The sequence below is a fragment of the Citrobacter sp. R4 genome (genome assembly GCF_026719175.1).
GTDB classification, from domain to species: Bacteria; Pseudomonadota; Gammaproteobacteria; order Enterobacterales; family Enterobacteriaceae; genus Citrobacter_A; species Citrobacter_A sedlakii.
In genome coordinates this window covers 114,795-172,465 of record NZ_JAPPSU010000007.1, presented here as the reverse complement: position 1 = coordinate 172,465, position 57,671 = coordinate 114,795, and the positions used below count along the sequence as shown (strand labels likewise).

Annotated in this window: 44 protein-coding genes (2 of these 44 cut by a window edge); 24 read left to right on the top strand and 20 right to left on the bottom strand. The window is 57.8% G+C overall.

Features of this window, described 5'->3' with window-relative positions:
* The 3 genes in view from paoC to paoA are tightly spaced (at most 3 nt apart) and all read right to left on the bottom strand, a layout consistent with a single transcriptional unit that may run on beyond the window.
* On the bottom strand, positions 1-998 hold the 5' end (the start) of the coding sequence (gene paoC, locus OOJ60_RS16235; RefSeq protein ID WP_205612900.1) for an aldehyde oxidoreductase molybdenum-binding subunit PaoC. Its footprint begins 1,201 nt before the window's first position; the window shows 998 of its 2,199 coding nt (coding positions 1-998); its start codon is at positions 996-998; its stop codon lies beyond the left edge, outside the window.
* A gap of 3 nt (positions 999-1,001) precedes the next feature.
* A complete protein-coding gene (locus OOJ60_RS16230; protein ID WP_060571145.1) occupies positions 1,002-1,952 on the bottom strand; it encodes an FAD binding domain-containing protein in 951 nt (316 codons plus the stop codon).
* On the bottom strand, positions 1,949-2,521 hold the full coding sequence (gene paoA, locus OOJ60_RS16225) for an aldehyde dehydrogenase iron-sulfur subunit PaoA (protein WP_042286127.1): 573 nt from the start codon (positions 2,519-2,521) through the stop codon (positions 1,949-1,951). The genes OOJ60_RS16230 and paoA overlap by 4 nt, the downstream gene beginning before the upstream one ends.
* A 369-nt stretch (positions 2,522-2,890) precedes the next feature.
* Here paoA and OOJ60_RS16220 point away from each other — a divergent pair, with 369 nt between their 5' ends.
* The 7 genes from OOJ60_RS16220 to OOJ60_RS16190 all read left to right on the top strand — a co-directional run bounded on the left by OOJ60_RS16220 (position 2,891) and on the right by OOJ60_RS16190 (position 14,355).
* Entirely contained in the window at positions 2,891-4,444 is a 1,554-nt protein-coding gene (locus OOJ60_RS16220; RefSeq protein ID WP_042286126.1) for a peptide MFS transporter, read from the top strand.
* Positions 4,445-4,892: 448 nt separating this feature from the next.
* Positions 4,893-7,886: an autotransporter outer membrane beta-barrel domain-containing protein gene (locus OOJ60_RS16215; protein ID WP_233470903.1), complete on the top strand. Its 2,994-nt coding sequence runs from the start codon at positions 4,893-4,895 to the stop codon at positions 7,884-7,886.
* A gap of 416 nt (positions 7,887-8,302) precedes the next feature.
* The gene (locus OOJ60_RS24765) at positions 8,303-11,278 is read left to right on the top strand and encodes an autotransporter outer membrane beta-barrel domain-containing protein (RefSeq protein ID WP_320338993.1); all 2,976 of its coding nucleotides are present in this window, start codon (positions 8,303-8,305) and stop codon (positions 11,276-11,278) included.
* A gap of 313 nt (positions 11,279-11,591) precedes the next feature.
* Positions 11,592-11,693 carry a hypothetical protein gene (locus OOJ60_RS16205; protein WP_205612898.1) on the top strand — a complete coding sequence of 34 codons (102 nt, stop codon included), beginning with the start codon at positions 11,592-11,594 and terminating at the stop codon, positions 11,691-11,693.
* Positions 11,694-11,813: 120 nt separating this feature from the next.
* Positions 11,814-13,214 (top strand): cytochrome ubiquinol oxidase subunit I, encoded by a 1,401-nt coding sequence (locus tag OOJ60_RS16200; protein ID WP_042286123.1) that lies wholly within the window; start codon positions 11,814-11,816, stop codon positions 13,212-13,214.
* Positions 13,214-14,224 (top strand): cytochrome d ubiquinol oxidase subunit II, encoded by a 1,011-nt coding sequence (gene cydB, locus OOJ60_RS16195; protein ID WP_060569117.1) that lies wholly within the window; start codon positions 13,214-13,216, stop codon positions 14,222-14,224. The genes OOJ60_RS16200 and cydB overlap by 1 nt, the downstream gene beginning before the upstream one ends.
* Entirely contained in the window at positions 14,224-14,355 is a 132-nt protein-coding gene (locus OOJ60_RS16190) for a DUF2474 domain-containing protein (RefSeq protein WP_060569116.1), read from the top strand. The genes cydB and OOJ60_RS16190 overlap by 1 nt, the downstream gene beginning before the upstream one ends.
* 10 nt (positions 14,356-14,365) lie before the next feature.
* On the opposite strand, the gene OOJ60_RS16185 is transcribed toward OOJ60_RS16190, so the two are convergent.
* The 3 genes from OOJ60_RS16185 to prpR form a co-directional block, all read right to left on the bottom strand.
* Positions 14,366-14,998, bottom strand: coding sequence for a LysE family transporter (locus OOJ60_RS16185; RefSeq protein WP_181821910.1), 633 nt, complete (start codon positions 14,996-14,998; stop codon positions 14,366-14,368).
* A 130-nt stretch (positions 14,999-15,128) separates the two neighbouring features.
* Positions 15,129-17,729, bottom strand: a complete 2,601-nt coding sequence (locus tag OOJ60_RS16180) for an autotransporter outer membrane beta-barrel domain-containing protein (RefSeq protein ID WP_205612897.1) — start codon at positions 17,727-17,729, stop codon at positions 15,129-15,131.
* A 627-nt stretch (positions 17,730-18,356) separates the two neighbouring features.
* Entirely contained in the window at positions 18,357-19,952 is a 1,596-nt protein-coding gene (gene prpR / locus OOJ60_RS16175) for a propionate catabolism operon regulatory protein PrpR (protein WP_205612896.1), read from the bottom strand.
* A 248-nt stretch (positions 19,953-20,200) separates the two neighbouring features.
* On the opposite strand from prpR, the gene prpB reads away from it, so the two are divergent.
* Genes prpB through prpE form a run of 4 tightly spaced genes read left to right on the top strand, consistent with a single transcriptional unit; the run spans position 20,201 to position 25,717 of the window.
* Entirely contained in the window at positions 20,201-21,079 is an 879-nt protein-coding gene (prpB, locus tag OOJ60_RS16170) for a methylisocitrate lyase (protein WP_199956541.1), read from the top strand.
* 52 nt (positions 21,080-21,131) lie between these two features.
* The gene (gene prpC / locus OOJ60_RS16165; protein WP_042286116.1) at positions 21,132-22,301 is read left to right on the top strand and encodes a bifunctional 2-methylcitrate synthase/citrate synthase; all 1,170 of its coding nucleotides are present in this window, start codon (positions 21,132-21,134) and stop codon (positions 22,299-22,301) included.
* A gap of 37 nt (positions 22,302-22,338) precedes the next feature.
* Positions 22,339-23,790, top strand: coding sequence for a bifunctional 2-methylcitrate dehydratase/aconitate hydratase (locus OOJ60_RS16160; RefSeq protein ID WP_205612895.1), 1,452 nt, complete (start codon positions 22,339-22,341; stop codon positions 23,788-23,790).
* 40 nt (positions 23,791-23,830) lie between these two features.
* On the top strand, positions 23,831-25,717 hold the full coding sequence (gene prpE / locus OOJ60_RS16155; RefSeq protein WP_205612894.1) for a propionate--CoA ligase: 1,887 nt from the start codon (positions 23,831-23,833) through the stop codon (positions 25,715-25,717).
* A 64-nt stretch (positions 25,718-25,781) separates the two neighbouring features.
* On the opposite strand, the gene lacA is transcribed toward prpE, so the two are convergent.
* The 7 genes from lacA to OOJ60_RS16120 form a co-directional block, all read right to left on the bottom strand.
* Positions 25,782-26,405: a galactoside O-acetyltransferase gene (gene lacA, locus OOJ60_RS16150; RefSeq protein ID WP_205612893.1), complete on the bottom strand. Its 624-nt coding sequence runs from the start codon at positions 26,403-26,405 to the stop codon at positions 25,782-25,784.
* Between the two features lie 28 nt (positions 26,406-26,433).
* The gene (locus OOJ60_RS16145; protein ID WP_042286109.1) at positions 26,434-27,687 is read right to left on the bottom strand and encodes an MFS transporter; all 1,254 of its coding nucleotides are present in this window, start codon (positions 27,685-27,687) and stop codon (positions 26,434-26,436) included.
* Between the two features lie 51 nt (positions 27,688-27,738).
* Complete coding sequence (locus tag OOJ60_RS16140; RefSeq protein WP_205612892.1) at positions 27,739-30,822, bottom strand: beta-galactosidase; 3,084 nt, start codon at positions 30,820-30,822, stop codon at positions 27,739-27,741.
* Positions 30,823-30,947: 125 nt separating this feature from the next.
* On the bottom strand, positions 30,948-32,033 hold the full coding sequence (locus OOJ60_RS16135; protein WP_131729027.1) for a LacI family DNA-binding transcriptional regulator: 1,086 nt from the start codon (positions 32,031-32,033) through the stop codon (positions 30,948-30,950).
* A gap of 27 nt (positions 32,034-32,060) precedes the next feature.
* The gene (locus OOJ60_RS16130) at positions 32,061-33,014 is read right to left on the bottom strand and encodes a GlxA family transcriptional regulator (RefSeq protein WP_200033471.1); all 954 of its coding nucleotides are present in this window, start codon (positions 33,012-33,014) and stop codon (positions 32,061-32,063) included.
* An 18-nt stretch (positions 33,015-33,032) separates the two neighbouring features.
* Positions 33,033-33,809 (bottom strand): MBL fold metallo-hydrolase, encoded by a 777-nt coding sequence (locus OOJ60_RS16125; protein WP_205612930.1) that lies wholly within the window; start codon positions 33,807-33,809, stop codon positions 33,033-33,035.
* Between the two features lie 168 nt (positions 33,810-33,977).
* Positions 33,978-34,790, bottom strand: a complete 813-nt coding sequence (locus tag OOJ60_RS16120) for a DNA-binding transcriptional regulator (protein WP_072014967.1) — start codon at positions 34,788-34,790, stop codon at positions 33,978-33,980.
* Positions 34,791-34,980: 190 nt separating this feature from the next.
* Here OOJ60_RS16120 and OOJ60_RS16115 point away from each other — a divergent pair, with 190 nt between their 5' ends.
* From OOJ60_RS16115 to mmuM, 9 genes are all read left to right on the top strand, one after another.
* Positions 34,981-36,642, top strand: coding sequence for a bifunctional 3-(3-hydroxy-phenyl)propionate/3-hydroxycinnamic acid hydroxylase (locus OOJ60_RS16115; RefSeq protein WP_205612891.1), 1,662 nt, complete (start codon positions 34,981-34,983; stop codon positions 36,640-36,642).
* Position 36,643: 1 nt separating this feature from the next.
* Positions 36,644-37,588 (top strand): 2,3-dihydroxyphenylpropionate/2,3-dihydroxicinnamic acid 1,2-dioxygenase, encoded by a 945-nt coding sequence (mhpB, locus tag OOJ60_RS16110; RefSeq protein ID WP_060569105.1) that lies wholly within the window; start codon positions 36,644-36,646, stop codon positions 37,586-37,588.
* Positions 37,589-37,604: 16 nt separating this feature from the next.
* Positions 37,605-38,471 carry a 2-hydroxy-6-oxonona-2,4-dienedioate hydrolase gene (gene mhpC, locus OOJ60_RS16105; protein ID WP_181821902.1) on the top strand — a complete coding sequence of 289 codons (867 nt, stop codon included), beginning with the start codon at positions 37,605-37,607 and terminating at the stop codon, positions 38,469-38,471.
* 9 nt (positions 38,472-38,480) lie between these two features.
* Positions 38,481-39,290, top strand: a complete 810-nt coding sequence (gene mhpD / locus OOJ60_RS16100; protein ID WP_205612890.1) for a 2-keto-4-pentenoate hydratase — start codon at positions 38,481-38,483, stop codon at positions 39,288-39,290.
* A complete protein-coding gene (gene mhpF, locus OOJ60_RS16095; protein WP_205612889.1) occupies positions 39,287-40,237 on the top strand; it encodes an acetaldehyde dehydrogenase in 951 nt (316 codons plus the stop codon). Before mhpD ends, mhpF begins: the two co-directional genes overlap by 4 nt.
* Positions 40,234-41,247: a 4-hydroxy-2-oxovalerate aldolase gene (gene mhpE, locus OOJ60_RS16090; protein WP_200033487.1), complete on the top strand. Its 1,014-nt coding sequence runs from the start codon at positions 40,234-40,236 to the stop codon at positions 41,245-41,247. Before mhpF ends, mhpE begins: the two co-directional genes overlap by 4 nt.
* A gap of 69 nt (positions 41,248-41,316) precedes the next feature.
* The gene (gene mhpT, locus OOJ60_RS16085; protein WP_205612888.1) at positions 41,317-42,516 is read left to right on the top strand and encodes a 3-(3-hydroxy-phenyl)propionate transporter MhpT; all 1,200 of its coding nucleotides are present in this window, start codon (positions 41,317-41,319) and stop codon (positions 42,514-42,516) included.
* A gap of 77 nt (positions 42,517-42,593) precedes the next feature.
* Positions 42,594-43,997: an S-methylmethionine permease gene (mmuP, locus tag OOJ60_RS16080; RefSeq protein ID WP_205612887.1), complete on the top strand. Its 1,404-nt coding sequence runs from the start codon at positions 42,594-42,596 to the stop codon at positions 43,995-43,997.
* Positions 43,984-44,916 carry a homocysteine S-methyltransferase gene (gene mmuM, locus OOJ60_RS16075; RefSeq protein ID WP_205612886.1) on the top strand — a complete coding sequence of 311 codons (933 nt, stop codon included), beginning with the start codon at positions 43,984-43,986 and terminating at the stop codon, positions 44,914-44,916. The genes mmuP and mmuM overlap by 14 nt, the downstream gene beginning before the upstream one ends.
* A gap of 36 nt (positions 44,917-44,952) precedes the next feature.
* On the opposite strand, the gene fbpC is transcribed toward mmuM, so the two are convergent.
* From fbpC to OOJ60_RS16045, 6 genes are all read right to left on the bottom strand, one after another.
* Complete coding sequence (gene fbpC, locus OOJ60_RS16070) at positions 44,953-45,999, bottom strand: ferric ABC transporter ATP-binding protein (RefSeq protein WP_042286092.1); 1,047 nt, start codon at positions 45,997-45,999, stop codon at positions 44,953-44,955.
* Between the two features lie 11 nt (positions 46,000-46,010).
* Complete coding sequence (locus OOJ60_RS16065) at positions 46,011-48,089, bottom strand: ABC transporter permease (RefSeq protein WP_060569099.1); 2,079 nt, start codon at positions 48,087-48,089, stop codon at positions 46,011-46,013.
* 73 nt (positions 48,090-48,162) lie between these two features.
* Complete coding sequence (locus tag OOJ60_RS16060; protein ID WP_042286088.1) at positions 48,163-49,194, bottom strand: ABC transporter substrate-binding protein; 1,032 nt, start codon at positions 49,192-49,194, stop codon at positions 48,163-48,165.
* Positions 49,191-50,495 carry an MFS transporter family glucose-6-phosphate receptor UhpC gene (uhpC, locus tag OOJ60_RS16055; protein WP_205612885.1) on the bottom strand — a complete coding sequence of 435 codons (1,305 nt, stop codon included), beginning with the start codon at positions 50,493-50,495 and terminating at the stop codon, positions 49,191-49,193. The genes OOJ60_RS16060 and uhpC overlap by 4 nt, the downstream gene beginning before the upstream one ends.
* Positions 50,496-50,578: 83 nt before the next feature.
* Positions 50,579-52,120 carry an MASE1 domain-containing sensor histidine kinase gene (locus tag OOJ60_RS16050; protein WP_205612884.1) on the bottom strand — a complete coding sequence of 514 codons (1,542 nt, stop codon included), beginning with the start codon at positions 52,118-52,120 and terminating at the stop codon, positions 50,579-50,581.
* A complete protein-coding gene (locus OOJ60_RS16045) occupies positions 52,120-52,749 on the bottom strand; it encodes a response regulator transcription factor (RefSeq protein ID WP_205612927.1) in 630 nt (209 codons plus the stop codon). The genes OOJ60_RS16050 and OOJ60_RS16045 overlap by 1 nt, the downstream gene beginning before the upstream one ends.
* 261 nt (positions 52,750-53,010) lie before the next feature.
* On the opposite strand from OOJ60_RS16045, the gene tauA reads away from it, so the two are divergent.
* The 4 genes from tauA to tauD are packed head-to-tail and all read left to right on the top strand — an operon-like array spanning position 53,011 to position 56,424.
* On the top strand, positions 53,011-53,973 hold the full coding sequence (gene tauA / locus OOJ60_RS16040) for a taurine ABC transporter substrate-binding protein (protein ID WP_060569096.1): 963 nt from the start codon (positions 53,011-53,013) through the stop codon (positions 53,971-53,973).
* Between the two features lie 11 nt (positions 53,974-53,984).
* On the top strand, positions 53,985-54,752 hold the full coding sequence (tauB, locus tag OOJ60_RS16035; protein ID WP_060569095.1) for a taurine ABC transporter ATP-binding subunit: 768 nt from the start codon (positions 53,985-53,987) through the stop codon (positions 54,750-54,752).
* Entirely contained in the window at positions 54,749-55,576 is an 828-nt protein-coding gene (tauC, locus tag OOJ60_RS16030) for a taurine ABC transporter permease TauC (protein ID WP_042286078.1), read from the top strand. The genes tauB and tauC overlap by 4 nt, the downstream gene beginning before the upstream one ends.
* The gene (tauD, locus tag OOJ60_RS16025; protein ID WP_205612883.1) at positions 55,573-56,424 is read left to right on the top strand and encodes a taurine dioxygenase; all 852 of its coding nucleotides are present in this window, start codon (positions 55,573-55,575) and stop codon (positions 56,422-56,424) included. Before tauC ends, tauD begins: the two co-directional genes overlap by 4 nt.
* 9 nt (positions 56,425-56,433) lie before the next feature.
* Here the strand turns inward: tauD and OOJ60_RS16020 are convergent, their stop codons facing one another.
* A protein-coding gene (locus tag OOJ60_RS16020; protein ID WP_205612882.1) for a lysophospholipid acyltransferase family protein crosses the window boundary here: on the bottom strand, positions 56,434-57,671 show its 3' portion. Its footprint extends 463 nt past the window's final position; 1,238 of the gene's 1,701 nt are visible here — the last part of the coding sequence; its start codon lies off the right edge, out of view; its stop codon occupies positions 56,434-56,436.

Sequence of the window (57,671 nt, the reverse complement as noted above, 5' to 3'; positions counted from 1 at the left end):
TGACGATGCGCGCCTGCATAGAGAAACCGGGTCTGATTAACGGCCGTTTCCGGTGTGCCGTCGGGCAGGTTGCCGGACCAGCTGTCATGGGCGATAGCGCTGATTTTACCGTCGCGATCGGTGCCGATGCGAATATGCTGGATGGTTGCCGGACGGTGGGTGGTGTTGTTCGGGATCAGCGGGCGGGGCAGCATGACTTTGACCGGGCGCTTCACCGCTCGCGCCCCCAGCGCCGCCAGCAGGGCATCGCTGCGCAGGAACAGCTTGCCGCCAAAGCCACCGCCAATATAAGGCGAGATCACGCGGATATTTTCCTGCGGGATGTTCAGCGTTTCGGCCAGATCGGTATGCGCCCAGTTAATCATTTGGTTTGACGTCCAGAGGGTCAGTTTGTCGCCTTCCCAGACGGCCATCGAGGCGTGAGGCTCCATCGCCATATGGCTCTGGTCAGGCGTGGTATAGATCGCGTCCAGCTTCACCGCCGCTGTTGCCCATGCGGTTGCGAAATCGCCGACGTCCTGATCGGGCTGATCCTCCGGCGGGGTGGTGACCGACGGCTTCTCTTTTGCCAGATCGTATGCGCCCGGCTCGCGCTGGTACTCAACCTGGACCAGAGAGGCCGCCGCGCGCGCCTGCTCGAAGGTCTCCGCCACGATCAGCGCTACCGCCTGCTGGTAATGCTCAATGTCCGGTCCGCCCAGTAGCGAGGCGGCGTTACGCTCGCCCTTGCCGAGTGGACCGGCGTTTTCTGCGGTCACCACCGCGAACACCCCCGGCGCGTTCAGCGCGGGCTGGGTATTCATCGAAATAATACGGCCTTTCGCGATCGCGGCGTCAACGATATAGCCGTACGCCACATCCGGTGCGATATCATGCCATTCATAGGCGTAAGGGGCGGTACCGGTGGTTTTTTTGGGGCCATCAATACGATCGTGCGGTTGACCCACTACGCGCATCCGATCGACAGGATTGGTTCCTGCTGGTTTTTCAAATTTCATCGCTTATGCCCCCGCTTCTGTCAGCACTGAGGCGAGCGTCCGCTTCGCCAGGATCAGCTTGAATGCGTTTTCCGCCGTGGGATGCGCGTCGGCAAACAGCGCGTCATACACCGCCTGCGCGCCGTGCGGCAGTTGTGCGTCGGCTTCCGCCTTTCGCCAGGGCTTGTGCGCGACGCCGCCGAGCGCCACGCGTCCGGTGCCGTCTGGCTGCACAATGGCGGCAACCGAGACCAGCGCGAACGCATATGAGGCGCGATCGCGCACCTTACGATAAATATGCGTCCCACCCACGGGAGGGGGAAGGGTAACGGCAACGATAAACTCGCCTGGCTGTAAGACATTTTCGAGATGCGGCGTGTCGCCCGGGGCGCGATAAAAATCAGCGACGGGAATACGGCGCTCGTTGCCGTCCGGGTTCACCGTCTCGACAACCGCGTCAAGCAGGCGCATCGCCACGGCCATATCGCTGGGGTGGGTGGCGATGCAGGCGTCGCTGACGCCAACCACGGCATGCTGACGGCTGAATCCGCCAAGCGCGGCGCATCCACTGCCCGGCGAGCGTTTATTGCAGGGCTGGTGGGTATCATAAAAATAGGGGCATCGCGTGCGTTGCAGCAGGTTTCCCGCCGTCGTGGCCTGATTACGCAACTGACCCGACGCGCCAGCCAGCAGGGCGCGGGAAAGCACCGCGTAATCACGGCGAATACGCTCGTCGGCCGCCAGGTCGGTATTGCGCACCAGCGCGCCAATCCGCAGGCCGCCGTCGGCGCTGGCCTCAATCTGATCCAGATCCAGACCGTTCACATCGATCAGGTGGGTGGGCGTTTCAATTTCCAGCTTCATCAGATCGAGCAGATTCGTGCCGCCCGCAATGAATTTCGCATTGCCATGACGGCGGGCGCTGGAGGCCGCGTCTGCGGGCGTTGCCGCTTTCTCGTAGGTAAAGGCTTTCATGGTTTCAGTTCCCCGGCGGCATCTTCTATGGCGGCAAGGATATTGCTGTATGCCCCGCAGCGGCAGATATTGCCGCTCATCCGTTCACGAATTTCGTTCGCGGTCATTTCCGGCGGCGAGACCAGATCCAGCGTAACGTGGCTGGGGATCCCCTCTTCGATCTCCTGCAACATCGCGACGGAAGAGCAAATCTGACCCGGCGTACAGTAGCCGCACTGGTAGCCGTCATGTCGCACAAAAGCGGCCTGCACAGGATGCAGCGCGTCGGGCGTGCCCAACCCTTCAATGGTGGTGATTGCGGCGTCCTGGTGCATCACCGCCAGAGTCAGACAGGCGTTGATGCGACGACCGTTCAGCAGCACGGTACAGGCGCCGCACTGCCCATGATCGCAGCCTTTTTTGCTGCCGGTCAGATGCAGATGCTCACGCAGCGCATCCAGCAGGGTGGTGCGGGTATCCACGTGCAACTGCTGCGGCTTGCCGTTGACATTCAGGGTGATGGGGACGATTTCAGGTGGCGGCGTTACGGGCAGATGATTCTCACCCTGGTTATTGCCTAGGTTGCTCATGCCAGGCCTCCGGTCGGTAAAAAAGGAAAATGAAAAACGTGTTTGAATCGCTAAGGACGTTTTTTAAACATTAAGCATAGTCGGCACTGGCGCTGGGATTAGTCTTAAAACAGAGAGGGGAGCCACGCAGCGAGGAGCGATAAAGGGAAGTCAATCACATTTCCGTTTATGCCAACAGAAAATCTATAAAACTAGACGATTGTCGAGTTTTTGCCTTAAAGTCCCCCCTTCGGCACTAGACAAAACTGCCGCATGGTTATCAAATGGTTAAATAATATTTCGCTGAATGTAATGATCGGCCTGATATTCTCAGGACCGGCGGCAATTCAGTGTCTACAAGCAAAACGACACACCCTTTCGGGAGAAATTATGCATTCCTCTGTTAATAAAAACGAAAGCCGAACGTTCTTCGGCCATCCTTATCCGTTGGGCGCCTTGTTCTTCACTGAAATGTGGGAACGTTTTTCCTTTTACGGCATTCGTCCATTATTAATTCTGTTTATGGCGGCGACGGTTTACGAAGGCGGCATGGGACTGGCGCGCGAAAATGCCTCCGCTATCGTTGGGATTTTTGCCGGGACGATGTATCTGGCCGCGTTACCGGGCGGCTGGCTGGCGGACAACTGGCTCGGCCAGCAGCGGGCGGTATGGTATGGCTCGATTCTGATCGCGCTGGGTCATCTGTCTATCGCGCTCTCCGCCTGGATGGGCGATAACCTGTTCTTTATCGGTCTGATGTTTATCGTGTTGGGCTCTGGCCTGTTCAAGACCTGTATCTCAGTGATGGTCGGAACCCTGTACAAAAAAGGTGATGCGCGGCGTGACGGTGGCTTTTCGCTGTTCTACATGGGCATCAACATGGGGTCGTTTATCGCCCCGCTGATCTCCGGCTGGCTGATTAAAACCCACGGCTGGCACTGGGGCTTTGGCATCGGCGGGATCGGGATGCTGGTGGCGCTGATCATCTTCCGCGTGTTTGCCGTTCCGGCCATGAAACGCTATGACAGGGAAGTTGGCCTGGACTCCACCTGGAACAGTCCGGTGGCGAAGAAAAACGGCGTGGGCGCGTGGCTGATCGCACTGGCGGTGGGCGTCGCCATTATTGTGACGCTGATCGCGCAAGGGGTGATCGTTATCAATCCGGTGGCGGTCGCCAGCATGCTGGTGTACGTCATTGCCGCCTCCGTGGCGCTGTACTTTATTTATCTGTTTGTCTTTGCCGGACTGACTCGCAAAGAACGCGCGAGACTGCTGGTCTGCTTTATTTTGCTGGTTTCCGCCGCTTTCTTCTGGTCGGCGTTTGAGCAAAAACCAACCTCGTTTAACCTGTTTGCTAACGACTACACCAACCGCATGGTGGGCGATTTTGAGATCCCGGCTGTCTGGTTCCAGTCGATCAACGCCCTGTTTATCATCCTGCTGGCGCCGGTATTCAGCTGGGCGTGGCCTGCGCTGGCGCGTAAAAATGTACGTCCGGGCAGTATCACCAAGTTTGTGATTGGTATTCTCTGCGCGGCAGCGGGCTTTGGCCTGATGATGATGGCGGCGCAAAACGTGCTGAACAACGGTGGGGCGGGCGTGTCGCCGTTCTGGCTGGTGGGCAGCATACTGATGCTGACCCTGGGCGAGCTGTGCCTGAGTCCGATCGGTCTGGCGACCATGACGCTGCTGGCGCCGGAAAGAATGCGCGGACAGATGATGGGACTGTGGTTCTGCGCCAGCGCGCTGGGTAACCTGGCGGCGGGACTGATCGGCGGTCATGTAAAAGCCGACCAACTGGATATGTTGCCGGACCTCTTCGCCCGTTGTTCCATCGCCTTGTTGATTTGCGCCGCCGTATTAATAGTGTTGATTGTACCGGTACGCCGGATGCTGGAAAATGCTCAGCAGAAGACGGAGCAAAAACCGATAACGCATGCCTGAATAACAATAAAACCTTTATTTTCAAACCGGTGCTAAAGGCGCCGGTTTATTTTTGCCATAAATAAAAAAGCATCTTCCGCAGTTTATCGCCATATAACGAAAAGTCTTAAAGGGAGGAGGGGCAGAAGCGTTATTTCTTCTTTGAGATTTAAGAAATGATCTTTTCTTACTTTTCTGGTTTTTAATTCTTAATTTAAGATTATTTAAAGAATTTAGTTCTGATGATATTTTTGATTTCAGATTTACTGTCTGAGGTGGAGTTAAGGTTATTTCATTTGAGATCCCCTCATTCAGCCGCGAAAATAGCCCTATCGAAACGGTTGCTGCTGGCAACCATCTTTTAAGTCACTATCCCTCACGTATTTATGTCGTACAGGCAAATGGGAATATTTGCCTGGAAAATATGGCTCGTCAGGTAACGGAGTACTTTTTAATTATGAAACCTGTGATGTCTTTTTATTTATTTAAACCCAGTAAAATCGCCTTATTATTAAGTTCGATTTTGTCTGCCGCTTCGCTTCCGGTTTACGCTGAAGGCGAACGCATCGTTATTGATAGCCGCACGCCTGTAGCTGATCGCACGTTAACTATTGCCGATGGCGCCGCCATGGAATATATCGGCGTATCGGCAAGTGACGCCAGCGTTACGGTTAACGGTAAAATTGATATGGTCAGTCCGGAAGGCAACACCGGCGCCAGCGTGTATGTCAGCGGTGGTATGCTGGATTTCGGTAAAGGCTCCACTATTGGCTATAAGACGCTCTCCAGCTCCGTCGCTGATGCGGTTCGGGTCTATGGCGGCACTTTTAAAGCCGAAGATCTCTCTATCACCCAGACCGGCGTTCCGACGATTGGCATTTCTGCCGACAACAGCGGGAATGTGGTTCTTACTGGCGACACCCGTATTGATATGACGATTACCGACCCGGTGACGGTATCGTCAAGCATTATGGCCTCCGCCATCACGTCATATCGGGATTCAACCATCGCGCTGGACAACCTGACCGTCAACTATGCTGACAGCAAGTCCCCCAGCGAAGTGGGTACCACGACCGTTGAAGCGCTGGAGTTCCGCGGCCTGAGCACGAAGGTTACCGGCGATGTCAACGTCGATTTGCAGTCCACTTCCGCAGTCTATCTGGAAGGGATGAACGTGGGCAGCCATGGTGATTTTGAAGGCGACACCAACATCCGTATCAACACCAACGCGGCCGTTGATGGGGTGAAAGGGTTGGTTCTCGAAGATCACTATGAGACCACGGCCAGACCCGGCAGAGAAAATAAGATCAATTTTAATGACGTGAATATTAACGTCACCAATACGGTAGACGAATATAAATTTGGCTTAAATACCGGCCTTTCATTCCTCGGCGAAGTCTCTGATTTGACGATGAATAATCTGACTATCAAGGCAACGGCGCCCGGCAACGCCAGCGTGATTGGCGCCCTGTTTCACGGCAGCGAAGAGTCCAGCGTGAGAATAAACGACGTGGATATTTCGCTCACCGGCGGTGAAAGCACCAATATGTACGGCCTCCAGGGCGTGAACGCGAAGGACATTGTGCTCAACACGCTAAACGTACAGACGCAGGGCGGGGATCGGGTTGAACTGTTACGCAGCGCCAACGCGCGCATTCTCGGCGACGTTACGCTGGGCAGCCAGCAAGGGCTGGCGAGCGCGAAAGGCGATCTGCTCGCCATTTACGGTTCTGTCGATATCAGCAACAACAATAAGTTTATGGCGTGGGGCGACATTCACTCCGAACGCGGACATGTCGTTAACATTAAAACCGGCGACAACTCGTATCTCTACGGCAACACGAAGAAAGTCTCTGACGGGGTGATCGATCTGGCGTTTAACGGCAGCAGCAGCCGCTGGGATATGACCGACTCTTCCAGCGTCACTAACCTGACGCTGAATGACGCGACGCTGAACTTTGCTCCGGCTATGGCGAGTAGCCGTAATCTGACGCGCGAAACGGTGCCGTTTAAAACCCTGACGGTAGACGGCGATTACGCGGGCAATAATGGCACTATCATCATGCGCACGCAGTTGGGCGACGACAGTTCTCAGACTGACCGGATGATCGTTAACGGCAACACTTCCGGCGCCACCAATGTGACGGTGGTGAACGCAGGCGGCGCAGGTGGGCTGACCACCGACGGTATTGAGCTTATCAGCGTGGCCGGAAATTCTGACGGCGAGTTCAAACAAAGCGGACGTATCGTGGCGGGGGCGTATGACTACACTCTGGCGCGCGGTGAAGGCCAGAACGACAAGAACTGGTATCTGACCAGCGGCCTGACGCCGGACCCGCAGCCGGAACCCGATCCGGATCCGGTTGATCCCGTAGACCCTGTCGATCCGGTAGACCCCATAGACCCTGTAGACCCTCTGGACCCTGTCGATCCGGTGGCGCCACCAGCACAACCGGAACCGCAGAGGCCAGCACCGGCCCCGCGCGAAAACGCGGTGCGTCCGGAAGCCGGTTTGTACGGTATGAACCTGCAGGCGGCGAACACGATGTTTAACACCCGTCTGCACGACCGTCTGGGCGAAACCCACTACGTCGACGCCCTGACCGGTGAGAAAGCGGTGACCAGCCTGTGGCTGCGCAACGTCGGTGGACACACCCGCCAGCAGGACAGCAGCGGCCAGCTGGATATGCAGGCCAACCGCTATGTGATGCAGCTTGGCGGCGACATCGCCCAGTGGTCTTCCGACAACACCGACCGTTTCCACCTTGGTCTGATGGCGGGCTACGCCAACCAGAAGGCACGGGCGGAAAACCAGCGTAACGGCAACCGCGCCGACAGCCGCATCAGCGGTTACAGTGTCGGTCTGTACGGCACCTGGTTACAGGATAACGCCACCCACGAAGGCGCGTATGTCGATACCTGGGCGCAGTACAGCTGGTTTGACAACACCGTTTCCGGTCGCGGCGTCGAATCCGAAGAGTACGACTCAAAAGGCTTCACCGCGTCGGTGGAATCCGGCTACACCTGGAAGCTGGCGGACATCAGCGAGCGTAACGCGCTGTACATCCAGCCGAAAGCGCAGGTCACCTGGATGGGCGTGAAGGCGGACGAACACCGCGAAGCCAACGGCACCCGCGTAACCGGTCACGGTGACGGTAACGTGCAGACCCGCGTCGGCGTGCGTCTGTTCGGCAAGGGCCACAACAAACTGGATGACGGTAAAGACCGCACCTTCCAGCCGTTTGTCGAAGCGAACTGGATCCACAACAGCAAGGAGTTCGGCGTGTCGATGAACGGTGACAACGTGGATCTGGACGGCGCCCGCAATATCGGCGAGCTGAAGGCCGGTGTGGAAGGCCAACTGACGAAGAACGTCTCCCTGTGGGGCAACGTCGGCCAGCAGACTGGCGATAAAGGCTACAGCGACACCTCGGCGATGATTGGCATTAAAGCGTCGTTCTGATAAGTCACCTCGGAAAAGGCGCGTTGCGCCTTATCCGACATTTACCGGTGATACTTACACTGCGGAAATACCCACTCTTAAAAAGTGGGTATTGCTTAACGGGATGATCTTAAGATTTTCCTGCCCTGATTTTAAAAGAATAAAACACTGCTAATAAATAAAATACTTATATATTAAACAGGTATTGTTTTTATATTTAGATAATAAATTTAATTTTTTAGCTAAGGTCATTTCATTTGTCCTGTTGCTGTGCAGGTGGAAAATGGCGGACAGAAGCCACCGTGAGCACCAGCAAAGACCACTCCCGGAATAACCGGCGTTTTTTCACTTTTGTTTAACCCAGGAATTGCACATCGGCCATGGCGTTATTGCACGCAATACGTCTTAGCGCCGCGATGTCTGTTACGGATACCGATATGAAACAATTTAAATTAACCACAACAGCGCTCCTTGTCAGCAGCCTGTTGATGACAAACTATGCCCATGCTGAGCTTTATGACAGAGATGGCGTGATTACCGGAAGCGGGGAGCTTGCTGACGGTGGAACATATAACATCATCAGTACTTCGGGTGAACATAACACTATCTCCGTGGCCAATAACGGCAGCGTGACTGTTAACAACCCTGGCGGTACGAGGACTGTGGATGGCCGTGGGGAGTTTGAAACGGGTGATTTCATGCTGGCCAGCGGGACGATCCTGCTGGTTAACAGCGGCACTATCAACTTAGGTTCCGGCTCTACCGTGAATCATATTATTGGTGATTATATTCCCGGAACCGTACCCGGCAGACCGGATCTGCCGCTTGACGCTGATTATGATTTTATGTCTGCAGTCACGATTATGACTGAAGAAAACATCAGCGCCCCCCTGAATGCGCAACAGGCGCAGATCGTTGCTGATGATTTAACGGTTAACATGAGCCATAAGCGTGATGATAAAGGGATCGCCGGGATTTATGGCGCGAAAAACAATGGTTCCATTCTCTTAAGCGGTAATACCACTGTGAATACCACGGTGACCGGGGCAAACAGCAATGCTTTCGGCGTGTATGCAAAATATGGCACCCGCATTGAAGCTGAGAACGTTATCCTCAACAGTAAGGGGACGGGGTATGCTGGCGGGATCATTTCCGAAGCGATGGAAGAGAGTGCCCGTTCGCTTATTCGCTATCAGAATGCGACCGTGACCTCGGTAGCCGATCAGTTTGCTGACGGGATTAGCGCTAACGGCGGCAAAGTTGAAGCGCTTGGCGATACAGTCCTTGACGTCACCGTCAACGCCGTCGGCGGCGTGGCGTCCGGTATCTGGCTGTCAGACGGTTTTCCGGGCGTCGATGTGGATGCCGCTGTCACTACCGTCGGCACCACCACGATGCGACTTAACGCAGGCGCGGATCAGACGGTGCTTGATGGCGTCGACTCAATGGGCTCGACGGTCTATACCGGCAACGATCTGAGTATCACTTTTGATGCGAAAGGGCATCAGCAGACAACGGGCACCGGGCTGTATGCCTCGATGGATCAGGCGTTAGCCGCAGGGAAAATCGCCGTTAACGGCAGTCTGGATATTGACGTTGTCGACGCCACCCGCAGCGGGAGCTGGAATTATCTCCATGCGGATAAGGGCGGCGAAATCACCCTGAATGGCGAGGTGCGGATGGGGGTGAATTACAACGACCCGGATGCTGTCGCGATCCTGGCTGAAAATGCCGACTCCCGCGTGACCATCAATCCGCAGAAAGTCCATATTGTGGGGACGCTGGAGGCAAAAGATGCTGCGACGATTGATATCACCGCGATTAACCAGTCCCGTTTTGATGGCGGCGCAGCAACCACTGACGATGCGGTGAGCAACCTGTCGCTGGCGGAGCAATCGGTCTGGAATATGACCAAAGACTCGCAGCTGACCAACCTGTCGCTGAACGATTCGACGCTGACCTTTATGCCGTCCAGCGCGACGACCCATTCGCTGACCCGCGACGCGGCGACGTTTAAAACCCTGACGGTGAACGGCGACTACACTGGCGTCAACGGTAATCTCGTGATGAATACCCAACTGGGCGATGATACCTCTGCAACCGATAAGCTGGTTGTGCAGGGCAACACCTCCGGTAACACGAACGTGACGGTGCTGAACGCGGGCGGTGCAGGCGGGCTGACCACCGATGGTATTGAGCTTATTAGCGTGGCGGGAAATTCTGACGGTGTGTTTACCCAGAACGGGCGTATCGTGGCGGGGGCGTATGACTACACCCTGCAACGTGGGGAAGGGCAGAATGAGAAAAACTGGTATCTGACCAGCGCGCTGACGCCGGAACCACAGCCGGAACCGGTTGATCCGACTGAGCCAGTGGACCCGGTAGATCCGCTGACTCCGCAAGCGCCGACGCAACCTGAGCCGCAGACGCCGCGCGAGCACGCGGTGCGTCCGGAAGCGGGTTTGTACGGCATGAACCTGCAGGCGGCGAACACGATGTTTAACACCCGTCTGCACGACCGTCTGGGCGAAACCCATTACGTCGACGCCCTGACAGGCGAGAAAGCGGTGACCAGCCTGTGGCTGCGCAACGTCGGTGGCCACACCCGGCAGAAAGACAGCAGCGGCCAGCTGGAGATGCAGGCCAACCGCTATGTGATGCAGCTTGGCGGCGACATCGCCCAGTGGTCTTCCGACAACACCGACCGTTTCCACCTTGGTCTGATGGCGGGCTACGCCAACCAGAAGGCACGGGCGGAAAACCAGCGTAACGGCAACCGCGCCGACAGCCGCATCAGCGGTTACAGCGTCGGTCTGTACGGCACCTGGCTGCAGGATAACGAAACCCACGAAGGCGCGTATGTCGATACCTGGGCGCAGTACAGCTGGTTTGACAACACCGTTTCCGGTCGCGGCGTCGAATCCGAAGAGTACGACTCAAAAGGCTTCACCGCGTCGGTGGAATCCGGCTACACCTGGAAACTGGCGGACATCAGCGAGCGTAACGCGCTGTACATCCAGCCGAAAGCGCAGGTCACCTGGATGGGCGTGAAGGCGGACGAACACCGCGAAGCCAACGGCACCCGCGTGGAAGGCCACGGCGACGGCAACGTGCAGACCCGCGTCGGCGTGCGTCTGTTCGGCAAGGGCCACAACAAACTGGATGACGGCAAAGACCGCACCTTCCAGCCGTTTGTCGAAGCGAACTGGATCCACAACAGCAAGGAGTTCGGCGTGTCGATGAACGGTGACAACGTGGATCTGGACGGCACCCGCAATATCGGCGAGCTGAAGGCCGGTGTGGAAGGCCAGCTGACGAAGAACGTCTCCCTGTGGGGCAACGTCGGCCAGCAGGTCGGCGATAAAGGCTACAGCGACACCTCGGCGATGCTCGGCATTAAAGCGTCGTTTTAACGGAACGGCCCGGTGGCGCTGCGCGACCGGGCCTGTAAACAATCATGTAAGCCGGATGAGGCGCAGTTCACCGCCGCCATCCGGCTTTTATCCGAAAATCTCAAATTCCCACTGACACTATTTCCTTTCCCTCGCTTCGCTATTTTCTTGCCTTGAATATCGGGGCTTAGCGTCTATTCTTAATGGTCAGACAGGCTTGTTAACAGGCAATAAATGATGGCGCGAGGAAATTATCCAGAGCGTTGCCGAAGTCTATTTAAACGGTAACGATTGGTGATATTTGCATCGCGCGAAAATAACCGAAGGAGGCACTATGCTTTATCACCTTAACCGTTTCTCTGTCGAAAAAGATGATCCTTCCGAAGCCCCGGAATCCGGCGATAAGCCAGACAGCACGCCAAAGAAAAAATCCTGACCGGGTGAATTTCTCCCCCCTGTTTTAACGTGGGGGAGTATTTTTACGCTTCGCTTAACGTTTAATTATTGGATGTCGTTGTCTCTATGCGCAGGTATCGTCATATAAACGGGAGAAAATATGGATATTGATGCGTTTTTGCTGGCAAGAATCCAGTTTGCCTTTACCGTTTCGTTTCATATTATTTTCCCGGCTATCACTATTGGCTTAGCCAGCTATCTGGCTGTACTGGAAGGACTTTGGTTAAAAACAAATAATCCGGTCTGGCGTTCGTTATATCAGTTCTGGGTTAAAGTCTTTGCGGTGAATTTCGGCATGGGGGTGGTTTCCGGTCTGGTGATGGCTTACCAGTTCGGTACCAACTGGAGTGGTTTTTCGCAGTTTGCCGGCAGTATTACCGGCCCATTGCTGACCTACGAAGTGCTGACGGCTTTCTTCCTGGAAGCCGGTTTTCTGGGGGTGATGCTCTTCGGCTGGAACAAAGTCGGGCCGGGCCTGCACTTTTTCTCCACCTGCATGGTGGCGCTGGGCACGTTGATGTCCACCTTCTGGATCCTCGCGTCCAACAGTTGGATGCACACGCCGCAGGGTTTCGAGGTCATTAACGGTCAGGTGGTGCCGGTGGACTGGTTCGCCGTTATCTTTAACCCGTCATTCCCTTACCGCCTGCTGCACATGTCGGTGGCGGCGTTTCTGAGTAGCGCAATGTTTGTCGGCGCTTCGGCGGCCTGGCATCTGCTGAAGGGCAACGATACACCCGCAATCCGCAAAATGTTTTCCATGGCGCTGTGGATGGCGATGCTGGTGGCGCCGGTGCAGGCGCTGATTGGCGATATGCATGGTCTGAATACCCTTGAGCATCAGCCGGTGAAAATCGCCGCCATTGAAGGACACTGGGAAAACACGCCGGGCGAACCCACGCCGCTGACGCTGGTGGGCTGGCCGGATATGGACGCGGAAGAAACCCGCTATGCGCTGGAAATCCCCGCGTTAGGCAGCCTGATTCTGACCCACAGTCTCGACAAGCAGGTACCCGCCCTGAAGGATTATCCAAAAGATGAGCGCCCCAACTCAACCATCGTGTTCTGGTCGTTTCGTCTGATGGTGGGGATGGGGGTGCTGATGATTTTGCTGGGACTCGCCAGCCTGTGGCTGCGCTACAAAAACCGGTTATATCACTCCCGCCCTTTTATGCATTTCGCGCTGTGGATGGGGCCATCAGGGCTGATCGCGATCCTCGCGGGCTGGGTGACCACCGAAGTTGGGCGACAGCCGTGGGTGGTTTACGGCCTGTTGCGTACCCGTGACGCGGTATCGGCGCACAGTACGCTACAGATGAGCATCAGCCTGTTGGCGTTCTTTGTGGTTTACTCGCTGGTGTTTGGCGTCGGCTATCTCTATATGATCCGCCTGATCCAAAAGGGACCGCAACCGCTGGAGGAACCGACCTCTGAAACCGATGGCCGCCCGGCACGTCCCATTTCCGCGGTGGGTGAACCGCTCGATCAGGAGAAACGCTGATGACGCTCGATCTGTCTGTAATCTGGTTTGCCATCATCGTCTTCGCCACCCTGATGTATATCGTCATGGACGGCTTCGACCTCGGGATTGGCATTCTGTTTCCATTTATTCGCGATAAGCATGACCGCGACGTGATGGTAAACTCGGTCGCGCCGGTCTGGGACGGTAACGAAACCTGGCTGGTGATGGGCGGCGCGGGACTGTTCGGCGCGTTCCCGCTGGCCTACGCGGTGATTGCCGATGCGCTCACTATTCCGTTGCTGCTGATGCTGCTCGGGCTGATTTTCCGTGGCGTGGCCTTTGAGTTCCGCTTCAAGGCCACGGAATCACACCGCGCCTTCTGGGATAAATCGTTTATTGTCGGATCGATACTGGCGACCTTCTGCCAGGGGATCGTGGTCGGCGCGGTGGTCAGCGGTTTTCAGGTCAGTGGACGCGCCTTCAGCGGCTCGCAACTGGACTGGTTGACGCCGTTTAACCTGTTCTGCGGCCTCGGCCTGGTCATCACTTATGCATTACTGGGCGCGACCTGGCTTATCATGAAAAGCGAAGATCCGCTGCAAAGCCGGATGCGGCAGTTGGCCCGTCCGCTGTTGATCGTCCTGTTGCTGGTGATGGCGGTGGTCAGCCTGTGGACGCCGCTGACGCAGAGCGCGATTGCCGAACGCTGGTTCTCGCTGCCGAATCTGTACTATTTCCTGCCGGTTCCGCTGCTGGTCATCGTCTTCAGCCTGTGGCTGTGGCGCAGTCTGTATCGACCGGACTTTCATGCCCGCGCGTTTCTGCTGACCCTGGGGCTGATTTTCCTCGGTTTCAGCGGGCTCGGGATCAGCATCTGGCCGTATATTATTCCACCGGGGATCACCCTGCATGAAGCTGCCGCGCCGCCGCAAAGCCAGGGCTTTATGCTGGTAGGTGCGCTGATCATCATCCCGGTGATCCTGGCGTACACCTTCTGGAGCTACTACGTGTTCCGCGGAAAAATCCGCCACGGAGAGGGATATCACTGATGGCGAAAATCAAAAAATGGTCCCACCGCGTGGTATGGCTGATCGCCATCTGGTGCGCCAGCGTTCTGCTGCTGGCGGCGGTCGGCGCGCTGTTCAGAGTGCTGATGACCTCTGCGGGCTTTCGTTCCTGAGCACAAAAGATTAGCGATGGGTTATGCCTTCGTAAATCAAGCGCAGGGCAAACAAACCGATAATTGCGCCGATAATTTTGCTGGCGACGCGCTGGATCCGCCCATACGCGCGACGGACCGCGGGTAACGAAAAGGCCTGGCTGAGGAAGACGCGCCAGATAATGGAAGAAAGCACGATGCCCGCCCAGGCCATCATCCGCGCCCATGTCGGCGTATCCGCGCTGAGCGTGACGGAGAAAATACTGATAAAAAACAACACCGTCTGCGGATTTGATAAATCGGTCAGCAAACCGCGACGGAAAAAGACCGTCCACGGCGCCGCCACCGGCTGCGCGAGCGGGCTCATTTGCGGTGTGTCCTGGCGGCGCAGGCTGTTCCATGCAAACCACAGGAGATAGGCGCCGCCGCCAATTTTTATCAGCGAAAACAGCGCCTCGCATTGCGTGATTAATGTTGCCATGCCAAACAGTCCCAGCCCCGAATAAAGCGCATCGCCAGCGGCGACGCCAAGTCCGGTAAGCACTCCGGCGCGCCGTCCGGAGGCGAGGCTGGTCTGCACCACGACAAAGAGATTCGCGCCGGGATTAAAAAAGGTCAGGACAAACAGGCTGACGGTAAGAAATACGGCATGTAAAGGGTCCATACACCACGCTTCTGTCAAATGAACGATCTGATGTCATCCTATTTTTCACCGACGGATGGCGATGCGAGGGGGATCACAAAGAGAGAAGGGAAGAGAAAAACCACCCGCGTTGCCGCGGGTGGCGCGTCTGTCAGAATGTATATTTCAACCCCAACATGCCTTGCGTATCGCTGTAACCCTTGTCGCCTACCTGCTGAGCGACGTTACCCCACAGTTGCAGGCGAGCGTTGAGTTGCCCTTCCACACCCACTTTCAGCTCGCCGATATTGCGCGTGCCTTTCACTTCACTGCGAATATCGTCCATCTTCACGCCATAGTTCTGGCTGTTGTAGATCCAGTTCGCTTCGACAAACGGCTGGAAGGTGCGCGTTTTACCGTCATCGATGGCATTATGGCCCTGCATAAAAGCTTTAATGCCCAGGCGCGTTTGCAGGTTGCCATCCGTTTCATTGACCACCCGGGTCCCGTTTTTCTCGGTGTGATTGTCCGCCTGCACATCCATCCAGGTAAGCTGGGCTTTTGGCTGCAACCAGTAACGGGTACGCCCATCGCGACTGGCGCCAAGGCTGAAGGTATAGCCTGTTTCCAGCGAAGCGGTGATCCCGTCGGAATCATATTTCTCTGACGCCAGTCCCTGTCCGGATACGGTATTTTCAAACCAGTTATAGAGCACCCATGCGTCCAGATAGGCGCCAGTTTTGTCGGCGTCATTGGCGTACCATGTGCCATAAACGCCAGCGCTATATCCGCTGATCTCGCCGCGTGACGTGTAGCCTGTGAGACTGGCGTGACTGCGGCTCTTACTGTTCGCGTAACCGCCCATCAGGCCCAGGTGCCAGCGATCCTGGCCGTCACTGCTCCATTGGGCAATGTCGCCGCCAAGCTGGATCACGTAGCGGTTACTTTGGGTGCTGATCTGGCCGGAGCTGTCTTTAAAGCGCTGATGACCGCCAACGTGTCGCATCCACAGGCTGGTCACTTTCTTTTCACCGGTTAACAGATCGGTGTATTGCGTCTCGCCCAAACGATCGTGCAGGCGAGTGTTAAACAGCGTATTGGCGGCAAGTGCGTTCGCCAGATAGCTACCCGTTTCCGGGCGATACTGATGCGTGCCTTCCGGCGCAGGTGGCACCGGAACATCGGGTTCTTCCGGCTGTTCAGGTTCTTCAGGGTCCACCGGTGGGACGGGGGGTTGTGGCGCCACGGAGGCCAGGCTGGTCAAATACCAGTTCTGGTTATCCCGTTTCGTCAGATCATAATCATACGCGCCCGCGACAATACGGCCTTCTTTCACAAAGCTGCCGGCCGACGCGCCTTCAACATTGACGACCTGGATGCCTTCAACTGTTTGCGCGCCGCTGCCGCCTGCGTTAACGATGCTCACGCGCGTCGTGCCTGAGGTATCGCCTTTCACCACCAGTTTGTCGGTCGCGGAAAGATCATCACCCAATGCGGTACGGAGGGACAGTAGCCCGTTGTTGCTGGCGTAATCGCCATTAATGGTCAACGTGGTGGGCGTAAACGTACCGTCAGACGGTGTGTCAGCCGACAGCGTCGCGTTTCCGTCAAGCACCAGCGAGTTGACCGTTTGAGAGTAACCATTCAGATCGAGACTGGCGCCGCTGTCGACAAGGTAGTCCGAGTTCGCGCTCAGCGTGTTAACCGCTCCGGCACGCAGTGTCCCACTGGCGACGTGGGTGTTGCCCCGGTAATTGCTCGCACCGGTCAGGGTGGACGTTCCCGAACCGAGATGATTCACCTCGCCGGTGCCGGTAATGTTGGCGCCAAGCACGAAATCATCGCTGTTATGGTTAAGGTTGAGCACCGCCGTGCTGACGCCGTCGGTATTCCCAAGATGAATTCGTGGAACGTTAATTGAACCTGCCGCCTGTTCGGTTTCTCCCTGCGCGCCGCCAATGTTCAGGATACCGGTGCTGCCTTCGCCCACCGCCAACCAGATAAGCGTGCCGGAGTTGATCGTCGCGCCATTGCCGACGGTCAGACTGCCGGTGGCGTCATTAGGCGTAGTGGTAACCCCGCCAAGATAGATGCCCTGGGCGACATTCAGCTGTGAATTTGCGCCGTCGACCCGCGTTTCGCCAGCGCCTTCGCGGTTTGAGTTCAGGGTATTGCCCACATAGCCAATGTTCATGTGTTCACTGAGGGTAAGCGAGCCACCGTTGGTGATAGTCAGTTTGCCTTTTCCCTGATCGCCCACCACCGCCCAGTTGGACGATACAGACGAACCGGCTCCGTCGATGTTCACTTCTCCAGAGGCCTGTGCGGCGTATTCGCCGATCCGCAGTTCGTTAATCCCGCTGACGCGGCTGCCGCTGTTAACCACAAGCGTACCGGAACCGTCGTGGGTTCCCAGCACCAGATTTAGCCCTTTCAGTGTCCAGGTAGCGCCGCTCTGGAGTGTGACGCTGCCCGTTGCATTGTTGCCAATCATCCCGGCGTCGGTGGTAATCGCCCGATTGTCAATGATCAGCGAGCCGTCGCTATTTTCACCCACCCGCAGGGAGCCAAAGCGATCCCAGGCCGGGTCTGTATTTTCAGATGCCGAGAGTAAGACATTATTATCGTTATTAATCGTAATAATGGCATTAGCGTCGGAAGGGGGGGGAAAGGTCAGCGCATTGATAGTATTTGCCGCTGCGGTTGAGGCTAGCGCCGCTGAAATTGCGAGGGATAACAAAGAAGAACGAAAATATAACGCGTGTTTTTTCATGATCACTCGTCCGTAAGTTTTAAAATAAAAGAAGTGATAAGCAACAATGCCTGTCTGTAATAACGGGCATTAATAGATTGCTTATATGTTTGCGTTCCTGCCTTTTAACTATTCGCTGTCAGTCAAAAAGTTTCAATCGTTTATTTATTACTCTCGCTTAACATTGATAGATTTAAACAATTAATTGCGTCATACAGACAGTACCGGGAACCGCATTTCCACCGTGTTTCGTTATGATGCTTAATGTTTCCCTTCATGCCGGGGATGTGTTTACTATGCTGGAAAACAAGGTAAAACAAAGGGATGATACAGGGTTGCGGTAAGCGAAATTACTCAAAGGTAGTTGGATAACATTAAAATATTCATCATTTGACCCTTGTGTAATCACGTAGTGGCATCATTAATTTTACGCTTTGTAAGCGCGCTTTTTAAATATTGCTTGATAAATATCAATTTTTAATCATTGATATATTTGAGAAATTTGTTTGTGCTTTTAGGATTATTATCAATTAAATGTTTTTTGCTTGCTGAATAATCTGATGACGGATGTAAGAATATATTTTGGCATCCGTTGGTTATCAATAAAGACGTCAGTTCCGATAAAAGTGAACATTCTGAAACGGGGGATTACTGTTTTAACCGCCGCCAGAATGTCGTGCGGCTTATACCAAGAAACTGAGCCGCGGCGGATTTATCGCCATTGAAGCGGTCGAGCGCTTCTCTGGCCGTCAGTCGTGTGGATGGAGACACGGCTTCGTCACGTTCTGACAGTTCCGGCAGCAGCCGCTGTAATAAATCCGCATCCAGCGTCGGCATGGGGTCGACGCTTAAAAACAGCGCCAGACGCTCCATCATATTGCGCAGCTCGCGGATATTCCCCGGCCACGGGTAGGTCACCAGAACGGCTGCGCTTTGCGCCAGACCGCTGCGGACGGTATCGGTAAACGGGACGTTCAGGGCTGCCAGCGACTGTTTTAAAAACCCCTCAGCCAACGCCGCGATATCGCCAGGGCGATCGCGCAGCGCAGGCAGAGCGAGGCGCAGAATGCTCAGGCGGTAAAAGAGATCGCGGCGGAACTGACCGTGTTTCATTGCCTCTTCCAGATTGCAGTGGGTGGCGCTGATCACCCGCACATCGATGGGGAGAGGATGATGACCGCCCACCCGGGTCACCTCTTTTTCTTCCAGTACGCGCAGCAGACGGGTTTGCAGAGGCAATGGCATCTCGCCTATCTCGTCCAGAAACAGCGTTCCGCCGTGGGCGATTTCGAACAGTCCGGCGCGCCCCCCGCGTCGGGAGCCGGTAAAAGCGCCCTCCTCATAGCCGAACAGTTCTGCTTCCAGCAACGATTCCGTAATCGCACCGCAGTTCACAGCGACAAACGGACGGGAGGCGATGTCGCTGCGAGACCCCGCGTGTACGCCGCTTTCGCGATGAATGGCCTGTGCGGCCAGCTCTTTGCCGGTGCCGGTTTCGCCCTGAATCAGCACCGCGGCGCGGGAGCGGGCGTAGAGCATGATGGTCTGACGCACCTGTTCCATATGTCCGGACGCGCCACGGATATCCTCCAGGGCATAGCGGGTACGCAGCGCCCGATCGGACGCGTAAGAGGCCGTTACGCGGGCGGTCATTCGCGTCAGATCCAGCGCATCGCTGAATCCCTGGCGCACTGTGGCCGCAGAATAGATAAAAATCGCCGTCATACCGGCTTCCTCGGCGAGATCGGTAATGAGCCCCGCGCCGACCACCGCCTCAATGCCGTTAGCCTTGAGTTCGTTTATCTGCCCGCGCGCGTCCTCTTCGGTGACATAGCTGCGCTGTTCCAGTTGCAGACCAAATGTTTTCTGAAAGGCGATAAGCGCCGGCAGCGTCTCCTGATACGTCACCACACCGATCGAGGCGGTCAGTTTTCCCGCTTTCGCCAGCGCATGCAGTACGTCAAAACCGCTCGGTTTAATCAGGATCACTGGAACAGAGAGACGGCTTTTCAGGTACGCGCCGTTAGAGCCTGCGGCGATGATGGCGTCGCAGCGTTCGGTCGCCAGCTTTTTGCGAATGTAGGTTACCGCTTTTTCAAAGCCAAGCTGAATAGGGGTGATGGTCGCCAGATGATCGAACTCGAGGCTGATGTCGCGAAACAGGTCGAACAGCCGCGTCACCGAGACGGTCCAGATGACCGGTTTGTCGTCATTGATCCGTGGAGGAAGAGGCGAAGCTGTCATAGCAAACCTAAACGTGAAGAGACCGAATAATGGGTTTAGCCGTGTTTCAATTATGTTGCAATGAAACAACGCGGAACATTTTATGAAACGTTAGCTGACACGCTTTTTTTCGCTATCTGCCAGCGGGATTTATCTATCGTATTGTCATATCAGTATTTTTTATTTTTCTTAATCGGGTGCGGCACCTGGCATAGCCTTTGCTTTATGGAGAGTAACGACGTTCACAACTTGATAACAAAGGATAAAATATGTCACGACACTCGCCGGGTCAGGCATTTCGCGCGGCCCTTACGCAAGAAAACCCGCTTCAGATAGTCGGCACCATTAACGCCAACCACGCTCTGCTGGCACAGCGCGCAGGCTACCAGGCGATTTACCTTTCCGGCGGCGGCGTGGCGGCAGGATCGCTGGGGTTGCCGGATCTCGGGATCTCAACGCTTGATGACGTGCTGACCGACATTCGTCGCATCACCGACGTCTGCCCGCTGCCGCTGCTGGTGGATGCCGACATCGGTTTTGGCGCGTCGGCTTTTAACGTGGCCCGCACCGTAAGGTCAATGATCAAAGCCGGCGCGGCGGCGTTACACATTGAAGATCAGATCGGCGCTAAGCGCTGTGGTCACCGACCGAACAAAGCGATCGTCTCGAAAGAGGAGATGGTGGATCGCATTCGCGCGGCGGTGGATGCCCGAACCGATCCCGACTTTGTGATCATGGCGCGCACCGACGCCCTGGCGGTAGAAGGCCTGGACGCGGCGATAGATCGCGCGCAGGCCTACGTCGACGCGGGGGCCGACATGCTGTTTCCGGAGGCGATCACCGAGCTTGCCATGTACCGACAGTTTGCCGACGCGGTCAATGTGCCGATCCTCGCCAACATCACCGAATTCGGCGCGACGCCGTTGTTTACCACCGATGAACTGCGCAGCGCCCACGTGGCGATGGCGCTGTACCCGCTGTCGGCGTTTCGCGCGATGAACCGCGCGGCGGAACAGGTCTATAACGTGCTGCGTCAGGAAGGGACGCAAAAAAGCGTCATCGACATGATGCAAACCCGCAACGAGCTGTACGAGAGCATCAATTACTACCAGTACGAGGAGGCGCTGGACGCGCTGAACCGGAAGTAACGCTTCGCCCAGACCTCACTATCCTGCACATTACAATAATGACGAGGACAACATGACAGACTCGACGATCCTGCAAAACAACACACATGTCATTAAGCCGAAAAAATCCGTTGCGCTGTCCGGCGTACCGGCAGGCAATACCGCGCTGTGCACCGTCGGCAAAAGCGGCAACGATCTTCATTATCGCGGTTACGACATACTGGACCTCGCCCGGCACTGCGAATTCGAAGAGGTCGCCCATCTGCTGATCCACGGCAAATTACCGACCCGCGACGAGCTTCACGCGTATAAAATCAAACTGAAAGCGCTGCGGGGATTACCGGCCAACGTGCGCACCGTACTGGAAGCGCTGCCCGCCGCGTCGCATCCGATGGATGTCATGCGCACCGGCGTCTCGGCGTTGGGCTGCACCCTGCCAGAAAAAGAGGGCCACACCGTCTCCGGGGCGCGGGATATCGCCGACAAGCTGTTAGCGTCGCTCAGCTCTGTTCTTCTCTACTGGTACCACTACAGCCACAACGGTGAGCGCATCCAACCAGAAACCGACGACGACTCCATCGGCGGCCACTTTTTGCATCTGCTACACGGCGAGAAACCGTCAAAAAGCTGGGAAAAAGCGATGCACATTTCGCTGGTGCTTTACGCCGAGCACGAATTCAACGCCTCCACCTTCACCAGCCGGGTCATTGCGGGCACCGGGTCGGACGTCTATTCGGCCATTATCGGCGCGATAGGCGCACTGCGCGGGCCGAAGCACGGCGGAGCAAACGAAGTGTCGCTCGAGATCCAGCAGCGCTACGAAACGCCGGACGAAGCGGAAGCCGATATTCGCAAACGTGTGGAAAACAAAGAGGTGGTGATTGGCTTTGGGCACCCGGTTTATACCCTGGCCGACCCGCGTCATCAGGTCATTAAGCAGGTGGCGAAGCAGCTTTCTGAAGAAGGCGGCTCGCTGAAGATGTACAACATCGCCGATCGTCTGGAAACGGTGATGTGGGAAACCAAAAAAATGTTCCCCAACCTCGACTGGTTCTCGGCGGTGTCTTACAACATGATGGGCGTTCCCACCGAAATGTTCACTCCGCTGTTCGTTATCGCCCGCGTCACCGGCTGGGCGGCGCACATCATCGAACAGCGTCAGGACAACAAAATTATCCGACCTTCCGCCAACTATACCGGACCGGAAGATCGTCCGTTCGTCTCGTTAGACCAACGTTGCTGATTCACTCCCTCTGACCCTAACATGCAGGAACGCTTTTATGTCCGTACAAGAACTAAACGTCCGCCCGGAATTTGACCGCGAAATCGTTGATATCGTCGATTACGTGATGAATTATGACATCACCTCAACAGTAGCGTATGACACCGCGCATTACTGCCTGCTGGATACGCTCGGCTGTGGTCTCGAAGCGCTGGACTATCCGGCGTGCAAAAAACTTATGGGGCCGATTGTCCCCGGTACTCTCGTGCCAAACGGCGTGCGCGTGCCGGGCACGCAGTTTCAGCTCGATCCGGTTCAGGCGGCGTTTAACATCGGCGCGATGATCCGCTGGCTCGACTTTAACGATACCTGGCTTGCCGCCGAATGGGGGCACCCTTCTGATAACCTCGGCGGCATCCTGGCGACGGCGGACTGGCTGTCACGTAACGCGGTGGCGGCAGGCAAAGCGCCGCTGACCATGAAGCAGGTGCTGAGCGGGATGATCAAAGCTCACGAGATTCAGGGCTGCATCGCGCTGGAGAACGCCTTTAACCGCGTCGGCCTGGATCACGTGCTGCTGGTGAAAGTGGCGTCCACCGCCGTGGTGGCGGAAATGCTGGGGCTGACCCGGGACGAAATCCTGAACGCGGTATCGCTGGCGTGGGTCGACGGCCAGTCGCTGCGAACTTATCGCCATGCGCCGAACACCGGCACGCGGAAGTCCTGGGCGGCAGGCGACGCCACTTCCCGCGCGGTACGCCTGGCGCTGATGGCAAAAACCGGCGAGATGGGGTATCCGTCAGCGCTGACGGCGAAAACCTGGGGGTTCTACGACGTCTCGTTCAAAGGCGAAACATTCCGCTTCCAGCGCCCCTATGGCTCTTACGTGATGGAAAATGTGCTGTTTAAAATCTCCTTCCCGGCGGAGTTCCATTCGCAGACCGCGGTAGAAGCGGCGATGACCCTGCATGCGCAGATGCAGGCGGTGGGTAAAACTGCGGCGGATATTGAGAAGGTGACCATTCGCACTCACGAAGCCTGCATTCGCATCATCGACAAGAAAGGCCCGCTGAATAACCCGGCGGATCGCGACCACTGCATTCAGTACATGGTTGCCATCCCACTGTTGTTCGGACGTTTAACGGCGGCGGATTATGAAGATGGCGTGGCGCAGGATAAACGCATCGACGCTCTGCGTGAGAAGATAAGCTGTTTTGAAGACCCGCAGTTTACCGCCGACTATCACGATCCGGAAAAACGCGCCATCGCCAATGCCATCACCGTGGCGTTCACCGACGGTACGGCGTTTGATGAAGTGGTGGTGGATTACCCTATCGGCCACGCCCGCCGTCGCGCCGACGGCATTCCAAAGCTTATCGAAAAATTCAAAATCAACCTGGCGCGTCAGTTCCCGGCCCGCCAGCAGCAGCGCATTCTGGAAGCCTCCCTGGACCGAACCCGTCTGGAGCAGATGCCGGTTAACGAGTACCTCGACTTGTTCGTTATCTGAAACAGATAGCAATAGGGCATAAGTTCAACAGGAGAGCCTCATGTCTTTTCGCGAATTTTATCAGCGTTCGATTACGCAACCGGAATTGTTCTGGGCAGAGCAGGCAAAGCGCATCGACTGGCAGACGCCGTTTACCCGGACGCTGGATCATAGCCGCCCGCCGTTTGCCCGCTGGTTCTGCGGCGGCACCACCAATCTGTGTTATAACGCCATCGACCGCTGGCTGGACAAACAGCCGGACGCGCTGGCGCTGATCGCCGTCTCTTCCGAAACCGAAGAGGAGCGCACCTACACCTTCAGCCAGTTGTATGACGAGGTGAACGTAGTGGCGTCGATGCTGCTGTCGCTGGGCGTCCGGCGCGGCGATCGGGTGCTGGTGTATATGCCGATGATTGCCGAGGCGCACGTGACGCTGCTGGCCTGCGCACGCATTGGGGCGATTCATTCGGTCGTATTCGGCGGTTTTGCCTCACACAGTGTGGCGGCGAGAATTGACGATGCCAGACCGGTGCTGATCGTCTCGGCGGATGCCGGGGCGCGCGGAGGAAAGATCCTGCCGTATAAAAAGCTGCTCGACGACGCCATCGCGCAGGCGCAGCATCAGCCGAAGCACGTGTTGTTGGTGGACCGTGGGCTGGCGAAAATGGCGCGGGTGGCCGGACGCGATCTTGATTATGCCGCCCTGCGTCAGCAACACGCAGGCGCGCGGGTGCCGGTAGCGTGGCTGGAATCTAACGAGACCTCCTGCATTCTTTACACGTCCGGCACCACGGGAAAACCCAAAGGCGTGCAGCGCGACGTCGGCGGCTACGCGGTGGCGCTGGCAACCTCAATGGACACCATTTTTGGCGGCAAAGCGGGCGGCGTCTTTTTTTGCGCGTCGGATATCGGCTGGGTTGTCGGTCACTCTTATATCGTTTACGCGCCGCTGCTGGCGGGGATGGCGACGATTGTCTATGAAGGGCTGCCAACGTACCCGGACTGCGGGGTGTGGTGGAAAATTGTCGAGAAGTACCGGGTGAACAGGATGTTTTCCGCGCCGACCGCCATTCGCGTACTGAAGAAATTTCCAACCGCCCAGATCCGCAATCACGATCTCTCCTCGCTGGAGGTGCTGTATCTGGCCGGAGAACCGCTGGATGAACCCACCGCCGCGTGGGTCACCCAGACGCTGGAGGTGCCGGTTATCGATAATTACTGGCAGACGGAGTCCGGCTGGCCGATTATGGCGCTTGCCCGTCAGCTTGACGACAGACCGTCGCGGCTCGGTAGCCCGGGCGTACCGATGTACGGTTATAACGTGCAGTTACTCAATGAAGTGACCGGCGAACCCTGCGGCGTGAACGAAAAGGGGATGGTGGTGATTGAGGGGCCGCTGCCGCCGGGCTGTATCCAGACTATCTGGGGAGACGATGAACGGTTTGTTAACACCTACTGGTCGCTGTTCAGCCGTCAGGTGTATGCCACCTTCGACTGGGGCATTCGCGACGCCGACGGCTATTACTTTATCCTCGGACGTACCGACGACGTGATAAATGTTGCCGGCCACCGTCTTGGCACCCGCGAGATAGAGGAGAGCATTTCCAGCTATCCTAACGTCGCCGAGGTGGCGGTCGTGGGGGTAAAAGACGCGCTAAAAGGGCAGGTGGCGGTGGCGTTTGTTATCCCGAAACAGAGCGACAGCCTGGAAGATCGTGATGTGGCGCAGGCGGAAGAAAAAGCGATTATGGCGCTGGTGGACAGCCAGATTGGCAATTTTGGCCGTCCCGCCCACGTCTGGTTTGTCTCGCAGTTGCCGAAAACGCGATCCGGCAAGATGTTGCGCCGGACGATCCAGGCCATCTGCGAAGGTCGCGATCCCGGCGATCTCACCACCCTCGACGATCCCGCCGCGTTGCAGCAAATCCGCCAGATCATTGAGGAGTAGCGGTAGCGCCCGGTGGCGCAAGCTGACCGGGCCTACGGTCTGCATTGTTGTAGAGCGCCCGGCGTCATGCCTGGTGGCAAAGGAAACGCTCTACTTTGCGGTCTTTATAATAATATTCTTTATCTCTGTCGTTTATTTCACGGATAACCCGACAGGGAACGCCCGCGGCAACGACATTTGAAGGAATGTCTTTTGTGACCACGCTACCTGCGCCAATCACGGTGTTATTTCCTATCGTGATACCTGGATTGATAACCACGTTACTGCCGATCCAGACGTTATTGCCAATTGTGATCGGAAAGGAATACATCTCTCCCGCTTGCCTCAATTCATGATGAACAGGATGCCCGGTCACGGAGAGGGTGACATTTGGCGCAATCAGAACGTTATCGCCAATCGTGACGGTATAGTCGTCTACGATGGTAAAATTGAAATTAGCATAAAAGTTGTCACCGATATGGATGTTGGTACCGTAGGAAAAATAAATGGGCGGCTCTATCCATGCATTTTCTCCCGTTGAGCCAAACATGGATTTAATCAAGCTTTTCCTTTTTTCAACTTCTGACGGACGTGAATGGTTATACTCATACATCAATTCCTTTCCGCGCAATCTCTCTTCCGGCAAACCTTCGCACATATCTGTAAACAGTTGGCCTGCTTTTATTCTTTCTCTCATTGGCATAGTCATGTGTGAAATTTCATCCTTGTGGTGGGTTTTATGCTTGTTTACAGACAGGTTTGACATGGCGGGTAAACGGCCCCGGTCCACTTAAGGTAAATACCGAAATCAACGTAAAGCTCAGCGCGATCAGCCCGAGCACCAGATATGCTCCCTGAAAACCGATGCTTTCATACATATTGCCGGCGAAAACCGACATGAAAATCATCGCCAGTTGCTTAAAGAAGCAGAAGCACACCAGGTAAATCGTGGCAGAGAAGCGTACCTCAAACTGACTGGTGATGTATTTAAAACAACCGACAATCAGGAACGGTATCTCAAACATATGCAAGGTTTTCAGGATCACCACTTCCAGCGCCGAAGAGGCAAACGACGAGCCGATGATCCGCACCGACATAATCGCGCCCGCCAGCAGCAGGGCGTTTTTACCGCCAATGCGGTTCACGATCAGCGGCGCAAAGAACATAATACTGGCGTTCAGAAGTTCACCCATGGTGGTAACGTAGCCAAACACGCGGGTACCCTGTTCGCCAGTGGCAAAGAATGAGGTAAAGAAGTTAGCGAACTGCTGGTCAAACACATCGTAGGTACAGGACACGCCGACAACATACAGCGACAGAAACCACAGCTTCGGCTGTTTAAATAATTCCAGCGCCAGTTTCAGGCTAAATGCCGAGTGATTCGCGCCAACCGCATCGGCCACTTTTGCCGATGAGGGCGCTTCCGTTTTCGAGAAGAACAGCAGCAATGCCAGGATCACCGCGCAGCCGGAGCCCAGCCAGAAGACAAACTGGTTATTAATGGTAAACATAATGCCGGCAATCGACGCGCACAGCGCCCAGCCGACGCAACCGAACATCCGCGCGCGGCCAAATTCAAAATGACTGCGGCGACTGGCTTTTTCTATGTAGGCCTCAATGGCGGGCGCGCCGGCGTTATAAATAAACCCCAGATAGATCCCGCCGACAATCGAACCGAGCAAAATATTGACCTGCAATAGCGGGCCGAAAACGTAAATAAAGAACGGCGCGAACATCACCAGCATACCGGTAATGACCCACAACAGATGCTTGCGCAGGCCGAGCTTGTCAGAGAGCAGGCCGAAAATGGGCTGGAACAAGAGTGAAAATAGCGAGATGCAGGCGAAGATAATACCGGTATCGCCTTTGCTGATATGGTTGATATCATGTAACCAGATCGGGAAAAAGGGGAAGTAAGCACCCATAATGAAAAAATAAAAGAAGAAGAAAAAGCCGAACATCCAGAAGTTAGTATTTTTCAAATAATGCATGTGAACGTCCTTATGCGAATATCGGGCAGGCGTTAACCTGCCCGTTTTTTGTTATTTCAGGCACCAGACGATCTGGTAGTGATAGCGACCTGCGCTGAGCTGGTATTCCGGCGACACCGACGGGCTCCAGGAGTCGTCGCCGCCCACGCCCATGTGGAAGCCGTCAAGGTTCAGCCATGTACCGGCCTCTTCCTGCAACAGATGGCGATGGCTGGTCTTCATCAGTTGTTGCTGGCTGTAGCGGCTGATATTGAACTGGAAGTCTCCGCGCCAGCAGTGGGCGCCATAGCGCAGTTCGCGGGTGTGGCAGCGCAGCCCGTTTTCGCTCGGAAAAACGTACGGCGTATACATGTCGTCGAGCGACAGGTCCCAGCGATCAAAGCAGGCGGCAGAGAGGCGGTCCGGGTAGTTTTCATGCGGACCTAATCCCAGCCAGTTCACGCGTTCCGCCACCTGGGCCAGTTGGCAGGTCAGTCCGATGCGCGCCGGGTGTGGCGTGCCGTGGGCGACATCCACATCCACCGTGATCGTCAGTTCGCCATCTCCGTCAATGCGCCAGGTTTTACGGCTGATAAACAGCGTTTCCCCCTGGGTCTGCCAGGCGTGGGCGGTAGTGATGATCACCGCGTCGGTGAGCGTCTGTGCTTCGCACTGCAACAGCATCGCTTCTGCGCGGTAATGCCCGGCGGCTTTCCAGCGTTCAACCCAGGCGTTCGGGTCAATACGCGTGGCTTCGCTGACGCCGATATCGTTATCAAGCGGCGCGCGGGTAAACTGGTCGCGAAGCGGGGTCAGCAGCTGCGCGTCCTCGCCGATCCAGTACTGCGTCAATACACCCTGCTGGCGGCAGAACTGCCAGCGTTGTTGATTCACCGTGACCAGATAATGCGTCTCTCCCGCCTCAAGCCGTGGCGCACAACCGACAGGCGAGGAGATCGCCACGCTCAGTTTTTCCGCCAGTGGCCACTGCTGCCAGGCGCTGATGTGTCCGGCTGGCGCCCACGCGGTGGCCTGCGGCTGCTCAACGCGCACCGTCAGCCATAGCTGGCCTGCTGCATCGGGGACAGCAACGTCGGGAAGGGTAATGACCTGGCGTCCCTGCGGGGCGATGTCCAGCACGACGTTCCCCGCTGCAATGGGATTACCGTCCAGGGCAAGGGACCAGTGCAGGATCTCATTGTCGCTATGGCGGAACAGATATTCGCTGGTCACCTCGATGTTACGTTCCGCGCCGGGCAGCAGGGTAAACTGGAAAAACTGCTGCGCGTGTTTGGCTTCGTACAGCGACGGATGCGGCGTACGGTCGGCAAACACCAGACCGTCCATGCAGAACTGGCGGTCATTCGGCGTGTCGCCAAAGTCGCCGCCGTAGGCCGACCATGGGCTACCTTCATCATCATATTTAATCAGCGACTGATCGACCCAGTCCCAGACAAAGCCCCCCTGCAGGCGCGGATACTGCCGAAACGCCTGCCAGTATTTGGTGAAACCGCCGAGGCTGTTGCCCATTGCGTGCGCGTATTCGCAGAGGATCAGCGGACGCTGCTCGCCCGGCATTGACAGCCATTTTTTGATTGACCATTTCGGCACCGCCGGGAACGGCTGATCCTGATCGACGCGGGCATACATCGGACAGATAATATCCGTCGCCGCGCTGTCTGCGCCGCCGCCCTCATATTGCACCGGGCGCGACGGATCTTCCGATTTCAACCAGCGGTACAGCGCGTCGTGGTTGACGCCATGCCCGGACTCATTGCCCAGCGACCAGATAATAATGCTCGGGTGATTGCGGTCGCGTTGTACCATGCGCGTCACCCGCTGGCTCATGGCGGGAAGCCAGGTTGGGTCATCGGTCAGGCGGTTCATCGGTACCATGCCGTGGGTTTCGATGTTGGCCTCATCCACGACGTACAGCCCATAACGGTCGCACAGCGTGTACCACAGCGGATGGTTTGGGTAATGGGAGCAGCGCACGGCGTTAAAATTGTTCTGCTTCATCAGGATGATGTCCTGTACCATCGTCGCTTCGTCCATTACCTGACCGTGCTTCGGGTGATGTTCGTGGCGATTTGTCCCGCGAATCAGCAGCGGCTTGCCGTTCAGCAACAGCAGGCCGTTTTCAATGCTGATCTGGCGAAAGCCGACGTCACAGGCTTCGGCTTCAATCAGTTCGCCGTCAGCGGTATGCAACTGCGCAACCGCGCGGTACAGATGCGGCGTTTCGGCGCTCCACAGCGACGGGTTATCGACTTTCAGGCGCAGGGTGGCGCGGTCATGATACGCGCCGCGCTCGTCAACAATTTCGCCGCCAAAGGGGGCAGTCCGTTCACCGACCAGGACGTCGCCATCCCACAACTGCACGGTGACGCGCAGATCGTCGCGCAGTTCACCGTGCATTCTGATTTCGGCGGCCAGTTCGGCGCGGCTGAAATCATCATTAAAGCGGGTGGAAATCCGCAGATCGCTGATTTGCGTAGCGGGCTTGGTTAGCAGGCTGACGTCGCGGAAGATACCGCTCATGCGCCACATGTCCTGATCTTCCAGGTATGTGCCGTCGCTCCAGCGCAGCACCATCACCGCCAGACGGTTCTCGCCGCCGCGCAGAAAATCGCTGAGATCGAACTCCGAAGGCAGACGGCTGTCCTGGCCGTAGCCGACCCAGCGTCCATTGCACCAGAGATGAAAGGCCGAATTGACGCCGTCGAAAATGATCCGCGTCTGGCTGTCGTGGAGTGCTGCCTCGTCAATATCGAATGTGAGCGAGTAACATCCTGTGGCGTTCTCTGCGGGTACGTAGGGCGGATTGACCGGAATTGGGTAGGTGACGTTGGTATAAATCGGTGCGTCGTAGCCGTACATTTGCCAGTTTGACGGTACGGGGATAGTGTCGGCATTTTCCGGATCGTTTAGCCGCCAGCTTTCCGGCACCGCCTCCGGCGAGGCGAACCAGGCAAATTTCCAGTCGCCGTTGAGGCTGCGCAATTGGGGAGAACGGGTATTATCCCGGGCGTCTTCGGCGCTGCGCCAGCTGGAAAATGGCGGGTGGGCTTCCAGACGGTTAAGCTGGGTTACGCCGGGATTTTCCCAGTCGCGGCGCGCCAGTACGGCGGCGAGTGAATCCGTGGTCAATGTCATGGCTATGTCCTGTCGTGAATTGTTATCCGCTCACAATTTTAGACAACATACGGGCAGAGCCAGAAAACTGTAAAGTCTGTTGAAGCTAATGAGTGAACTGTCTCACACATTTTCGTGTGCAGGATTTAGCGTGTTAACAGGGCGACCTGACGCGCCAGCTGCATGAGCGAGTCGGCCAGCGCTTGTGGAGAGGCGGCCTGTGTCCCAGGTGGCTGTACGGTTTTGCGCTCCACCAACGTGACCGGCAGCAACTGATTGCCCCCGGTTGATGCCCCGCGAGAAAGCTGGATCAGGCGGTCGACGCTGGTTTGTCCAAGCAGCGCGAAATCCTGCCTGATGGTCGTAAGGGGGGGAATGTAGCAGGCGCTGTCTTCGGTATCGTCATAGCCGATTACGGAAATATCGGTCGCCACGCGCAGACCGAACTCGCTTATGGCGCGCATTGCGCCTAACGCCATCTGGTCGTTGGCGACCAGCATCGCGCCGGGGATCGTCCCCGCGTTAAGCATCCGTTGGGTCTGAAGATAACCGGACATCGCGCTCCAGTCGCCTTCCTGTTGCGCCACCGGCTGGAGTTGATAACGCGCGAGGTGCTTATGCCAGCCCGCCAGACGCAGGCGCGCGGAAACCGACGTTTGCGGTCCGGCCAGCAGGGCGATGCGCTGGTGGCCGTGCTGAACCAGGTGCTCCACGCCGAGGCGCGCGCCGTCGTCGTGGGAAAAAATAATGCTGTTGATGGGCGACTGGTCCGACACGTCAAGGAACAGTACCGGCACGTTGCCACAGGCGGCGGCAACGGCAATGGCGTCGTCTTCGTCGAGGGGATAGTTGATGATAAGCCCACTTACCCGCTGCGCAAGCAGGTTATGCACTGCCGCTTTACAGGCGTCGACGCCGCTGCGCTCTACCATGGAAATTACCACGCTGGCCCCGGACTGGTCGGCGCGGGATTTAATGGCGGCGACAATCTGCGACGGTGCGTGCAGCGCCAGATTGGCGGTGGCAACGCCAATCAGCTGCGTCTGTTTGCCGGCTAACTGTTGGGCGACACGGTTAGGAATGTAGTTCAGCTCCGCCATGGCGGCTTCCACTTTTTCGCGGGTTCTCGCCGAGACGTGACTGGCCTGATTCACCACCCGCGAGACGGTCTGATAAGAGACGCCAGCATAGTCTGCCACATCGTAAAGCGTTACCGGTTTCACATTCATCACCCTGATTTCCACGTTTTCCGCGCGCTATCATGCCATACCGCGAAATGTTTTTCGCCATTCAGCCGGGCTGACGCCGAAGTGGGATTTAAAATGCTGACGCCAGGTCACAGCAGACTGAAAACCCACTTCACTGGCGATGCGCTCGATGGGCAATTGGCTGGATTCCAGCAGCGTCTGGCTGAGGCGCAGACGTTCACGGATCAGCCATTCGGCGACGCTACACCCTGTCGCCTTCATAAAATGACGGGTGAGCGTGCGACGGCTCATCATGACCCGACTGGCGAGCGAATCAAGGTCATGGGGGTCGCGGATTGTCTGGCGCAAATAGTCCAGCAGTCCGTTAATGCGCGCATCGCGCGTGGTTTTGGGCACCGGCTGGGCGATAAATTGCGCCTGGCCGCCTTCACGGTGTGGCGGAACAATCATCCGCCGGGCGATTTGGTTCGCCACTACGCTGCCAAAGCGCTGGCGAATCACATACAGGCAGCAGTCGAGAGCCGCCGCCGTGCCCGCAGAGGTGATGATCCCGTCGTCATCAACATACAAAGCATTGATATCAAGTGTCACCGCCGGAAAACGCGCCTGAAAATCCTGCTCAAATTCCCAGTGCGTGGCGGCGCGTTTGCCGTCCAGAAGGCCTGCATAGCCCAGAACAAATGCCCCCAGACAAAGGCCCACAATTTGCGCGCCGTTTTGCCGGGCCTGCACCAGCGTATCCAGTAGCGTCTGGGGAGGACGCTGGGCGGTGGCGCCCCAGTAGGGGATCATCACAATATCCGCGTCGATGAGCGCCTCATAACCGTAGGCGGCGTGCAACGAAAACCCGTCCTGCGAGTTGACCGTACCCGGCGTTTCGGCGCAGATCTTCACCGTAAAGCGCTTCTGCGTTGCCACCTTTTCCCCGAACAGAATGCAGGGCACAGAAAAGTGAAATGGGCTGAAATCGTCCACGGCGACAATGGCGACGGTAACGGGGCGCATAGTTTTCCTCGATGGCGGTTAAAACGTCAGGGTTTCCCCATCTTCCGGCACATGCACATATTCTGCAATCTGGTTGTCACGTGCGTAGTCTTTGAGCGCCGCGCGCGTTAACAGACAGTGATTGATGGCTTCCATATGCGTTGCCACGATCTGCGCGTCCGGTAGGGTGAAATGGGTTTTTAGCACATCTTCCGCGCCCATGATGATCGGGCCAAAACCGATGACGTGCGCGAAACCGGCGTTCAATACCACCACATCAGGCTGATAGCGGATCATGTTGGCTTCGACCTCGTCGCGCCAGACGGTATCGCCCACCAGATACAGCGTTTTTTCCTGCGGATGGGTCAAGATGAGCCCGCAGGCTTCGCCCAGCCGGGCCGCCATTTCGGGAATGGCATACAGACGATCGGAGCCGTGCTGGCCGCCGGTTTTACGCAGCGTGATCTCCCCGAGAATGGTCTCTTCCTTCAGCACCGTCAGCGCGGTAAAACCCTGTTCGCGCAGCGTCTGCGCATCCTGCTCGTTTTGCACATAAATCGGCTTATCCTTCGGCACGCATGCGGACGCGGCGTCGTCCCAATGGTCTTCATGCAGATGGGTGACGATCAGCACGTCGGCCTGTAACAGCGTGTCGATATCGCAGGGAAGCTCCACGGTGGGGTTGCGAATATCGGCGCGGGCGGTGCCGGGAAAGCCCGGCCACGCGCCTTTCGGCGCCAGCATCGGGTCAATGAGAAATGTTTTGCCGCCAAACGTAATCAACTGGGTGGCGTTGCGAATTTGCGTAATGTTCATCATCGGTACTCCAGGTGAGGGTCAGTGGAGACAGCGTAATAGAGGGCGCGAGGAAAAAATGTGGGCAAATGGGCGAATAGCGATGAGATTGGGCCAGATGACCTACTGGATGAGCGCGCGCGCGTTCCGGTCAACAGGCGCAGGGACGAGGTAAAAATGTGACCCGCTTCACCGTCCGGCCACCAGAATCGCCTGCGACTCTACGGCTTCCTCAATTTGTCGCGCCACCTGTTGTAACGCCGCAAGATGCCGCTCTGCCGCCTGCTCAATACTCATCGCGCTGGCCATATACACCAGGTTCAGACAGCCAATCACCCGCTGCTCGCTGCGCAGCGGTACGGCGATAGAGGCGATTTTCTCCTCTTCATCCCAGCCGCGATGATTTTGCCCGTAGCCCGCCTGGCGGGTGCGTGCAAGAATGGCGTCCAGCCTGCGGGGTTCGCGTGCCAGTTGGTACTCTTCGCCCGGACGCGCCGCCAGCATCGCTATCAGCGCCTGACGCTCGTTTTCCGGGCAAAACGCCAGCCAGGTCAGGCCAGAAGCGGTTTTCAGCAGCGGTAGGCGCCGCCCGACCATCGCGCGGTGAAACGACAGCCGGCTAAAGCGGTGGGTGGTTTCCCGTACCACCATCGCGTCAACGTCCAGCGTCGACACGTCGGTCGGCCAGACCACTTCGCGCAGGAGATCGCCCAGCAGCGGCGCCGCCAGTGCAGAAATCCACTGTTCGTCACGAAATCCTTCGCTCAACTGGCGCACTTTAATGGTTAAGCGGAAGCTGTCGTCAGACCGGCTGCGCCGGACGTATCCCTCATCCTGTAATGTCTCCAGCAGCCTGCGCACCGTGGTGCGATGCAGGCCGCTCAGCTCCGCCAGCAGGCTGACGCTGGCCCCGCCATCGAGTTTATTTAACATATTTAATAACATTAATCCGCGCGTTAAACCGCGAACGGTTTTGTATTCCGTCTGCTCATCATTCTTCATGTTTATTGACATATTTATAGTTAAAACAACGGAGTGCACCTGGTGCACGTTCTGACATGTTTTGATTGTAGCGCAAAAAGCCCTTCTTATACTGACAACACTATAAAAAAGTATTCACATATTTTTAACAAAAAGGTGCGGCGGCTAACCGACTCAGCCCCGCCGTTTTGTCCGAATCGTGAGGTACAACATGTCAACAACCCCTGATATTCAACCCGCCGTCAACCATACCGTTCAGGTCGCCATAGCCGGTGCGGGGCCGGTCGGACTGATGATGGCCAACTATCTTGGTCAGATGGGCATCGAGGTGCTGGTGGTGGAAAAGCTTGATAAGCTCATCGACTATCCCCGCGCCATCGGCATTGACGATGAGGCGCTGCGCACCATGCAGTCCGTCGGGCTGGTGGAGAAGGTGTTGCCACATACCACGCCACACCACGCGATGCGCTTTCTTACGCCAAAAGGCCGCTGCTTTGCTGATATTCAGCCGATGACCGATGAGTTCGGCTGGTCGCGGCGCAACGCGTTTATCCAGCCGCAGGTGGATGCGGTGTTGCTTGAGGGGCTGTCGCGCTTTCCCAATGTGCGCTGTCTGTTCTCTCGCGAGCTGGAAGCCTTCAGCCAGCAGGATGGCGAGGTGACGCTCAACCTGAAAACGGCGCAGGGGCAACGGGAAACGGTCAAAGCACAGTGGCTGGTGGCCTGCGATGGTGGAGCGAGCCTGGTGCGCCGCACGCTGAACGTGCCGTTCGAAGGGAAAACCGCGCCGAACCAGTGGATTGTGGTCGATATTGCCAACGATCCGCTCAGCACGCCGCATGTCTATCTGTGCTGCGATCCGGTGCGGCCTTACGTTTCCGCCGCACTACCCCACGCGGTGCGGCGTTTTGAATTTATGGTGATGCCAGGGGAGACCGAGGCGCAGCTCAGCGAGCCGCAAAACATGCGTCAGCTGTTAAGCAAGGTGCTGCCGAACCCGGACAACGTCGAGCTGATCCGTCAGCGCGTCTACACCCATAACGCCCGTCTTGCCGATCGCTTCCGCGTCGATCGCGTGCTGCTGGCCGGCGACGCGGCGCACATCATGCCGGTCTGGCAGGGGCAGGGCTATAACAGCGGCATGCGCGACGCCTTTAACCTCGCCTGGAAGCTGGCGCTGGTGATCGACGGCAAAGCGAGTGACGCGCTGCTCGATACCTACCAGCAGGAACGCCGCGATCACGCAAAAGCGATGATTGACCTCTCAGTGACCGCCGGCAACGTGTTGGCGCCGCCGAAGCGCTGGCATGGCACGGTGCGTGACGGCGCCTCCTGGCTGCTGAACTACCTGCCGCCGGTGAAACGCTACTTTCTCGAAATGCGCTTCAAGCCGATGCCGCAGTATCACGACGGCGCGCTGGTGCGTGAAGGCGAGGCCGCAACGTCCCCCGTCGGCAAGATGTTTATTCAGCCGAAGATCACGCTGGAGACGGGAGAGGTGACGCTGCTGGATAACGTCATCGGCGCGAACTTCGCGGTGATCGGCTGGGGCTGTAACCCGCTGTGGGGGATGAGCGAAGCGCAGATTCGGCAGTGGCGCGCCACCGGCACGCGCTTTATTCAGGTGGTGCCGGAGGTGCAGATTGGCACCCCGCAAGACCGCCATGACGGGGTGATCCGTATCGGCGACGCGCAGGGGCGTCTGCGCGAGTGGTTCGCACGGCATAACGTCTCGCTGGTGGTGATGCGCCCGGACCGCTTTGTCGCCGCCGTCGCCATTCCTCAAACCCTCGGCGCCACGCTCAATACCCTGGCGTCAGTGATGACGCTGACCCGCGCGGATGCCAATCTTCCTGTCGAAAAGGTGGCCTGATATGCACGCTTATCTTCACTGTCTTTCCCACTCGCCGCTGGTGGGCTATGTCGACCCGGCGCAGGCCGTGCTGGACGAGGTCAACGGCGTTATCGCCAGTGCCCGCGCGCGGATCGCCGCGTTTGATCCCGAACTGGTGGTGCTGTTCGCTCCGGATCACTACAACGGGTTTTTCTATGACGTCATGCCGCCGTTTTGTTTAGGCGTCGGCGCGACGGCGATTGGCGATTTTGGCAGCGCGGCGGGGGAACTGCCGGTACCGACTGAACTGGCCGAAGCCTGCGCCCACGCGGTGATGAAAAACGGCATCGATCTCGCCGTCTCGTATTGTATGCAGGTCGATCACGGCTTTGCCCAGCCGCTGGAGTTTTTGCTCGGCGGGCTGGACAACGTGCCGGTGCTGCCGGTGTTTATCAACGGCGTCGCCGCGCCGTTGCCGGGCTTTCAGCGTACCCGGATGCTGGGGGAAGCGATTGGTCGTTTCACCAGCACGCTTAATAAGCGGGTGCTGTTTTTAGGGTCCGGCGGGTTGTCGCACCAGCCGCCGGTGCCGGAGCTGGCGAAAGCCGACGCCCATATGCGCGATCGCCTGCTGGGCAGTGGCAAACAGTTGCCTGCCGGGGAGCGTGAGCTGCGTCAGCAGCGGGTGATCGGCGCCGCCGAGAAGTTTGTTGCAGATCAGAAAACGCTGCACCCGCTGAACCCCATCTGGGACAACCGGTTTATGTCGCTGCTCGAACAGGGTCGTATTGCCGAACTGGATGCCGTCAGCAATGAAGAGCTGTCGGCGATCGCGGGCAAATCCACCCACGAAATCAAAACCTGGGTTGCCGCTTTCGCCGCCATTTCCGCCTTTGGCGCCTGGCGAAGCGAAGGTCGTTACTATCGCCCGATCCCGGAGTGGATCGCCGGATTTGGCTCGCTGAGCGCCAGAACACTGAACTGAAAGGCAGGAGAACATCATGAGTTATCAACCGCAAACCGAAGCCGCGACCAGCCGTTTTCTCAACGTTGAGGAAGCCGGTAAAACGCTACGCATCCATTACAACGACTGCGGCGCAGGCGACGAAACCGTCGTTCTGCTGCACGGTTCCGGCCCGGGGGCCACGGGCTGGGCCAACTTCAGCCGCAATATCGATCCGCTGGTGGAAGCGGGCTATCGCGTGATCCTGCTCGACTGCCCGGGCTGGGGCAAGAGCGATTCGATCGTCAATACCGGGTCACGATCCGATCTCAATGCCCGCATTCTGAAAAGCGTGGTCGACCAACTGGACATTCAGAACGTCCACCTGCTGGGCAACTCAATGGGCGGCCACAGCGCCGTCGCCTTCACCCTGAGCTGGCCGGAGCGCGTCGGCAGGCTGGTGCTGATGGGCGGGGGAACCGGCGGCATGAGCCTGTTCACGCCAATGCCGACGGAAGGCATTAAGCGGCTGAATCAGCTTTACCGCGAGCCGACCATCGACAATCTGAAACAGATGATGAACATCTTCGTCCATGACCCCCGCGACCTGACCGACGCGCTGTTTGAAGCGCGGCTGAACAATATGCTGTCGCGCCGCGATCATCTGGACAACTTTATTAAGAGTCTGGAGGCGAACCCGAAGCAATTCCCCGACTTCTCGCCGCGCCTGAGCGAAATCACCGCCCGGACCCTGATTGTCTGGGGGCGCAACGACCGCTTTGTGCCGATGGACGCCGGTCTGCGCCTGCTCGCCGGGATTGCCGGTGCCGAACTGCATATCTATCGCGACTGCGGCCACTGGGCGCAGTGGGAACATGCGGACGCCTTTAACCAACTGGTGCTCAATTTCCTCGCGCGCCCATAAGGAACGGTTATGTCGAACACTATCCTTGAACCAATCGCCGCAGCGTTGCGGCTTGCAGAAGAGCAGGGCGAAGCCATTGCGCCGGTGCGTGAATGGCCGGGCGTGGAGAGTGCGGAAGCCGCCTATGCCATTCAGCGCATCAATGTTGAACACGCCGTGGCGCAGGGGCGCCGGGTAGTCGGACGCAAAGTCGGCTTGACGCATCCGAAAGTCCAGGAGCAGCTGGGGGTGAGTCAGCCGGACTTCGGCACCCTGTTCGCCGACATGTGCTACGGCGACAACGAGACCATCCCGTTTTCCCGCGTGCTGCAACCGCGCATCGAAGCGGAAATCGCGCTGGTGCTTAACCGGGATCTGCCGCACGTTGACACCACCTTTGATGAACTGGCTGGCGCCGTTGAATGGGTGCTGCCCGCGCTGGAAGTGGTGGGCAGCCGCATCCGCGACTGGTCGATTCAGTTTGTCGACACCGTGGCGGACAACGCCTCCTGCGGCGTGTATGTGCTCGGCGGCCCGGCGCAGCGTCTGGCCGGAGTCGATCTGAAAAACTGCGCCATGCACATGACGCGCAATAACGAAGAGGTGTCCAGCGGGCGCGGCAGCGAATGTCTGGGGCATCCGCTGAACGCCGCCGTCTGGCTGGCGCGCAAAATGGCCAGCCTCGGCGAGCCGCTGCGCGCCGGCGACATTATTCTGACCGGGGCGCTGGGGCCGATGGTCGCGGTCAACGCGGGCGACACCTTTGCCGCCCATATTGCAGGTATTGGTTCGGTTGCCGTCACGTTTTCCGCGGCGACCACAGAAGGAAGTCAGTCATGAGTAAGTGTAAGGTTGCCATTATCGGTTCCGGCAATATCGGCACCGATTTGATGATTAAAATTTTGCGTCACGGTCAGCATCTGGAGATGGCGGTGATGGTCGGTATCGACCCTGAATCGGACGGACTGGCCCGCGCCCGCCGCATGGGCGTCGCCACCACCCACGACGGGGTACGAGGGCTGATGGCGATGGCGGAATTTGCCGACATTGATATTGTGTTCGATGCCACCAGCGCGGGGGCGCATGTCCAAAACGACGCCGCCCTGCGCGAAGCGAAGCCGGGCATTCGCCTGATTGACCTGACACCTGCGGCCATTGGCCCGTACTGCGTGCCGGTGGTCAATCTCGCGGTCAATGTCGACCAGCAGAACGTCAACATGGTCACCTGCGGCGGGCAGGCGACCATCCCGATGGTGGCGGCGGTCTCCCGCGTGGCGCGGGTGCATTACGCCGAGATTATCGCCTCGATCGCCAGTAAATCCGCCGGACCGGGAACGCGGGCAAACATTGACGAGTTCACCGAAACCACCGCGAAAGCCATTGAGGCGGTGGGCGGTGCGGCGAAGGGAAAAGCGATTATCGTGCTTAACCCGGCCGAACCGCCGCTGATGATGCGCGACACCGTCTATGTGCTGAGTGACGCCGCCTCGCAGGCGGAAGTGGAAGCGTCCATCAACGAGATGGCGGCCGCAGTGCAGGCTTACGTGCCGGGCTATCGCCTGAAGCAGCGCGTGCAGTTTGAGGTCATTCCTGAGGATAAACCAGTGAATTTGCCGGGCATCGGACAGTTCTGTGGGCTGAAAACCGCGGTGTATCTGGAAGTGGAAGGGGCGGCGCACTACCTGCCAGCGTATGCGGGCAATCTCGATATTATGACCTCCAGCGCGCTGGCGACCGCTGAAAAGATGGCGCAGTCGCTGACGCGTCGGGCAGGAGAAGCAGCATGAACGGTAAAAAACTCTACATCTCGGACGTGACCCTGCGCGACGGCATGCACGCCATTCGTCATCAGTATTCACTGGAAAACGTGCGCCAGATTGCGAAAGCGCTCGACGACGCGCGGGTGGATTCGATTGAGGTCGCCCACGGCGACGGCCTGCAAGGCTCCAGCTTCAACTACGGCTTTGGCGCGCACAGTGATTTGCAGTGGATTGAAGCGGCGGCGGAGGTGGTGAAACATGCCAAAATCGCCACGCTGCTGTTGCCGGGGATCGGCACGATTCACGACCTGAAAAATGCGTATCAGGCCGGGGCGCGGGTGGTGCGCGTGGCGACCCACTGCACCGAGGCGGACGTCTCCGCTCAGCATATTCACTCTGCCCGTGAGCTGGGAATGGACACCGTCGGTTTCCTGATGATGAGCCATATGACCACGCCGGAAAATCTGGCCAGGCAGGCGAAGCTGATGGAAGGCTACGGCGCGACCTGCATCTATGTGGTCGACTCCGGCGGCGCAATGAACATGACGGACATTCGCGATCGCTTCCGCGCCCTGAAAGCGGTGCTGAAGCCGGAAACAGAAACCGGCATGCACGCGCATCACAACCTGAGTCTTGGGGTGGCGAACTCGATCGCCGCCGTGGAAGAGGGCTGTGACCGCATTGACGCCAGCCTGGCGGGAATGGGAGCCGGAGCGGGCAACGCGCCGCTGGAGGTCTTTATTGCCGCGGCCGATAAGCTCGGCTGGCAGCACGGCGCCGATCTGTATGCGCTGATGGACGCCGCCGACGATCTGGTGCGCCCGTTACAGGACCGCCCGGTGCGCGTGGATCGCGAAACCCTCGCGCTGGGCTATGCCGGCGTGTACTCCAGCTTCCTGCGTCACTGCGAAGTGGCGGCGGCACGCTACGGCCTGAGCGCGGTCGACATCCTCGTCGAACTGGGGAAACGCCGGATGGTGGGCGGCCAGGAAGACATGATCGTCGATGTGGCGCTGGATCTGCGCAACAGTCAATAAATAAGAATGATGCGGCTGGCAACGTATCAGCCGCCATTCACCTGCCCCGTGAACTCAGAGGGAGATCTTATGCATCCTCGTCCCTACGCTACATCGCGCCTGATGCTGACCATCGGGCTGTGTTTTCTGGTCGCCCTGATGGAAGGGCTCGATCTCCAGGCCGCCGGTATCGCCGCCGTGGGCATCGCCCGGGCATTCTCGCTGGATAGCATGCAAATGGGCTGGATCTTCAGCGCCGGGATCCTCGGCCTGTTACCCGGCGCGCTGGTCGGTGGCATGCTGGCGGATCGCTATGGACGCAAGCGCGTCCTGATCGCCTCCGTGGCGCTGTTCGGCGTGTTTTCGCTGGCGACCGCCCTGTCGTGGAGTTTCTTCACGCTGGTGTTTGCCCGCCTGATGACCGGCGTGGGCCTGGGCGCCGCGCTGCCGAATCTGATTGCGCTCACCTCCGAAGCCGCGGGGCCACGCTTTCGCGGCACGGCGGTCAGCCTGATGTACTGCGGGGTGCCTATTGGCGCCGCGCTGGCGGCAATGCTCGGTTTTGCTGGTGTCGCAACGGCCTGGCAGACCGTCTTCTGGGTGGGCGGCGTGATTCCGCTGCTGCTGGTGCCGTTGCTGATGCGCTGGCTGCCCGAGTCGGCAGTATTTGCCGGTCAAACCCCGGGCGCGCCACCGTTGCGCGCGCTGTTTGCCCCGGCGACGGCCAGCGCCACGCTGCTGCTCTGGCTGTGCTATTTCTTCACCCTGCTGGTGGTCTACATGCTGATCAACTGGCTGCCGATGCTGTTGGTGGAACAGGGATTCCAGCCTTCGCAGGCGGCGCGGGTGATGTTTTCCCTGCAAATCGGCGCGGCGGCAGGCACGCTGATCCTCGGGGCGTTGATGGACAAGCTGCGGCCGCTGACCATGTCGCTTCTGATCTATAGCGGGATGCTGGCCTCGCTGCTGGCGCTGGGCACCGTCTCTTCCTTCAGCGGTATGCTGATGGCCGGATTCATCGCCGGGCTGTTCGCCACCGGCGGGCAAAGCGTGCTCTACGCGCTGGCGCCGCTGTTCTACAGTACCGACATTCGGGCGACAGGGGTCGGCACCGCCGTGGCGGTCGGGCGCCTCGGAGCGATGAGCGGGCCGCTGCTGGCCGGGAAAATGCTGGCGCTCGGCACCGGTACCGTCGGCGTGATGGCGGCGTCAGCGCCAGGGATCCTGCTGGCGGGACTGGCGGTGTTTGTACTGATGAGCCGGACATCGCGCCGCCTGGCGGCTGGCTGAGTTTTGCATTCCGCCCGTAAACACGGTATAACAAACCTTCTTTGGATGTTTAGATGTCCATACGTTTAGAAGGTTATATGCAAACAACACAACAACATGCGCCACTGAAGCGCACCATGAAAACCCGCCATCTGATTATGCTGTCTCTGGGGGGCGTAATCGGTACCGGCTTATTTTTTAATACCGGATACATTATTTCGACCACCGGGGCGGCAGGGACGCTGCTGGCTTATCTGATTGGCGCGCTGGTGGTCTGGCTGGTGATGCAGTGCCTCGGCGAGCTGTCGGTCGCGATGCCGGAAACCGGGGCGTTTCACGTCTATGCCGCGCGCTACCTCGGTCCGGCGACGGGATACACCGTGGCATGGCTTTACTGGTTGACCTGGACTGTGGCGCTCGGCTCCAGCTTTACCGCCGCCGGATTTTGCATGCAGTACTGGTTCCCGCAGGTGCCCGTCTGGATCTGGTGTGTCATTTTCTGTCTGGTGATATTTGGTCTGAACGTGGTGTCCACCCGCTTTTTTGCCGAAGGCGAGTTCTGGTTTTCGCTGGTCAAAGTGATCACCATTATTGCCTTTATCATCCTTGGCGGGGCGGCGATTTTCGGTATCATTCCGATGCAGGACGGTTCACCCGCGCCGGGGTTAAGCAATATTACCGCCGAAGGCTGGTTTCCACACGGCGGCCTGCCGATTCTGATGACCATGGTGGCGGTGAATTTCGCCTTTTCCGGCACGGAGCTTATCGGCATTGCCGCCGGTGAAACGGAAAACCCGCAAAAAGTCATCCCGGTGGCGATTCGTACCACCATTGCCCGGCTGATCATTTTCTTTATCGGCACCGTGTTCGTGCTGGCGGCGCTGATCCCAATGCAGCAGGCGGGGGTTGAAAAAAGCCCGTTTGTGCTGGTATTTGAGAAGGTGGGCATTCCTTACGCGGCGGATATTGTTAACTTCGTGATCCTGACTGCGATTCTGTCGGCGGCAAACTCCGGGCTGTACGCGTCCGGGCGGATGCTGTGGTCGCTGTCTAACGAGCGCACGCTGCCCGCCTGTTTTGCGCGGGTGACCCGCAATGGCGTGCCGCTTACCGCGCTGTCGGTGAGTATGCTCGGCGGCGTGCTGGCGCTGTTTTCCAGCGTGATCGCGCCGGATACGGTCTATGTCGCGCTGTCGGCGATTTCCGGCTTTGCTGTGGTGGCGGTGTGGCTGAGTATCTGCGCGTCACATTTTGTTTTTCGTCGTCGTCACCTTCAGCAGGGCAAAACGCTTGATGCGCTACAGTATCGCGCCCCCTGGTATCCGTTGGTGCCCGTGTCCGGGTTCGTCCTTTGCCTGGTGGCCTGTGTCGGGCTGGCTTTCGATCCGAGTCAGAGAATTGCGCTGTGGTGCGGTTTACCGTTTGTGGCGCTGTGTTATGGTGTTTATTTCCTTACTCAATCGCGAGATAAACAACAGGAGTCTGAACATGTCGCAGAATAATCCGTTAAGCGCCATTCTCGAAAAGCACGATTTTCTGTTGCTGGACGGGGCAATGGCGACGGAGCTGGAAGCGCGGGGGTGCGATCTTACCGACAGTTTGTGGTCAGCCAGGGTGCTGGTAGAAAACCCGGAGCTGATCCGCGAAGTTCATCTGGACTATTTTCGCGCCGGGGCCCAGTGCGCGATTACCGCCAGCTACCAGGCCACGCCGGAAGGGTTTGCGGCGCGCGGACTGGATGAAGCGCAGGCCAAAGCGCTGATCGGCAAAAGCGTGGAGCTGGCGCGTAAAGCTCGCGAAGCCTGGCTGGCGGAAAATCCGCAGGCGGGCACGCTGCTGGTGGCGGGATCGGTCGGCCCGTATGGCGCGTTCCTGGCGGACGGGTCGGAATATCGCGGTGACTACGTGTGCACCCCCGAGCAATTTCAGGCCTTCCACCGTCCGCGCGTTGAGGCGCTACTGGATGCTGGCGCCGATCTGCTGGCCTGTGAAACGCTGCCTAACTTTGTTGAGATTCAGGCGCTGGCGGCGCTGTTGACCGACTACCCGCGCGCCCGCGCATGGTTCTCTTTCACCCTACGCGACAGTGAACATCTGAGCGACGGCACGCCGTTGCAGGAGGTGGCCGAGTGGCTTAATCATTATCCGCAGGTGGTCGCGATTGGCATTAACTGCATCGCGCTGGAAAACACCACCGCCGCGTTACAGCATTTGCGCGGCGTAACGGCGCTGCCGCTGGTGATTTACCCGAATTCGGGTGAGCATTACGATGCGGTGAGCAAAACCTGGCATCATCATGGTGAAGTGTGCGAGACGCTGGCGGATTATTTGCCGCAGTGGTTAGCGGCGGGGGCGAAGCTGATAGGCGGCTGCTGCCGGACGACGCCAAAGGATATTGCCGAGTTAAACGCCCGGCGCTGAGGGTGCGCCGGGTGGCGTCGCGCCACCCGGCAACGATCACGCCGCGTCCGCTAACATAAACATGCCGTACGGGTGGATTTCGAGGTAGTACTGCTCGCCGACGTCCGGCTGTAAGCGCGTAGCGTTGACCTGTAATAAAATCTCCTGCCCGTGCCACTCCACCGTTACTTCATACTGTGGCCCCATATAGGCCACGTGCCGGATGGCGCAACGCTGACTCTCTTCCCCACGATCGCTTAAGGTGATCGCTTCCGGACGCACGCCCACGGTCCCGGCGCCTTCAGCCACAAAGTGCGCGGGGCGCGGCAGGCGATAACCGTAAATATTCACCGCTTCCGGGGTGAAGGTGGCCGGGAACAGGTTGGCATCGCCCATAAAGCTCGCCATAAAACGTGACGCGGGCTGGCGGTAGAGTTCCTGCGGCGAACCGATCTGCATGATATGTCCTTTGTTCATCACCAGCACGGTGTCGGAAACGGCAAAGGCTTCGCTTTGATCGTGGGTGACGTACAGTGAGGTAATATCAAACTGCTTTTGCAGTTCGCGGATCTTGTCACGCATGCTGCGCCGGAGGTTAGCGTCGAGGTTACTCAGCGGCTCATCGAACAACAACACCTTTGGTTTGAGGATCAAGGCGCGCGCCAGCGCCACGCGCTGCTGTTGGCCGCCGGAGATCTGATCGACATAGCGCGCTTCAAAGCCGTCAAGATCGACCATCGCCAGCGCCTCTTTCACCCGGGCGTTGACTTCCTGTCGTGAGACGCCGAGCATCTTCAGGCCGTAGCCGACATTTTCTCCCAGCGACATATGCGGGAACAGAGCGTAGGACTGGAATACCATACAGATATCGCGCTGCTGAATGGAACGGTGGGTAACATCTTCGCCATCGATAAAAATCTGCCCTTCACTCGGTTTTTCCAGCCCGGCGACCAGACGCAGAATAGTGGTTTTACCGCAGCCGGAGGGACCGAGCAGCGTCACCATTTGTCCCTGCGGAATCGTGAGAGTGATATTGTCGATCACCGTGTTGCTGCCGAATCGTTTGGTGACGTTGCGCAGTTCAACAAAATTTTTCTGACTCATAGTGCGCTCCATTACGCCTGATTTTTCGCTTTCGAACGGGAGATACGCGCTTCCCCGATCAGCCAGTCAAAGATGAAAATGATTGCCAGCATCACCACGATCAGAATCGAACCGTAGGCAATCGCCACCCCGTATTCGCCGTCTTCTACGCGGTTTAAAATGTAGGCCGTCGCCACCCGGGTGTCCGGCGTCACGAGGAACACAATGGCGCTGACGGTGGTAATGGCGCGCACAAAGCTGTAGATCAGCGCTGAGAGGATCGCCGGGCGCAGCAGCGGCAGCAGAATGTGGGTAATGGTGCGTAAACTCCCGGCGCGCAGACTGAGTGAAGCTTCATCCAGCGATTTATCGATTTGTCCTAAGCCCGCAATTCCGGCGCGAATCCCTACCGGCACATTCCGCATCACCATTGAGATAATGACAATCGCCGCCGTACCGGTGAGATACACTGGCGCGCTGTTAAAGGCGAGAATGTACGACACGCCCGCCACGGTGCCGGGTACGGCAAAGCACAGCATGGTGGTGAACTCGATGGTCTTCTTGCCTTTGAACTGCTGGCGCACCACGATCCATGCGATAAGCAACCCGAAGGCGGCGGTGATTGGCGCGGCAATCCCGGCGTAAAGCAGGGTATCCAGTAGCGAAGGCCATGCGCCGTCACTCATGCCCTGGCCGAACAGCTTAATAAAGTTATCCAGCGTCAGGGTGTAGTCCACGCCCCAGTTAACGGTAAAGCTGCCGTAGAAAATGCTGCCGTAAAGCAGGGCGTTAAAGGCCACCCACACCGCCAGGATCACCACCACGCTCCACACGAGCGTCACCGGCAGCGGCTGCACATCACCGCGATACGATTTACCGGACACGGTGACGTAGGAGCGCTTACCGATCCACATGTACTGGACGCAGAACACCAGCAGCGAAAAGAGCAGCAAGAACGCGCCGAGGGTGCTGGCGGCCTGATAATCCAGTTGTGAACCGGTAATGTAAAAGTAGATTTGCGTGGCCAGAACGTCGAAGTTACCGCCGAGAACCAGCGGGTTACTGAAGTCAGCCAATGACTGCACAATGACGATCAGAAACGCGTTCGCCAGCGCCGGTTTGAGCAGCGGCACAAACACGCCGTTAAACGTCTGCCAGCGGCTGGCGCGCAGGGTATAGGAAGCCTCTTCCAGCGATGGATGAATGGTTTTGATCGCGCCATCGAGGATCATAAACGCCATTGGGGTAAACGCCAGCACCTGCGCCAGCCAGATGCCGGTAAAACCGTACAGCCAGTTGGTATTGGTCAGCCCGAACCAGTCGACCATCCATTCAGTGACATAGCCGGAGCGGCCCATCATCAGCGTCACCCCCAGCCCCACGACGAACGGCGGGGTGACGATCGGCAATATTGAAAAAATACGGCCAATAATGGCGCTGCGGCGGGCGATACGGGTGGTGTAAATCGCCAACACCAGACCAAAAAACGTGCAGCCGACGCCCACCGCTATCGACAGCGCGATAGAGTTGATAATGACCTGGATGATGTGTGCCTGTGACAGCACGGTCATAAACGCCAGCGGCGCGAATTCTCCGGTATCGCCGGTGAACATCGGAATAAAAATAGCGATGCTTGGCCAGACGATAAACACGCCAATCAACGCCACGATGGCGACCAGCGAGCCGATGACGAAACGGTCGCCGCCCAGCCATTCCAGACGGGTCAGCGCCAGGGTCATCATCGCGCCCAGCGCCACAAACAGTACGAGGGTCGCGTAGCCTAAGCCGCGACCTTCCACAGTGGCGCTGATGACAACAAACGCCATACAGAATAACGACCAGCCTGCGTCGAGGTAATGGCGGTTGCGCTGCTCCCGCGTGGCTTCCTGAAAAGGACGTATCAGCAGCAGGCCTGGCAGCAGATACCACAGCCAGCTAACATTAACCTGCGACCAGCCGTAGGCGTCGACAATCTCATCGCGCGTCGACTCCAGCAGGCCATAATCCAGGCTCCAGCTCGGCAGCAGCGCAAATGCCAGCCAGCTCAGCAATACCCAAAGGAATACCGCATCCCGTTTTTTCACGGAATGGCGTGCAAGTGTGTGTGACATAGCGGTTCCGGTGTTGAGGAAGATCCTGGCCGGGTAGGCGTAGCCGCCACCCGGCATGACCGCAAAAGTGGGCTTATTTACCCATTTTCACTTCGCTGACCCATTTATTGATGAGCGCTTTGCGAACATCCGTTGAGCCATATTTATCCATGTCGTAATTGATCAGCTTCAGGCCGTCGAGTTTCAGTGAGTTAGGTGACGTTTCCGCAGTGGTATTGGTCAGGATCTGATAAGACTTACCTTTCTTCCATGCCAGTTCCTGCGCCTCTTTCGACAGCACCCAGTCGACGAACAGTTTGGCGTTGTCGAGATTGCGCGCGCCTTTCAGAATGCTGACGCCGCCGATTTCGTAGCCGGTGCCTTCACACGGGGAGATCAGCTCCAGCGGTGCGCCTTGCTCTTTTTCCAGCGAGTAGTCGTGCAGGAAGCCGATACCGATCGCCGTTTCACCGCGCGCGGCGTTTCGCGCCGGGGCGATACCGGACTTGGTGTACTGAGAAACGTTGCTGTTTAGCTGTTTCAGGTAATCAAAGGCCTGATCTTCCCCCCACAGTTGCGCAAAAGTCGCCAGTGCGGTGTACGCCGTTCCGGAACTTTGCGGGTCGGCAATTTGAATTTCGCCTTTGTATTCTGGTTTAGTCAGATCCTTCCAGCATTTTGGCACCGGCAGGTTTTTCTCTTTCAGGCGTTCGGTGTTAACGCCAAAGCCGAGAATGCCCACATACACCGCCGACGAATAATTTCCTTTCAGTTTGGCAGGGTCGCGGAACTGTGTCATGACCTGCTCAAGGTTGGGCGATTTATACGGTTGCAGCAGACCCATTTCCCCAGCCTGAGACTGCGGATCAAGCGTACCGCCGTACCAGACGTCAGCCTGCGGGTTTTTCTTTTCGGCATCGACTTTCGCCAGCGTGCTGCCCGAGCCGTTGCGGATGAATGACGTTTTCACGTCGTACTTTTCCCCAAAAGCTTTGGTTTCTGCTTCGCACATTTCATTGGTAGCGCTGCAATAGACCACCAGACGGCCTTTCGCCTGCGCCGCGCCGGAAAGTGTTGCCAGCGCCACGGCAGAGGCAATAAGGGTAGAGGTAAAGGTCATTTTCATTGTTTTATCCTTTGACTGAGTGGGGTGGTGATGCCCGACATCAGCAGGGGCATCAGCAGTAAACCCATTAATACCGCGGCGATCGAGAGCAAACTGAACATCCCCGACCAGCCGTAGCGTTCTATGACCAGCGACAGAGGCCAGCCCGCCAGCGCTGCTCCCAGATAGGCGAACAGGCCGAGAAACCCGGTGATCGACCCGGCCGCTGCTTTGTGTCCGCACTCCACCGCAGCAAGACCGATCAGCATTTGTGGGCCAAAGACAAAGAAACCCACCGTAAAGAAACAGACCGCCAGCAGCGCGTAATGATGCACTGGCGCCAGCCACAGCGCGGCGACGGCCACCATCAGCCCCAGCGTGAACAGCAAAATCATCGGCGCCCGCTGGCCGCTGAACAGTAAATCTGACCCCCAGCCAGCAAACAGCGCGCCGAGCAGTCCGCCCACTTCAAACAGCATAACCGTGGCGTTGGCGCTCAGCAGATTGACGCCGTGGCTCTCGGTCAACCAGATGTTGCCCCAGTCGTTCAGGGCGATGCGGATGAGATACACCAGCACATACGACACGCCTAACAACCAAATCATCGGGTTTTTCAACATGGTGGTTCGCAGCATCTGCCACAGCCCCATCGGCGGGCTTAACTGCTCCTGGCGCAGTTCCAGCGGGTCGTTACGCCAGGCGCCGACTGACGGTAATCCCTCTTCGCGGGGCGTTCCCGCCAGTTGCAGTGTTAACCAGATACCCAGCGCCATGCTGATGATCCCCGGCGTCAGCATCGCCGCCTGCCAGCCCCACCAGTGGGCGGCAAAGGCGCTAATCAGCGGGATAATCGCCCCGCCGATGTTGATCGACATGTTCCAGCAGCCCCACCAGAAACCGCGTTCATTGCGTGAATACCAATGGGTCAGCAGACGGGCGCACGGCGGCCAGCCCCAGCCCTGAAAAAATCCGTTCAGCGTCCAGACAGCAAGAAGAAGCGTCAGTGACTCGCCAAACGCGAACGCGACGTTCAGCACGCCGGTAGCGAAAAGTCCCACGCCCATAAATCCACGCTGTCCGTGGCTGTCGTGCCACAGTCCGGCGGTGAATTTCGACAGCCCGTAGCTGAGGTAAAACAGCGATCCCAGGAGACCGATATCGCCTTTATCCAGCCCCAGATCGGTTTGTAACGCAGGTAACACATAGTTCACGCTTTTGCGCGTCAGGTAGAACGCCGCGTAGCCAATCACCATGCACAGCAGTAATCTCGGGCGCAGCGTCCGGTAACGTTGTTCAATGTCAGTCACTGGGCGTGCGTGCATACCGTCTCCGTTTTTCTGACTATAAAAAATTGAAACCGAAAGGGGATGAGAGAAAGTCCGGAGTGACTAAGACTTTTTCCTGGTTAAAAGGCGATTTGTTGCAAATTTGTGGGCAAGTTAACACTCACCCGCGTGCCGTCCCGGGACTCCAGGGTCAGTTCACCGCCGAGCGCGCTGACGCGTTCGCGCATTCCCTGAATACCGAAGCCAGACATGCGCGCCACGTCGATGCCCACGCCGTTGTCTTTTACGTCCAGATACACCGTCTCACCGCGCTGGCGCAAAACAATCGAGACCTCACTGGCGGCGGCGTGCTTACAGACGTTGTTCAACAGTTCCTGCAACAGACGGTAGAGGGTAAAGCGCACCGTTTCGCTTTCGGGCGTGGAGGGCAACTGATAGTCAAACCGGCAGCGGATACCGCGCTCCTGAAAAGCAAACTCGTTGAGCAAATGATGCAGCGCCTCTTTGAATGACAGTTCATCCAGCGCGGGCGGTCGAAGCTGGCGCAGAAGCTGACGGGTAGAGTGGTGAATGCGCCGGGCCAGTTCGTTAATCTGGCTGGCGGCGGCCTGGGTTTGCGCCGGATCGCGCGCCCGTTTTACTAATTGTGACTGGATCTGTATGGCGGTAATGTTCTGGCCGATTTCATCGTGCAGCTCGCGCGCCAGACTTTTACGCGTGTCTTCCTCTGTATGGATCAGCTTTTCAGTCAGCGCCCGTCGCGCCGCCAGTTCGGCCTCCAGCCGTTGCCGGTAATGGTGCAGGTTTTGCGCCAGATGCTGCTGACGGCTGATGGCGATCCCCAGCCCGATGCCCAGCAGCGACTGGGTGGCGAGGAAGATCTCCAGCTCAATCAGGTTACTGAATCCAACCCCAACCTGACGGGCGAGGGTGATCATCATGCTGCCGAGCAGGCCAGAGAGCACGCCGCCCTGCCAGCCGAATTTCCATGCCATCACGACATTGGGGAGAAAGACCACAATCAGCAGCAGCCGTTCAATTTCCGGCGAAAGCACCATCTGGGTACCGATGCCAATGATAAAAAACAGGCTGCACCAGATAATCAGCGAGGTGCGCAGCGGTGGATTAGTGGTGTCCAGCCCCAGCAGATGATAACGGTGCTGCTGGCGAAGAAATTCAAAAATCAGATAAACAAACGGCGTCAGCAGTACGCCGCCAGTAAATGAGGCCAGCCCGAGCAGTAATGCCGGGCTTTTCACAAACGGAGAGAGCAGGACAGTATTCAGAAGAGAAGCGACGGTGACCGTCGCCAGCAGCAGGGTGAGCCGCTGCCAGTAAAGTGGGAAACGGCGCCAGTACTGCTGTGCGAGGCTGGCGGGAAGCAGGCCGATCAACGGTGCGGTTGTCAGCAGATAGCCATTCAGTAAGTGTTCGCTGTGCAGCCAGAAGAGCATCGCTATGGGCGGTAAGACCAGCGCGGGCCAGTAACGACGCGAAAGCAGGATCAGCAGCGCCAGATAAACGCCGTGCGGTAAAAACAGCGCCGCTTGTTGACCGTTGTGGGTCAGGTAAAAACTGAGCGTCCACAGCATCAGCCAGCCCGTTCCCCAGGCCAGCAGGATAAACAGCGAAATGACGATGTGGCGAACGCCGCGCGACATCAGTGCCCCGCCAGCAGTTGGTGGTCGAGCGCAAAATGCACCAGCTCAATGGTGCTGTGACAGTTCAGCTTGCCGAGCACGTTGGCGCGATGCACATGTACTGTTTTATGGCTCAGGTCGAGCTTAAAGGCGATCGCTTTCACGCTATCGCCCTTCACCAGCAGGTCGAATACCTCGCGCTCGCGTGGCGTAAGCGCTTCCAGGACCGGTGACGACTGTTTCCCGCCGCGCAGCGCGCGTAGCGCATCGGCGCAGAGATAGTGCCCGCCCATGCCGACGGAACGTACGGCCTGAACCAGTTCCTCCGGTCCACAACGCTTGGTGAGATAGCCGCTGGCGCCTGCATCCAACGCGCTTTGCACAAAGGTCGGCGAGTCATAAATACTGAGAATAATGGCGCGGAACTGCGGTTTTTGCGCCCGCAGTCGCTTCAGCAGGCTCAGGCCGTTTTCATCCGGCATGGCGATATCCATCACCGCCACGTTGACCTCCTCGCGCAGCAGCGTAGGCCACGCTTCTGCCGCGCTGCTGTACTGGCCCGCGACGTCCAGATCGTCTTCAAGACTCAGTAGCTGCGCAAAACCGGATCGCACCACCACATGGTCGTCCACCAGCACCACACGTATCATCTTTTTGCTCTCTTGCCGGATCATATCGCTATGATGCCTGCCGCCGCTGCGCTGGCAATCAATCAGGCGTAGTTATGGAATGGATGTAACAAAAACGTCATGCAACCTGACAGCGACGTCGTTTGGGGTAATGCGCGAAATCACTAACTATTGCCGATTTTTTTCTAAAAACGCTTTGCTATTAGCAAGACTTTTTAATTCCTTTATCAATTTCTTTTGCGACGAAATACTGCCTCTATAACAAGACAAGGGAGCAGACCTATGGCACGTTCATCGCATTATTCACTTCTTGCCGTTCTGGCATTCATCGCGTTTCAGGCGCAGGCGGTTAACGTCACCGTCGCGTATCAGACCTCCGCTGAACCGGCAAAAGTCGCCCAGGCGGACAGCACGTTTGAGAATGCGAGCGGTGCAACCGTCGACTGGCGCAAGTTCGACAGCGGGGCGAGCATCGTACGCGCGTTGGCCTCGGGCGACGTTCAGATTGGTAATCTCGGTTCCAGCCCGCTGGCGGTCGCAGCCAGCCAGCAGGTGCCTGTCGAAGTTTTCCTGCTCGCTTCTAAACTCGGCAGTTCCGAAGCGCTGGTGGTGAAGAAGAATATCCACACGCCCACGGATCTGATCGGCAAACGTATTGCGGTACCGTTTATCTCCACCACCCATTACAGCCTGTTGGCGGCGCTGAAGCACTGGGGAATAAAGCCTGATCAGGTACAGATTATAAACCTGCAGCCACCGGCAATTATTGCCGCCTGGCAGCGTGGGGATATTGACGGCGCGTATGTCTGGGCGCCCGCGGTTAATACGCTGGAAAAAGAGGGCAAGATACTGACCGACTCCGCTCAGGTTGGGGAATGGGGCGCGCCGACGCTTGATGTCTGGGTGGTGCGGAAAGATTTTGCCGATTCTCATCCGGAAGTCGTGAAAGCCTTCGCCAAAAGCGCGCTCGACGCGCAGCAGCCTTATATTGCAGATCCGGACGCGTGGCTGAAGCAGTCGGAGAACCTCCGCAAGCTGTCGCGCCTAAGCGGCGTGCCAGAAGCCGATGTGCCGGGTCTGGTGAAGGGTAATTCTTACCTGACGGCGCAGCAGCAGATAGCGGAACTGAATGGGCCGGTGAATAAAGCGATTATCGACACGGCGCAGTTCCTGAAAGCGCAGGGCAAAGTTCCCGCCGTGGCAAGCGACTACAGCCAGTTCGTTACCGATCGCTTTATACCGTAAAGGAGGCGAGGATGCTGCAAATCTCTCATTTATACGCCGATTACGGCGGAAAGCCCGCGCTGGAAGATATCAGTCTGACGCTGGACAGCCGCGAACTGCTGGTCGTGCTGGGCCCGTCCGGCTGCGGTAAAACCACGCTACTGAATCTGATCGCCGGGTTTATGCCGTATCAGCGCGGGACGATACAACTGGCAGGGAAGCGTGTTGACGGACCGGGGGCGGAGCGAGGCGTGGTGTTTCAACAGGAAGGACTGCTGCCGTGGCGCAACGTGCAGGACAACGTCGCGTTGGGTCTGCAACTGGCGGGCGTGAAAAAAGCGCAGCGTGATGACATTGCGCAGGCGATGTTGAGGAAGGTCGGATTGGACGGGGCCGGGCAGCGTTACATTTGGCAGCTTTCCGGCGGGCAACGCCAGCGCGTGGGTATTGCCCGCGCGCTGGCGGCAAACCCGCAACTGTTGCTGCTCGACGAACCTTTTGGCGCGCTGGATGCGTTTACCCGCGAGCAGATGCAAATCCTGCTGCTTAAGCTCTGGCACGAGACGGGAAAACAGGTGCTGCTCATTACCCATGATATTGAAGAAGCAGTATTTATGGCCACCGAACTGCTGTTGCTCTCTCCCGGACCTGGGCGGGTGCTGGAACGGCTGCCGCTCGACTTTTCCCGGCGCGTTGTCGCGGGGGAAAGCGGGCGTAGTATCAAGTCCGACCCACAGTTTATCGACACCCGCGAGTATGTTTTGCAGCGCGTTTTCGCCGAGCGGGAGGCCTTTTCATGAGCGTGTTGATTAACGATAAACCGCGCCCGCGCGCGCTGAAATGGCGCAGGCCATTCTCCCGCCAGTTCACGCTGAGCATTGCTACGCTGGCGGCGATCCTTCTCGCGTGGTGGGCAGTGGCGGCGATGCAACTGGTGAGTCCTTTGTTCCTGCCGCCGCCGGAGCAGGTACTGAAAAAGCTGATTGCTATTGCCGGGCCGCAGGGGTTTATGGATGCCACGCTGTGGCAGCATCTGGCAGCCAGTCTGAGCCGCATCGCGCTGGCGCTGCTGGCGGCAGTCGCTGTCGGTATTCCGGTGGGGATCGCGATGGGGCTTAGCCCGACGGTGCGCGGCATGCTCGATCCGATCATTGAGCTGTATCGGCCCGTGCCGCCGCTGGCGTATCTGCCGCTTATGGTGATCTGGTTTGGCATCGGCGAAACCTCGAAGATCTTACTGATCTATCTCGCGATTTTTGCGCCAGTGACGATGTCGGCAATGGCCGGCGTAAAAAGCGTACAGCAGGTGCGCATTCGCGCGGCGCAGTCGTTGGGCGCCAGCCGGCTTCAGGTACTTTGGTTCGTGATCCTGCCGGGAGCATTGCCGGAGATCCTGACCGGCTTGCGTATCGGACTTGGCGTCGGCTGGTCGACGCTGGTGGCGGCGGAGCTGATCGCCGCGACGCGGGGCTTAGGATTTATGGTGCAGTCGGCAGGGGAATTTCTCGCGACCGACGTCGTGTTGGCAGGGATCGCGGTCATTGCGGTTATCGCTTTTATTTTAGAACTGGGTTTGCGCGCGCTTCAGCGCCGCCTGACGCCCTGGTATGGAGAAGTCCAATGAGTGAATGTTTAGCAATTACCCCGCTGGGGCCGTTTATTGGCGCACAGATTTCCGGCGCGGATTTGACCCGTCCGCTAAGCGATAATCAGTTCGAGCAGCTTTACCATGCGGTACTGCGCCATCAGGTGGTGTTTTTGCGCGGGCAGGCCATTACGCCCCGGCAGCAGCGCGCGTTGGCTCTGCGGTTTGGCGATCTGCATATTCATCCTGTTTATCCCCATGCCGACGGGGTGGATGAGATTATCGTGCTGGATACGCACAACGATAATCCACCGGATAACGACAACTGGCACACTGACGTTACCTTTATTGAGACGCCGCCAGCCGGGGCGATACTTGCTGCCAAAACGTTACCCGATACCGGCGGCGATACGGTGTGGAGCAGCGGTATTGCCGCCTATGACGCGCTTTCTGAACCATTTCGACTGTTATTGCGCGGGCTACGGGCGGAGCACGACTTTCGCAAATCTTTCCCTGAGTATAAATACCGCCGGACGGAGGAGGAGCATCAGCGCTGGCGGGAAGCCGTGGCGAAACATCCGCCGCTGCTGCATCCGGTGATTCGCACCCATCCGGTAAGCGGTAAACAAGCGCTGTTCGTCAACGAGGGATTCACCACGCGAATTGTCGATGTCACAGAGAAAGAGAGCGAGGCGCTGCTCGGTTTCCTGTTCGCCCACATGACGAAACCGGAGTTCCAGGTGCGCTGGCGCTGGCAGCCGAATGATGTGGCGATTTGGGATAACCGGGTGACGCAGCATTACGCCAACGCCGATTACCTGCCGCAGCGACGAATTATGCACCGGGCCACTGTTCTCGGGGATAAGCCGTTCTTCCGGGCAGGTTAAATTAAAGCGCTACGTATGCGCGCCGATATAACGCGCGTAGCGGTTAGCCTTCAGTCGGGTTAAATCCACCAGGACCAACCCGTCCACGCAGTTGTTGAAATCCGGGTCACGGCCAAAATCGATAAACTGCACGCCGCCCGGTTCGCACAGCTCGGAATATTGCTTATACAGCGGCGGGATCCCGCAGCCGAGATTGCCCAACAGCGATTTCAGACGGGTGAGATCTTCGGCGTAATCGTTGCCGGTAAACTGCGCCAGCACATCGGGAAGCGATGCCGGACAGGGTTGGCGGGAGACGGCCAGCGGATGCGTGGGCGGGAACCACAGACGATAGAACGCCACCAGCAGATCCCGGGCATCGGGAGGCAGTCCGCCGGAGATCGACACCGGTCCGAACAGGTAACGGTACTGCGGATTGCGCGCGAGCCAGGCGCCGATGCCGGACCACAGATAGTCCAGCCCCCGTCGTCCCCAGTAGCGCGGCTGGATAAAGCTGCGCCCCAGTTCAATACCTTGCTGCATAATGTCCGCCATGCGCGCATCGTAGTCGAACAGGCTGTGGCTATACAGACCGTCAAGCCCCTGTTTTTGTTGCACCAAAGCGCAGGGGGCAAAGCGGTACGCGCCAACAATCTCCAGATCGTCTTCATCCCATAAAATCAGGTGCAGGTATTCATCGTCGTAACGGTCGATGTCGCGGCGTTTACCACTGCCTTCACCGACCGCGCGAAAAGCGATTTCCCGTAACCGTCCCAGCTCGCGCAGGATGGTCGCGTCTTCTTGCCCGTTACGTTGCCAGAGATAGATGATTTTGCCATCTGCTGTACGGCCCAGACACTCCGCGTTTGCCAGTTGGCGTTTCAACCGCGCTCTGTTCTCTGGCGGCGCGATGGTGCTTTCGGTGCGAAACACGCTGGCCCGGTTCTGGCCCAGCGCAATGACGTGCTCACGGCACTTCCCGGCCAACTCGCGAACGGTGCGTTGGGGGGCGGACCACTGCGTCCAGGCAATCTGCTGTCCGATACGCACGGGCAGGGTGCTGCCACGGCGACGAAACATTTGCTGCATTAACAGCAGCAGCGAGGCCTGCGCGGAGATAAGGCCGCAGGCATAGAACAACGGGCTGTTACGTGCGTGAATGTAAACGGGCAGCAGCGGCGCGCGGTACTTCTCCGCCATTCTGATGAACCCGGAATGCCAGTGCCGCTCCGCTATCCCCTTCAGGGTCAGGCGGGAAACTTCTCCGG

Bases quoted from the DNA above. Each gene is read 5' to 3' on its own strand.
- tauC (WP_042286078.1), top strand. From the start codon at position 54,749: ATGAGCGTGTTGATTAACGATAAACCGCGCCCGCGCGCGCTGAAATGG.
- OOJ60_RS16045 (WP_205612927.1), bottom strand. From the start codon at position 52,749: ATGATACGTGTGGTGCTGGTGGACGACCATGTGGTGGTGCGATCCGGT.
- uhpC (WP_205612885.1), bottom strand. From the start codon at position 50,495: ATGCACGCACGCCCAGTGACTGACATTGAACAACGTTACCGGACGCTG.
- OOJ60_RS16145 (WP_042286109.1), bottom strand. From the start codon at position 27,687: ATGCATTATTTGAAAAATACTAACTTCTGGATGTTCGGCTTTTTCTTC.
- prpR (WP_205612896.1), bottom strand. From the start codon at position 19,952: ATGACAGCTTCGCCTCTTCCTCCACGGATCAATGACGACAAACCGGTC.
- prpC (WP_042286116.1), top strand. From the start codon at position 21,132: ATGACAGACTCGACGATCCTGCAAAACAACACACATGTCATTAAGCCG.
- OOJ60_RS16065 (WP_060569099.1), bottom strand. From the start codon at position 48,089: ATGTCACACACACTTGCACGCCATTCCGTGAAAAAACGGGATGCGGTA.
- OOJ60_RS16205 (WP_205612898.1), top strand. From the start codon at position 11,592: ATGCTTTATCACCTTAACCGTTTCTCTGTCGAAAAAGATGATCCTTCC.
- OOJ60_RS16050 (WP_205612884.1), bottom strand. From the start codon at position 52,120: ATGTCGCGCGGCGTTCGCCACATCGTCATTTCGCTGTTTATCCTGCTG.
- prpE (WP_205612894.1), top strand. From the start codon at position 23,831: ATGTCTTTTCGCGAATTTTATCAGCGTTCGATTACGCAACCGGAATTG.
- mmuP (WP_205612887.1), top strand. From the start codon at position 42,594: ATGCAAACAACACAACAACATGCGCCACTGAAGCGCACCATGAAAACC.
- tauA (WP_060569096.1), top strand. From the start codon at position 53,011: ATGGCACGTTCATCGCATTATTCACTTCTTGCCGTTCTGGCATTCATC.
- OOJ60_RS16130 (WP_200033471.1), bottom strand. From the start codon at position 33,014: ATGCGCCCCGTTACCGTCGCCATTGTCGCCGTGGACGATTTCAGCCCA.
- mhpD (WP_205612890.1), top strand. From the start codon at position 38,481: ATGTCGAACACTATCCTTGAACCAATCGCCGCAGCGTTGCGGCTTGCA.
- mhpF (WP_205612889.1), top strand. From the start codon at position 39,287: ATGAGTAAGTGTAAGGTTGCCATTATCGGTTCCGGCAATATCGGCACC.
- OOJ60_RS24765 (WP_320338993.1), top strand. From the start codon at position 8,303: ATGAAACAATTTAAATTAACCACAACAGCGCTCCTTGTCAGCAGCCTG.
- OOJ60_RS16185 (WP_181821910.1), bottom strand. From the start codon at position 14,998: ATGGACCCTTTACATGCCGTATTTCTTACCGTCAGCCTGTTTGTCCTG.
- OOJ60_RS16060 (WP_042286088.1), bottom strand. From the start codon at position 49,194: ATGAAAATGACCTTTACCTCTACCCTTATTGCCTCTGCCGTGGCGCTG.
- tauB (WP_060569095.1), top strand. From the start codon at position 53,985: ATGCTGCAAATCTCTCATTTATACGCCGATTACGGCGGAAAGCCCGCG.
- OOJ60_RS16230 (WP_060571145.1), bottom strand. From the start codon at position 1,952: ATGAAAGCCTTTACCTACGAGAAAGCGGCAACGCCCGCAGACGCGGCC.
- prpB (WP_199956541.1), top strand. From the start codon at position 20,201: ATGTCACGACACTCGCCGGGTCAGGCATTTCGCGCGGCCCTTACGCAA.
- mhpB (WP_060569105.1), top strand. From the start codon at position 36,644: ATGCACGCTTATCTTCACTGTCTTTCCCACTCGCCGCTGGTGGGCTAT.
- OOJ60_RS16120 (WP_072014967.1), bottom strand. From the start codon at position 34,790: ATGAAGAATGATGAGCAGACGGAATACAAAACCGTTCGCGGTTTAACG.
- mmuM (WP_205612886.1), top strand. From the start codon at position 43,984: ATGTCGCAGAATAATCCGTTAAGCGCCATTCTCGAAAAGCACGATTTT.
- OOJ60_RS16200 (WP_042286123.1), top strand. From the start codon at position 11,814: ATGGATATTGATGCGTTTTTGCTGGCAAGAATCCAGTTTGCCTTTACC.
- fbpC (WP_042286092.1), bottom strand. From the start codon at position 45,999: ATGAGTCAGAAAAATTTTGTTGAACTGCGCAACGTCACCAAACGATTC.
- lacA (WP_205612893.1), bottom strand. From the start codon at position 26,405: ATGACTATGCCAATGAGAGAAAGAATAAAAGCAGGCCAACTGTTTACA.
- OOJ60_RS16125 (WP_205612930.1), bottom strand. From the start codon at position 33,809: ATGAACATTACGCAAATTCGCAACGCCACCCAGTTGATTACGTTTGGC.
- OOJ60_RS16220 (WP_042286126.1), top strand. From the start codon at position 2,891: ATGCATTCCTCTGTTAATAAAAACGAAAGCCGAACGTTCTTCGGCCAT.
- mhpC (WP_181821902.1), top strand. From the start codon at position 37,605: ATGAGTTATCAACCGCAAACCGAAGCCGCGACCAGCCGTTTTCTCAAC.
- OOJ60_RS16180 (WP_205612897.1), bottom strand. From the start codon at position 17,729: ATGAAAAAACACGCGTTATATTTTCGTTCTTCTTTGTTATCCCTCGCA.
- OOJ60_RS16215 (WP_233470903.1), top strand. From the start codon at position 4,893: ATGTCTTTTTATTTATTTAAACCCAGTAAAATCGCCTTATTATTAAGT.
- OOJ60_RS16115 (WP_205612891.1), top strand. From the start codon at position 34,981: ATGTCAACAACCCCTGATATTCAACCCGCCGTCAACCATACCGTTCAG.
- OOJ60_RS16140 (WP_205612892.1), bottom strand. From the start codon at position 30,822: ATGACATTGACCACGGATTCACTCGCCGCCGTACTGGCGCGCCGCGAC.
- OOJ60_RS16190 (WP_060569116.1), top strand. From the start codon at position 14,224: ATGGCGAAAATCAAAAAATGGTCCCACCGCGTGGTATGGCTGATCGCC.
- mhpE (WP_200033487.1), top strand. From the start codon at position 40,234: ATGAACGGTAAAAAACTCTACATCTCGGACGTGACCCTGCGCGACGGC.
- OOJ60_RS16160 (WP_205612895.1), top strand. From the start codon at position 22,339: ATGTCCGTACAAGAACTAAACGTCCGCCCGGAATTTGACCGCGAAATC.
- mhpT (WP_205612888.1), top strand. From the start codon at position 41,317: ATGCATCCTCGTCCCTACGCTACATCGCGCCTGATGCTGACCATCGGG.
- tauD (WP_205612883.1), top strand. From the start codon at position 55,573: ATGAGTGAATGTTTAGCAATTACCCCGCTGGGGCCGTTTATTGGCGCA.
- paoA (WP_042286127.1), bottom strand. From the start codon at position 2,521: ATGAGCAACCTAGGCAATAACCAGGGTGAGAATCATCTGCCCGTAACG.
- cydB (WP_060569117.1), top strand. From the start codon at position 13,214: ATGACGCTCGATCTGTCTGTAATCTGGTTTGCCATCATCGTCTTCGCC.